47 protein-coding genes, 4 tRNA genes and 1 pseudogene (2 of these 52 cut by a window edge) are annotated in these 57,671 nt (G+C 61.4%); 30 read left to right on the top strand and 22 right to left on the bottom strand.

Annotated features, from left to right (window positions below; translation table 11 throughout):
* The 13 genes from nuoI to ATY77_RS14605 all read left to right on the top strand — a co-directional run.
* Positions 1-333, top strand: partial view of an NADH-quinone oxidoreductase subunit NuoI gene (gene nuoI / locus ATY77_RS14665; protein WP_008521873.1) — the 3' portion only. 159 nt of this gene lie to the left of the window's left edge; 333 of the gene's 492 nt are visible here — the last part of the coding sequence; the start codon falls outside the window, past its left edge; its stop codon occupies positions 331-333.
* Between the two features lie 144 nt (positions 334-477).
* The gene (locus tag ATY77_RS14660; RefSeq protein WP_088677240.1) at positions 478-1,092 is read left to right on the top strand and encodes an NADH-quinone oxidoreductase subunit J; all 615 of its coding nucleotides are present in this window, start codon (positions 478-480) and stop codon (positions 1,090-1,092) included.
* A 23-nt stretch (positions 1,093-1,115) separates the two neighbouring features.
* Positions 1,116-1,424: an NADH-quinone oxidoreductase subunit NuoK gene (gene nuoK / locus ATY77_RS14655; protein ID WP_010066755.1), complete on the top strand. Its 309-nt coding sequence runs from the start codon at positions 1,116-1,118 to the stop codon at positions 1,422-1,424.
* A gap of 7 nt (positions 1,425-1,431) precedes the next feature.
* Positions 1,432-3,432, top strand: coding sequence for an NADH-quinone oxidoreductase subunit L (gene nuoL / locus ATY77_RS14650; RefSeq protein WP_088687904.1), 2,001 nt, complete (start codon positions 1,432-1,434; stop codon positions 3,430-3,432).
* The gene (locus ATY77_RS14645; RefSeq protein ID WP_088687903.1) at positions 3,432-4,943 is read left to right on the top strand and encodes an NADH-quinone oxidoreductase subunit M; all 1,512 of its coding nucleotides are present in this window, start codon (positions 3,432-3,434) and stop codon (positions 4,941-4,943) included. The genes nuoL and ATY77_RS14645 overlap by 1 nt, the downstream gene beginning before the upstream one ends.
* Positions 4,944-4,961: 18 nt before the next feature.
* A complete protein-coding gene (gene nuoN / locus ATY77_RS14640) occupies positions 4,962-6,407 on the top strand; it encodes an NADH-quinone oxidoreductase subunit NuoN (protein WP_088677243.1) in 1,446 nt (481 codons plus the stop codon).
* Complete coding sequence (locus ATY77_RS14635; protein WP_088687902.1) at positions 6,407-7,171, top strand: biotin--[acetyl-CoA-carboxylase] ligase; 765 nt, start codon at positions 6,407-6,409, stop codon at positions 7,169-7,171. The genes nuoN and ATY77_RS14635 overlap by 1 nt, the downstream gene beginning before the upstream one ends.
* Before the next feature lie 17 nt (positions 7,172-7,188).
* Positions 7,189-8,859, top strand: coding sequence for a ribonuclease J (locus ATY77_RS14630; protein ID WP_088687901.1), 1,671 nt, complete (start codon positions 7,189-7,191; stop codon positions 8,857-8,859).
* A 2-nt stretch (positions 8,860-8,861) separates the two neighbouring features.
* Positions 8,862-9,266, top strand: a complete 405-nt coding sequence (gene mce / locus ATY77_RS14625; RefSeq protein WP_088687900.1) for a methylmalonyl-CoA epimerase — start codon at positions 8,862-8,864, stop codon at positions 9,264-9,266.
* A gap of 169 nt (positions 9,267-9,435) precedes the next feature.
* The gene (locus ATY77_RS14620) at positions 9,436-9,711 is read left to right on the top strand and encodes a DUF1467 family protein (protein ID WP_088688227.1); all 276 of its coding nucleotides are present in this window, start codon (positions 9,436-9,438) and stop codon (positions 9,709-9,711) included.
* Between the two features lie 588 nt (positions 9,712-10,299).
* Complete coding sequence (gene proS, locus ATY77_RS14615; RefSeq protein WP_088677247.1) at positions 10,300-11,622, top strand: proline--tRNA ligase; 1,323 nt, start codon at positions 10,300-10,302, stop codon at positions 11,620-11,622.
* Positions 11,623-11,637: 15 nt separating this feature from the next.
* Entirely contained in the window at positions 11,638-12,942 is a 1,305-nt protein-coding gene (locus ATY77_RS14610) for a lipoprotein-releasing ABC transporter permease subunit (RefSeq protein WP_088687899.1), read from the top strand.
* 14 nt (positions 12,943-12,956) lie between these two features.
* On the top strand, positions 12,957-13,640 hold the full coding sequence (locus ATY77_RS14605; protein ID WP_088687898.1) for an ABC transporter ATP-binding protein: 684 nt from the start codon (positions 12,957-12,959) through the stop codon (positions 13,638-13,640).
* Between the two features lie 8 nt (positions 13,641-13,648).
* Here the strand turns inward: ATY77_RS14605 and ATY77_RS14600 are convergent, their stop codons facing one another.
* Positions 13,649-14,110, bottom strand: coding sequence for a DUF5680 domain-containing protein (locus ATY77_RS14600; RefSeq protein ID WP_088687897.1), 462 nt, complete (start codon positions 14,108-14,110; stop codon positions 13,649-13,651).
* A 489-nt stretch (positions 14,111-14,599) separates the two neighbouring features.
* On the opposite strand from ATY77_RS14600, the gene dnaE reads away from it, so the two are divergent.
* A complete protein-coding gene (gene dnaE / locus ATY77_RS14595; protein ID WP_088687896.1) occupies positions 14,600-18,097 on the top strand; it encodes a DNA polymerase III subunit alpha in 3,498 nt (1,165 codons plus the stop codon).
* Here the strand turns inward: dnaE and ATY77_RS14590 are convergent, their stop codons facing one another.
* Together ATY77_RS14590 and ATY77_RS14585 are read right to left on the bottom strand one after the other, a co-directional pair.
* Complete coding sequence (locus ATY77_RS14590; RefSeq protein WP_088687895.1) at positions 18,098-19,342, bottom strand: L,D-transpeptidase family protein; 1,245 nt, start codon at positions 19,340-19,342, stop codon at positions 18,098-18,100.
* Positions 19,343-19,434: 92 nt separating this feature from the next.
* Positions 19,435-20,727, bottom strand: a complete 1,293-nt coding sequence (locus ATY77_RS14585; RefSeq protein WP_088688226.1) for a DNA polymerase IV — start codon at positions 20,725-20,727, stop codon at positions 19,435-19,437.
* A gap of 75 nt (positions 20,728-20,802) precedes the next feature.
* Between ATY77_RS14585 and ATY77_RS14580 the strand changes: the two genes are divergently transcribed.
* Positions 20,803-21,390 (top strand): GNAT family N-acetyltransferase, encoded by a 588-nt coding sequence (locus ATY77_RS14580; RefSeq protein WP_088687894.1) that lies wholly within the window; start codon positions 20,803-20,805, stop codon positions 21,388-21,390.
* Here ATY77_RS14580 and ATY77_RS33180 read toward each other — a convergent pair.
* Positions 21,365-22,038, bottom strand: a pseudogene (locus ATY77_RS33180) (hypothetical protein). The gene ATY77_RS14580 and the pseudogene ATY77_RS33180 overlap by 26 nt on opposite strands.
* A 5-nt stretch (positions 22,039-22,043) precedes the next feature.
* Positions 22,044-22,352 carry a DUF3572 domain-containing protein gene (locus tag ATY77_RS14570; RefSeq protein ID WP_088687893.1) on the bottom strand — a complete coding sequence of 103 codons (309 nt, stop codon included), beginning with the start codon at positions 22,350-22,352 and terminating at the stop codon, positions 22,044-22,046.
* A gap of 133 nt (positions 22,353-22,485) precedes the next feature.
* Here ATY77_RS14570 and ATY77_RS14565 point away from each other — a divergent pair, with 133 nt between their 5' ends.
* Positions 22,486-22,857, top strand: coding sequence for a response regulator (locus ATY77_RS14565; protein ID WP_003547430.1), 372 nt, complete (start codon positions 22,486-22,488; stop codon positions 22,855-22,857).
* Positions 22,858-22,875: 18 nt separating this feature from the next.
* On the top strand, positions 22,876-24,249 hold the full coding sequence (locus ATY77_RS14560) for a PleD family two-component system response regulator (protein ID WP_088687892.1): 1,374 nt from the start codon (positions 22,876-22,878) through the stop codon (positions 24,247-24,249).
* 749 nt (positions 24,250-24,998) lie between these two features.
* Here ATY77_RS14560 and rpmG read toward each other — a convergent pair.
* The 9 genes from rpmG to ATY77_RS14515 form a co-directional block, all read right to left on the bottom strand.
* Positions 24,999-25,166, bottom strand: coding sequence for a 50S ribosomal protein L33 (rpmG, locus tag ATY77_RS14555; RefSeq protein ID WP_003587245.1), 168 nt, complete (start codon positions 25,164-25,166; stop codon positions 24,999-25,001).
* 93 nt (positions 25,167-25,259) lie between these two features.
* Complete coding sequence (locus ATY77_RS14550) at positions 25,260-26,444, bottom strand: MFS transporter (protein WP_088687891.1); 1,185 nt, start codon at positions 26,442-26,444, stop codon at positions 25,260-25,262.
* 249 nt (positions 26,445-26,693) lie between these two features.
* Positions 26,694-27,146 carry a DUF983 domain-containing protein gene (locus tag ATY77_RS14545; RefSeq protein WP_088687890.1) on the bottom strand — a complete coding sequence of 151 codons (453 nt, stop codon included), beginning with the start codon at positions 27,144-27,146 and terminating at the stop codon, positions 26,694-26,696.
* Positions 27,147-27,215: 69 nt separating this feature from the next.
* Positions 27,216-29,588 (bottom strand): ribonuclease R, encoded by a 2,373-nt coding sequence (gene rnr, locus ATY77_RS14540; RefSeq protein WP_088687889.1) that lies wholly within the window; start codon positions 29,586-29,588, stop codon positions 27,216-27,218.
* A 1-nt stretch (position 29,589) separates the two neighbouring features.
* On the bottom strand, positions 29,590-32,247 hold the full coding sequence (gene topA / locus ATY77_RS14535) for a type I DNA topoisomerase (RefSeq protein ID WP_088687888.1): 2,658 nt from the start codon (positions 32,245-32,247) through the stop codon (positions 29,590-29,592).
* 249 nt (positions 32,248-32,496) lie between these two features.
* Positions 32,497-33,639, bottom strand: coding sequence for a DNA-processing protein DprA (dprA, locus tag ATY77_RS14530; RefSeq protein WP_088687887.1), 1,143 nt, complete (start codon positions 33,637-33,639; stop codon positions 32,497-32,499).
* Entirely contained in the window at positions 33,639-34,259 is a 621-nt protein-coding gene (gene plsY / locus ATY77_RS14525) for a glycerol-3-phosphate 1-O-acyltransferase PlsY (RefSeq protein ID WP_088687886.1), read from the bottom strand. Before plsY ends, dprA begins: the two co-directional genes overlap by 1 nt.
* 42 nt (positions 34,260-34,301) lie before the next feature.
* A complete protein-coding gene (locus ATY77_RS14520) occupies positions 34,302-35,591 on the bottom strand; it encodes a dihydroorotase (protein ID WP_088687885.1) in 1,290 nt (429 codons plus the stop codon).
* The gene (locus tag ATY77_RS14515) at positions 35,588-36,544 is read right to left on the bottom strand and encodes an aspartate carbamoyltransferase catalytic subunit (RefSeq protein WP_088687884.1); all 957 of its coding nucleotides are present in this window, start codon (positions 36,542-36,544) and stop codon (positions 35,588-35,590) included. Before ATY77_RS14515 ends, ATY77_RS14520 begins: the two co-directional genes overlap by 4 nt.
* A gap of 178 nt (positions 36,545-36,722) precedes the next feature.
* Between ATY77_RS14515 and ATY77_RS14510 the strand changes: the two genes are divergently transcribed.
* Positions 36,723-38,381: an acyl-CoA dehydrogenase family protein gene (locus ATY77_RS14510; protein ID WP_088677264.1), complete on the top strand. Its 1,659-nt coding sequence runs from the start codon at positions 36,723-36,725 to the stop codon at positions 38,379-38,381.
* Positions 38,382-38,675: 294 nt separating this feature from the next.
* Here the strand turns inward: ATY77_RS14510 and ATY77_RS14505 are convergent, their stop codons facing one another.
* Together ATY77_RS14505 and ATY77_RS14500 are read right to left on the bottom strand one after the other, a co-directional pair.
* Positions 38,676-38,921, bottom strand: a complete 246-nt coding sequence (locus ATY77_RS14505; protein ID WP_280950741.1) for a type II toxin-antitoxin system VapB family antitoxin — start codon at positions 38,919-38,921, stop codon at positions 38,676-38,678.
* 103 nt (positions 38,922-39,024) lie between these two features.
* Positions 39,025-41,916, bottom strand: coding sequence for a ribonuclease E/G (locus tag ATY77_RS14500; protein ID WP_088687883.1), 2,892 nt, complete (start codon positions 41,914-41,916; stop codon positions 39,025-39,027).
* Positions 41,917-42,537: 621 nt separating this feature from the next.
* Here ATY77_RS14500 and ATY77_RS14495 point away from each other — a divergent pair.
* The 3 genes from ATY77_RS14495 to prfB all read left to right on the top strand — a co-directional run bounded on the left by ATY77_RS14495 (position 42,538) and on the right by prfB (position 47,848).
* Positions 42,538-43,797 (top strand): N-acetylmuramoyl-L-alanine amidase, encoded by a 1,260-nt coding sequence (locus ATY77_RS14495; RefSeq protein WP_088687882.1) that lies wholly within the window; start codon positions 42,538-42,540, stop codon positions 43,795-43,797.
* Positions 43,798-44,155: 358 nt separating this feature from the next.
* Positions 44,156-46,615, top strand: coding sequence for a penicillin-binding protein 1A (locus ATY77_RS14490; protein ID WP_088687881.1), 2,460 nt, complete (start codon positions 44,156-44,158; stop codon positions 46,613-46,615).
* 101 nt (positions 46,616-46,716) lie between these two features.
* A protein-coding gene (gene prfB, locus ATY77_RS14485) for a peptide chain release factor 2 (protein ID WP_190233727.1) occupies positions 46,717-47,848 on the top strand; the annotation gives its coding sequence in 2 pieces (ribosomal slippage) (positions 46,717-46,785 and positions 46,787-47,848; 1,131 coding nt in all).
* 54 nt (positions 47,849-47,902) lie between these two features.
* Here the strand turns inward: prfB and ATY77_RS14480 are convergent.
* The 3 genes from ATY77_RS14480 to ATY77_RS14470 are packed head-to-tail and all read right to left on the bottom strand — an operon-like array spanning position 47,903 to position 50,235.
* Positions 47,903-48,922 (bottom strand): dienelactone hydrolase, encoded by a 1,020-nt coding sequence (locus ATY77_RS14480; protein ID WP_088687880.1) that lies wholly within the window; start codon positions 48,920-48,922, stop codon positions 47,903-47,905.
* A gap of 25 nt (positions 48,923-48,947) precedes the next feature.
* Positions 48,948-49,457 carry a hypothetical protein gene (locus ATY77_RS14475; RefSeq protein WP_088687879.1) on the bottom strand — a complete coding sequence of 170 codons (510 nt, stop codon included), beginning with the start codon at positions 49,455-49,457 and terminating at the stop codon, positions 48,948-48,950.
* Positions 49,458-49,461: 4 nt separating this feature from the next.
* The gene (locus ATY77_RS14470; protein WP_088687878.1) at positions 49,462-50,235 is read right to left on the bottom strand and encodes an NAD kinase; all 774 of its coding nucleotides are present in this window, start codon (positions 50,233-50,235) and stop codon (positions 49,462-49,464) included.
* 156 nt (positions 50,236-50,391) lie between these two features.
* On the opposite strand from ATY77_RS14470, the gene ATY77_RS14465 reads away from it, so the two are divergent.
* Positions 50,392-50,467 (top strand) — tRNA-Thr (locus ATY77_RS14465).
* A gap of 72 nt (positions 50,468-50,539) precedes the next feature.
* Positions 50,540-50,887, top strand: a complete 348-nt coding sequence (locus ATY77_RS14460; RefSeq protein WP_088687877.1) for a hypothetical protein — start codon at positions 50,540-50,542, stop codon at positions 50,885-50,887.
* A gap of 26 nt (positions 50,888-50,913) precedes the next feature.
* Here ATY77_RS14460 and ATY77_RS32860 read toward each other — a convergent pair whose 3' ends face one another.
* Positions 50,914-51,051 carry a hypothetical protein gene (locus ATY77_RS32860; RefSeq protein WP_176538881.1) on the bottom strand — a complete coding sequence of 46 codons (138 nt, stop codon included), beginning with the start codon at positions 51,049-51,051 and terminating at the stop codon, positions 50,914-50,916.
* A gap of 430 nt (positions 51,052-51,481) precedes the next feature.
* Here ATY77_RS32860 and ATY77_RS14455 point away from each other — a divergent pair, with 430 nt between their 5' ends.
* Complete coding sequence (locus tag ATY77_RS14455) at positions 51,482-52,222, top strand: hypothetical protein (RefSeq protein WP_088677278.1); 741 nt, start codon at positions 51,482-51,484, stop codon at positions 52,220-52,222.
* A gap of 7 nt (positions 52,223-52,229) precedes the next feature.
* Here the strand turns inward: ATY77_RS14455 and ATY77_RS14450 are convergent, their stop codons facing one another.
* Positions 52,230-52,922 (bottom strand): AprI/Inh family metalloprotease inhibitor, encoded by a 693-nt coding sequence (locus ATY77_RS14450; protein WP_088677279.1) that lies wholly within the window; start codon positions 52,920-52,922, stop codon positions 52,230-52,232.
* Positions 52,923-52,960: 38 nt separating this feature from the next.
* Positions 52,961-53,851: a 23S rRNA (guanosine(2251)-2'-O)-methyltransferase RlmB gene (gene rlmB, locus ATY77_RS14445; protein WP_088677280.1), complete on the bottom strand. Its 891-nt coding sequence runs from the start codon at positions 53,849-53,851 to the stop codon at positions 52,961-52,963.
* A gap of 202 nt (positions 53,852-54,053) precedes the next feature.
* Here rlmB and ATY77_RS14440 point away from each other — a divergent pair.
* The 6 genes from ATY77_RS14440 to secE form a co-directional block, all read left to right on the top strand.
* A tRNA-Tyr gene (locus ATY77_RS14440) sits at positions 54,054-54,138 on the top strand.
* 24 nt (positions 54,139-54,162) lie between these two features.
* Positions 54,163-54,236 (top strand) — tRNA-Gly (locus ATY77_RS14435).
* Between the two features lie 307 nt (positions 54,237-54,543).
* The gene (gene tuf, locus ATY77_RS14430; RefSeq protein WP_088685483.1) at positions 54,544-55,719 is read left to right on the top strand and encodes an elongation factor Tu; all 1,176 of its coding nucleotides are present in this window, start codon (positions 54,544-54,546) and stop codon (positions 55,717-55,719) included.
* Between the two features lie 510 nt (positions 55,720-56,229).
* Positions 56,230-57,123, top strand: coding sequence for an NAD(P)-dependent oxidoreductase (locus ATY77_RS14425; protein WP_088687876.1), 894 nt, complete (start codon positions 56,230-56,232; stop codon positions 57,121-57,123).
* 167 nt (positions 57,124-57,290) lie between these two features.
* Positions 57,291-57,366 (top strand) — tRNA-Trp (locus tag ATY77_RS14420).
* Between the two features lie 194 nt (positions 57,367-57,560).
* A protein-coding gene (secE, locus tag ATY77_RS14415; RefSeq protein WP_088677314.1) for a preprotein translocase subunit SecE crosses the window boundary here: on the top strand, positions 57,561-57,671 show its 5' portion. The gene runs 90 nt beyond the window's last position; the window shows 111 of its 201 coding nt (coding positions 1-111); its start codon is at positions 57,561-57,563; its stop codon lies off the right edge, out of view.

Raw genomic sequence — 57,671 nt, 5'->3', positions numbered from 1 at the left:
CGCCGTTATCCGAACGGCGAGGAACGCTGCATCGCCTGCAAGCTCTGCGAGGCGATCTGTCCTGCCCAGGCAATCACCATCGAAGCCGGTCCGCGCCGCAACGACGGCACGCGCCGCACGGTGCGCTACGACATCGACATGGTGAAGTGCATCTATTGCGGCTTCTGCCAGGAAGCCTGCCCGGTCGACGCGATCGTCGAAGGGCCGAATTTCGAATTTGCGACGGAAACCCGCGAAGAACTCTATTTCGACAAGGCGCGGCTTCTGGATAACGGAGACCGGTGGGAGCGCGAAATCGCCCGCAACATCGCGATCGATTCTCCGTACCGCTGATTGACGTTTTGAAATGCCGCGAAGGAGCCCGAGTGCTCCTCCCGCGGTCAATATGCACAGGAGCTTTGCCGGCCAGCGCCGCGGAAAGCTCCATCGGGCAGGGAAACTCCCGGCTGCCCGGGGGAAGATGAAAAAGGCACCAACATGGGTCTGCAGGCTCTATTTTTCTATCTTTTCGCCTTTGTCGCGATAGCGTCGGCGTTCATGGTCATCTGGGCGAAGAACCCGGTTCACTCGGTTCTGTTCCTGATCCTGGTGTTCTTCAATGCGGCTGGCCTCTTCCTGCTGGCGGGTGCCGAATTCCTGGCGATGATCCTGCTCGTCGTCTATGTCGGCGCGGTCGCGGTTCTCTTCCTCTTCGTGGTGATGATGCTCGACATCGATTTCACCGAGCTTCGCGCCGGTGTTCTCGAATATGCGCCAATCGGCGCGCTGATCGGGATCATTCTCGCAGCCGAGCTGATTGTCGTCATCGGCGGCAGCGTCATCTCACCCGATATTGCCAAGTCCGTCGCCATGCCGATCCCGGCACTCAGCGAGCGCACCAATACGGCCGCCCTCGGCGACGTGCTCTACACGAACTACGTCTATTTCTTCCAGATCGCCGGTCTGGTGCTGCTGGTTGCCATGATCGGCGCCATCGTCCTGACGCTCAGGCACCGCACCAACATCAAGCGGCAGAACATTTCCAGGCAGGTTTCCCGTACGCCCGCCACCGCCGTCGAGGTGGTTTCGGTCAAGCCGGGGCAGGGCGTCTAAAGGCAGGTCAAGGAACAAAGAACATGGTCATCGGACTTTCCCACTACCTGACGGTCAGCGCCATCCTCTTCACGCTCGGCGTCTTCGGCATCTTCCTGAACCGCAAGAACGTCATCGTCATCCTGATGTCGGTCGAACTGATCCTGCTTGCCGTCAACATCAACATGGTCGCCTTCTCCCATTTCCTGAACGACATCGTCGGCCAGGTCTTCGCGCTGTTCATCCTGACGGTCGCGGCTGCCGAGGCGGCGATCGGTCTTGCAATTCTCGTTGTCTTCTACCGCAACCGCGGCTCGATCGCGGTCGAAGACGTCAATATGATGAAGGGCTGAGTGGCTCATGTTCCTCTATAAGGCTATCGTCTTCCTTCCTCTGATCGGCGCGATCGTCGCCGGCCTGTTCGGCCGCGCCATCGGCGCCAAGGCTTCGGAATATGTCACCAGCGGCCTGATGATCATCGCCGCCATCCTGTCCTGGATCGTCTTCTTCACGATCGGCATGGGCCACGCCGAAGGCGGCCCGATCAAGGTCGAGGTGCTGCGCTGGATCCAGTCCGGCGGCATCGACGTCTCCTGGTCGCTGCGTATCGATACGCTGACCTCCGTCATGCTGATCGTCGTCAACACGGTCTCGACGCTGGTTCACGTCTATTCGATCGGCTACATGCACACCGATCCGCATCGTCCGCGCTTCTTTGCCTATCTCTCGCTTTTCACCTTCGCCATGCTGATGCTGGTGACCGCCGACAACCTGGCCCAGATGTTCTTCGGCTGGGAAGGCGTCGGTCTCGCCTCCTATCTCCTGATCGGCTTCTGGTTCAAGAAGCCGTCGGCAACCGCTGCGGCGATGAAGGCCTTCATCGTCAACCGCGTCGGCGACTTCGGCTTCGTGCTCGGCATTGCCGGTGTTTTCGTGCTGTTCGGCTCGATTGGTTTCGACACGATCTTCGCCAATGCTTCGAATTTCGCTCCGCATGAAGGCGGCGGCGAGGCGAGCGAGGTGATCCTCAACCTCTTCGGCATGCAGCTCGACAAGGCGCATGCGCTGACCGGCATCTGCCTGCTGCTCTTCATGGGCGCGATGGGTAAGTCGGCCCAGTTCCTGCTGCACACCTGGCTGCCGGACGCGATGGAAGGCCCGACCCCGGTTTCGGCGCTCATCCATGCGGCAACCATGGTCACCGCCGGCGTCTTCCTCGTCGCCCGCATGTCGCCGCTATTCGAACTGTCGCACGATGCGCTCGTGGTCGTCACCGTGATCGGCGCGATCACCGCTTTCTTCGCGGCCACCGTCGGCCTCGTGCAGAACGACATCAAGCGCGTCATCGCCTATTCCACCTGCTCGCAGCTCGGCTACATGTTCGTGGCGCTCGGGGTAGGGGCCTATGGCGCAGCGATCTTCCATCTCTTCACGCATGCCTTCTTCAAGGCGCTGCTCTTCCTCTGCGCCGGCTCGGTCATCCATGCCGTCGATGGCGAGCAGGACATGCGCTACATGGGTGGCCTGCGGCCGCACATCAAGGTGACGTTCTGGATGATGATCATCGGCACGCTGGCGATCACTGGCGTCGGCATTCCCTTCACGCCGATCGGCTTTGCCGGCTTCTTCTCCAAGGACGTGATCATCGAGGCGACCTATGCTTCGCACTCGCCGGTCTCAGGTTTCGCTTTCTCGCTGCTGGTCATCGCAGCTCTGTTCACCAGCTTCTATTCCTGGCGTCTGATCTTCATGACCTTCTTCGGCAAGCCACGCGCTTCGCACGAGGTCATGCATCACGTTCACGAGTCGCCGCAGGTCATGCTGGTTCCGCTCTATTTGCTGGCGATCGGCGCGGTGCTTGCGGGCGTGATCTTCGAAGGCCGCTTCTACGGCGAAGAATATGCCGAGTTCTGGAAGGGTGCGCTCTTCACGGGTGCTGAAAACGAACTGGTGGAAGAATTCCACCATGTGCCGGCGCTTGTGGCGCTGAGCCCCTTCATCGCCATGGTGCTCGGTTTCGTTACCGCCTGGTACATGTATATCCGCTCGCCGCAGACGCCGCGCATCCTCGCCAAGCAGCACCGCGTGCTCTACCACTTCCTCTTGAACAAGTGGTACTTCGACGAGCTTTACGACTTTCTCTTCGTCCGTACGGCGCGAGCCCTTGGCCGCTTCCTGTGGAAAAAGGGTGACGTCGGAGTCATCGATACCTACGGCCCGAACGGTGTGGCCGCCCGCGTCGTGGCCGTCACCGACCGCGTGGTCCGTCTGCAGACCGGTTACCTCTATCACTATGCCTTCGCCATGCTGATCGGCATTGCGGCGCTCGTTACCTGGATGATGCTCGGGAGTTCCTTCTGATGACCGATTGGCCTATTCTTTCAACGGTCACCTTCCTGCCGCTCGTCGGCGTGGTGCTTCTGCTGCTGATGAACGGCGAGACCGAAAGCGGCCGCAAGAACGTGCTGTGGATCTCGCTGATCACCACCGTCTTCACCTTCGTCGTCTCGCTCTTCATCTGGATCGGCTTCGACAATGCCAATCCGGGCTTCCAGATGATCGAGAAGCACAACTGGCTCGGCACCGGCATCGGCTACCATGTCGGCGTTGACGGCATCTCGATGCTGTTCGTCATCCTGTCGACCTTCCTCATGCCCTTCTGCGTGCTCGCAAGCTGGCTCTCGATCGAGAAGCGCCTGAAGGAATACATGATCGCCTTCCTCATCCTCGAAACGATGATGATCGGCGTCTTCGTCTCGCTCGATATCGTGCTTTTCTACGTCTTCTTCGAAGCGGGCCTCATTCCGATGTTCCTCATCATCGGCGTCTGGGGCGGCAAGGACCGCGTTTACGCGAGCTACAAGTTCTTCCTCTATACGCTGCTTGGCTCGGTGCTGATGCTGCTCGCTATCATGGCGATGTACTGGCAGGCCGGCACGACCGACATCACGGCGCTGCTCGCCTACAAGTTCCCGCCGGCGATGCAGACCTGGCTGTGGCTCGCCTTCTTCGCCTCGTTCGCGGTGAAGATGCCGATGTGGCCGGTCCATACCTGGCTTCCGGATGCCCACGTTCAGGCGCCGACGGCGGGGTCGGTGATCCTGGCCGGCGTGCTGCTGAAGCTCGGCGGCTACGGCCTCATCCGCTTCTCGCTCGGCATGTTCCCGGTCGCGTCCGATTATTTCGCGCCGTTCGTCTTCGCATTGTCCGTCATCGCCATCATCTACACCTCACTGGTGGCGATGATGCAGGACGACATCAAGAAGCTGATCGCCTATTCCTCGGTGGCGCACATGGGCTACGTGACCATGGGCATCTTCGCCGCGAACATGCAGGGCGTTCAGGGTTCGATCTTCCAGATGCTGTCACATGGCATCGTCTCCGGCGCGCTCTTCCTCTGCGTCGGCGTCGTCTACGACCGTACCCATACCCGCGAGATCAACGCCTATGGCGGCCTCGTCAACAACATGCCGAAATATGCCGTCGCGATGATGGTCTTCACCATGGCCAATGTCGGGCTTCCCGGCACGTCGGGCTTCATCGGCGAATTCCTGACGCTGATGGGCGTCTTCCGGGTCAACACCTGGGTCGCGCTCTTTGCCGCCACCGGCGTCATCCTCTCGGCCGCCTATGCCCTTTGGCTTTACCGCCGGGTGATCTTCGGCGCGCTGGAGAAGGAAAAGCTGAAGGCGCTGCTCGATCTTTCCAGACGCGAGCAGCTGATCCTCTACCCGTTGATCGCGCTGACCATCTTCTTCGGCGTCTACCCGGCTCCGGTCTTCGATGCGACGGCCGCCTCGGTGGATCTGCTGGTCAACAACTACACGGCCGCCGTGCACGCAGCGCAGAACGTTGCGCTGTCTATGAATTGATGACGGGACTTATTGGACATGACCGCTGAAACAATCCTCCTCAGTCTGCATCTTTCCGCGCCGGAGCTCATCCTCGCGGTCGGCGCCCTTGTCCTGCTGATGGTCGGCGTCTTCTCGGGTGAGCGGTCAGGCCCCGTCGTCACCGGCCTTGCTATCGTCCTGCTCCTGGCCTCCGGCCTGTGGCTGCTCTTCGTTCCGGCGGAGGGCCTCGCCTATGGTGGCGTCTATATGGCCGATGGCTTCTCCCGCTTCATGAAGCTGGTGGCGCTCATCGGTTCGCTGGTCGCCCTGTTCATGACGATCGGCCACGCTAGGGAAAATCAGCTCGACAAGTTCGAGTTCCCGGTCCTCCTGGTGCTGGCGACCCTCGGCATCTTGCTGATGATCTCGGCCAACGATCTGATTTCGCTCTATCTCGCACTGGAACTGCAGTCGCTGGCGCTCTACGTCGTCGCTGCGATCAACCGCGACAGCCTGAAGTCCACCGAAGCCGGCCTGAAATATTTCGTCCTCGGCGCTCTGTCCTCGGGCATGCTGCTCTACGGCATGTCGCTGGTCTACGGCTTCACCGGTCACACCCATTTCTCGGAGATCGCCCAGGCGCTGTCCGTCGAGGGTGCGCGTTCGCTCGGCCTCGTCTTCGGTCTGGTCTTCATTCTTGCCGGTATCGCCTTCAAGATTTCGGCCGTTCCGTTCCACATGTGGACGCCCGATGTGTATGAAGGTGCTCCGACGCCGGTCACCGCCTTCTTTGCCGCAGCCCCCAAGGTTGCCGCCATGGCGATGATGACACGCATCGTCATCACCGCTTTCCAGCCTGTTCTGGCGGACTGGCAGCAGGTCGTCGTCTTCATCTCGATCGCCTCGATGCTGCTCGGCTCCTTTGCCGCGATCGGCCAGAAGAACATCAAGCGACTGATGGCCTATTCCTCGATCGGCCACATGGGTTACGCTCTGGTCGGTCTTGCCGCCGGCAATCAGACCGGTGTTTCCGGCGTCATGCTTTACATGGTCATCTACATGATCATGACGCTAGGCACCTTTGCGATCATCATGTCGATGCGCCGCAAGGACGGCACCGTCGTCGAGAATGTCGACGATCTCGCCGGCCTCTCGACCACCAACCCCTTCATGGCTGTGGTGCTGACGGCGCTGATGTTCTCGCTTGCCGGCATCCCGCCGCTCGCCGGCTTCTTCGCGAAATATTTCGTTTTCGTCGCCGCCATCGAGGCCAAGCTCTACGCGCTCGCCATCATCGGCGTTCTCGCCTCGGTCGTCGGCGCGTACTACTATCTGCGCGTCATCAAGCTGATGTGGTTCGATGAAGCGACCGGCGAATTCGCTCGTGTCTCCGGCTCGTTACGCCTGGTCTTCGGTCTCTCCGGCCTCTTCGTCACCGCCTATGTTCTGATCGGCGGACCGATCGGCGGCGCGGCAGCGCTTGCCGCCGCGACGCTCTTTTGATGGCCTCCGACGGACGGCGCCGGATATCGCTCGGCGATTTCCGGCACGAGGCTCTGTCGGAAACATCGTCTACCAATAGCGAATGCCTCGCCCGGGCTCGGTCGGGCGATGGCGGGAATCTCTGGATAACCGCTGAAAGGCAAACCGGCGGCCGTGGCCGTCGCGGCCGACTATGGGTTTCCGAGCGCGGCAATCTCTATGCCTCTCTTCTCCTGATCGACCCCGCGCCGATGGAACGCCTTGGCTCCCTGCCGCTGGCGGTCGCCGTCGCCGTGCACCAGGCGATCCGCAGGGTGCTGCCGCCGGGCGCCGAGCCGCTCGAAGTCAAATGGCCGAACGACATTCTGATTGGTCGAAAGAAGACCTGCGGCATCCTCGTCGAAGGCGAGGGGCTGCCGGACGGGCGCTACGCGCTGATCGTCGGCATCGGCATCAATGTCTCGGTGATGCCCGATAATCCGCTCTATCCCGTCACCTGCCTGCGCGAGCAGGGGAGTGCGACTTCTCCTGAGGAACTCTTCGCCCATCTCTTCGCCGCGATGGCCGATGTGCTCGATATATGGGATCAGGGCCGCGGCATCGGCGAGATCACGGAGCGCTGGCGGACTATCGCCTGTGGCATCGGCGAAAAGATCACGGTCAATTTACCGGACCGGTCGATTTCCGGACAATTCGCCGGGATTGATGATAATGGCTTGTTGATGCTCGATACCGGCGCTGGCAGGATGATGTCTATTGCCGCCGGTGATGTGTTTTTTGGATAGCGGAAAAAACGAAAATTATGGCGAAACAGGACGAATTGGTATTCCTGCCTCTGGGCGGCGTTGGCGAGATCGGCATGAATCTCGCCCTTTACGGCTACGGCCCGCCTGAGCATCGCCAGTGGATCATGGTCGATTGCGGCGTCACCTTTCCTGGCCCCGACCTGCCGGGCGTCGATCTTGTGCTGCCCGATATCCGCTTCCTCGCCAGCGAGCGCAAGAACCTCAAGGCGATCATCATCACCCATGCCCATGAAGACCATTATGGCGCGCTTGCCGATCTCTGGCCGGGCCTCAACGTGCCGGTCTTCGCCTCGGGCTTTACCTCAGGCCTGCTCGAAGCCAAGCGCAATTTCGAGAAGGCAACGATCGGTGAAGTGCCGGTGACGCCGTTCAAGGCGGGCGACACGATCAATGTCGGCCCCTTCAGCATCGAGGGTGTGGCCGTCAACCATTCGATCCCCGAGCCGATGTCGCTGATGATCCGCACGCCGGCCGGCAATGTCATCCACACCGGCGACTGGAAGATCGACCACGAGCCTTCTCTCGGACCGCTGACTGATGAGACGCGCTTCCGCCAACTCGGCGACGAGGGTGTGCTGGCGCTGATGTGCGATTCCACCAATGCGCTGCGCGACGGTGTCTCGCCCTCCGAAAAGGATGTGTCTGAAAGCCTGCGCAAGATCATCGAGGATGCCGAGGGCCGGGTGGCGATCACCACCTTCTCGTCGAATGTCGGGCGTATTCGCACGGTTGCCGAAGCTGCCGAGGCGGCCGGCCGCGAAGTGCTGTTGCTCGGCAGCTCGCTGAAGCGCGTCGTCGATGTCGCTCAGGATATCGGCCTGATGGAAGGCGTGAAGCCCTTCATTTCCGAGGAAGAATACGGGTATATCCCGCGCGACAAGGTCGTCGTCATCCTGACCGGCAGCCAGGGCGAGGCGCGCGCAGCCCTTGCCAAGCTTTCCCGTGACGAGATGCGCAATGTGGCGTTTGCGGCCGGCGATATCGTCGTCTTCTCCTCGCGCGCGATTCCCGGCAATGAGAAGGCGATCCAGGACATCAAGAACGGCCTCGTCGAACAGGGTGTGCACATCATCACCGACACGGAGGCGCTGGTCCACGTTTCCGGCCATCCCCGCCGCAACGAATTGCAGAGGATGTACGAGTGGACGCGGCCGAAGATCGTCGTCCCCGTGCATGGCGAGGCGACGCATCTGACGGCCCACAAGGAACTTGCCGAACAATCCGGCATTGCCGTCGTGCCGCGCGTGCGCAATGGCGACATCCTGCGGCTGGCGCCCGGTCCCGTCGAGGTGATCGGCGAGGCGCCGCATGGCCGCATCTACAAGGATGGTATGCTGATCGGCGATTTCGACGAGATGGGCATCGGCGAGCGCAAGAAGCTCTCCTATGTCGGCCATGTCGCGGTCAGCATCGTGCTCGATGCGCGCTATGACATCATCGGTGATCCTGATCTCGTTTCGATCGGCCTGCCTGTTTATGACGACGAGGGCGACGAGATGGAAGATACGCTCTACGACGCGGCGATCGGCGCCATCGAAAGCATTCCGCGAGCCCGCCGCAAGGATATCGACATGCTGCAGGAAGCCGTGCGCCGCGCCGTCCGCGCCGCCGCGAACCAAACCTGGGGCAAGAAGCCTGTCGTTACCGCCTTCGTCACCAAGGTCTGATCATGCTCGGCCGGGTGAACCATATCGCCATTGCCGTTCCTGATCTCGCCGCGGCGACGGCCGCCTATCGCGATACGCTGGGTGCTGCCGTTTCTGAGCCGCAGGCCCTGCCTGAGCATGGCGTCACCGTTGTCTTCGTCGAATTGCCGAACACCAAGGTCGAATTGCTGCAGCCGCTCGGCGATGCCTCGCCGATCGCAGCCTTCCTCGAAAAGAACCCTTCCGGCGGTATGCACCACATCTGCTATGAGGTGGAAGATATTCTTCTTACTCGTGATCGGCTGGTCGAGGCAGGAGCTAGGGTGCTTGGTGACGGCCAGCCGAAGACCGGCGCGCATGGCAAGCCGGTGCTCTTTCTGCACCCCAAGGATTTCTTCGGCACGCTGATCGAACTCGAACAGGCCTGAGCGCTGCGGCAGAGTGACCTAACGGTGGTCAAACATTTCCTTCGCTTTGAGTTGGCCGCCATTCCGCCGTATAAGGATGCTTCAGGGCAATTCCAGCAGCAATGCGCTGGGCTTGCGTCTTGAGTTGCGCAAAGACTGCGGTGCCGAACCGGCATGAATGGGAACCATGATGCTCCAGATTTTTCTCCAGGGATTTGCCGTCTATTTCATCATTTGGTGGATGACACTCTTCGCGGTCCTGCCGATCGGCCTGCGCACCCAGGCCGAGGATAACGACGTGGTGCTTGGCACCGTTCCGAGCGCGCCCACCCGTTTTCGCGCCGGCTTCGTCTTTTCACTGACGACGCTGATCTCGGCTGTGATCTACGGCGTCTGGTATGTTTCCGACACCTATTTCGGCTGGGGCTTCGATGCTCTTCCACAATTCGGGCCGAGCTTCTATTAGGAAGCGGCTTTTGCTCAAAGTTTGAGCAGATGTAAATTCGGCAGACGGTATACCGTCATACCGATGTCATATTGTTACGGCAAAGAGCTCCGTAACGTAATGAGGCCTGCTTTCTTGTGAAGGAGGAGGGGCTTTTAGGAAATGGAGAAAGCCGAAAAACCAAAAAAAAAACAAGGCTAAAAGCCTTGTTTTAAGTATCGCGTGATCTGTAACCGTTGCCGGGGCTGCGACGAGCGCGCCTAAGATCTGATCCTCCCAAGACTTGACCGCGAAATGGCAAGAATTAACTTCCTTGCCTGTTTTGTGAGCTAAAGCTAGCTCAAACATTGGGCTTTGTCATTACCTTTTTTTGCATTTTTGCTACACCCTAGCAAAATTTTTCTGTTGACAAGATTTTCGTTCAAGTCCTTATAAACACGCGCTTTTTTATGCCCGTTCATTTTGCGGGTGCGAACATGCGCGTGCGGGAGGTTTCCAAGGTCCGTTGCGGGTTTCCTTCCTGCCGCGAAGCGGCTATGAACGCTCCCGACATTAACAATTGTCTTCGATTCCGCTTCTCCGCGGGATCTCAACTGTCCGGAATCCGCCATGCGTCTGTCCCGTTATTTCTTGCCCATCCTCAAGGAAAACCCCAAGGAGGCGGAAATCGTCTCCCACCGGCTGATGTTGCGCGCCGGCATGATCCGCCAGCAGTCACAGGGCATCTATTCCTGGCTGCCGCTCGGCAAGCGCGTGCTCGACAAGGTCAACGCCATCATTCGTGAGGAGCAGAACCGCGCCGGTGCCATCGAGCTGTCGATGCCGACCCTGCAATCGGCCGAGCTCTGGCAGGAAAGCGGCCGCTACGATGCCTACGGCAAGGAGATGCTGCGCATCAAGGACCGCCAGGATCGGCCGATGCTCTACGGTCCCACCAACGAGGAGATGGTGACGGATATTTTCCGTTCTTCCGTCAAGTCCTACAAAGACCTGCCGCTCAACCTCTACCACATCCAGCTGAAGTTCCGTGACGAGATCCGCCCGCGCTTCGGCACCATGCGCTCGCGCGAATTCATGATGAAGGACGCTTATTCCTTCGACCTGACGCGCGAAGGGGCGGAGCATTCCTATAACAAGATGTTCGCCGCCTACCTCAGAACCTTCGATCGGCTCGGCCTGCGCGCCATCCCGATGCGCGCCGATACCGGCCCGATCGGCGGCAATCTCAGCCATGAATTCATCATCCTCGCCGATACCGGCGAATCCGAGGTCTTCTGCCATAAGGACTTCGTCGGCTTCGATATTCCTGGCGACAACACCGATTTCGACAGCGTCGAGGGTCTGAAGTCGATCTTCGACAAGTGGACCTCGCTCTATGCGGCGACCTCGGAAATGCACGACGAGGCGGCCTTTAACGCCGTTCCCGAAGGCGACCGCCTGTCGGCGCGCGGCATCGAGGTTGGCCACATCTTCTATTTCGGCACGAAATATTCCGAGGCGATGGGCGCGAAAGTGCAGGGGCCTGACGGCAAGGAACACTTCGTTCACATGGGTTCCTACGGTATCGGCCCGACACGCCTTGTTCCCGCCATCATCGAAGCATCGCATGATGACAACGGAATCATCTGGCCGGCGTCGGTCGCGCCCTTCGATGCCGTCGTGATCAACATGAAGGCGGGCGATCAGGCCTGTGACGATACCTGCGAGCTGATCTATGCCGCGCTGACCAAGGCCGGCAAGGACGTGCTCTACGACGATACCGACGACCGGGCCGGCACGAAGTTCGCGACTGCCGACCTGATCGGCGTGCCCGTCCAGATCATCGCCGGCCCGCGCGCGGTCGCGAACGGCGAAGTGGAGGTAAAGGACCGCAAGACGGGTGCCCGCGAAACGATGACCATCGAAGCGGCAATCAACAGGTTCGTGGCTTAAGGAAACGGAGGCGAAATGGCAGAGGCAGCAGTGGACCGGAGTTCAAAATCCGGCTTGGGTCCGGCTGGCAAGCCATTTTCCACCTTCGAACGTCTCGTCGCCTGGCGCTATCTGCGCGCCCGGCGCAAGGAAGCCTTCATCTCGGTCATCGCCGGCTTCTCCTTCGTCGGCATCATGCTGGGTGTCGCGACGCTGATCATCGTCATGGCTGTCATGAACGGCTTCCGCACCGAGCTCGTCTCGCGCATCCTCGGCATCAACGGTCATATGATCGTGCAGCCGGTCGACGGGCCTTTCACCGACTATGCCGACCTTGCCAGCAGGCTCGCAGCTGTGCCCGGCGTCAAGATGGCGCTGCCTTTGGTGGAAGGCCAAGTGCTTGCCTCCGCCCAGGCCGGCGGCAGTACCGGCGCGCTGGTGCGCGGCGCCCGCGCCGATGATCTGACCAAGCTCAAGACGATTTCCGAGAACATCAAGTCGGGCGACATGGTGGGCTATGCCTCCGGTGAAGGCGTCCTCATCGGCACCCGCATGGCCGATCAGCTTGGTCTTCGCGTCGGCGACCTGATCACGCTGACGTCGCCGGACGGCGACATTACGCCGATGGGTGTCAGCCCGCGCGTCAAATCCTACAAGATCTCCGGCCTCTTCGAGATCGGCATGTCGGAATATGATTCCTCGATCATCTTCATGCCGCTGGAGGAAGCGCAGCTCTTTTTCAATGCCGAGGGGCTGGTGCAGTCGATCGAGCTCTTCGTCGACAATCCCGACGATATCGACAATCTGAGGCCCAAGGTGGAAGAAGCTGCCGGCCGCCAGATTGCCATCACCGACTGGCGCCAGCGCAACCAGACCTTCTTCTCGGCGCTGCAGGTCGAGCGCAACGTCATGTTCATGATCCTGACGCTGATCGTGCTGGTTGCGGCCCTGAACATCATTTCCGGCCTCATCATGCTGGTGAAGGACAAGGGCAGCGATATCGCCATCCTGCGCACCATGGGCGCCAGCGCCGGCGCCATCATGCGCATCTTCTTCATGACCGGGGCGGCGATCGGTATCGTCGGCACCATTGCCGGCGTGCTACTCGGCGTGCTCGTCTGCGTCAACATCGAATCCATCCGTCAGTTTTTCTCGTGGGTCTCGGGCGAAGTAATCTTCAATCCGCAGGTCTATTTCCTCAGCCAACTGCCGGCGGAGATGGATCTCAGCGAAACGATCTCGATCGTCGTCATGGCACTGACGCTCTCCTTCATCGCGACCATCTTCCCGGCCTGGCGCGCCTCCAGGCTCGATCCGGTGCAGGCCCTGCGCTACGAATAAGGAATGCCGCCTTCATGAAACGCAACGTCGTTCTCAAGCTTACCGGCGTCGAGCGCCATTACGGGCAGGGCGATACGCTGCTCGCCATCCTGAAAGGCGCGGATTTCTCGCTGTCGAAAGGCGAGATGGTCGCGCTCGTTGCTCCCTCCGGCACCGGCAAGTCGACGCTGCTGCATGTCGCGGGTCTGCTCGAACATCCCGACGGCGGTGAAGTCACCATCAATGGCCACGCCTGCGACGGCCTTTCCGACGAGAAGCGTACCGCGATCCGCCGTAGCGAAATCGGCTTCGTCTACCAGTTCCACCACCTGCTGCCGGAATTTTCCGCACTTGAGAACATCATGATGCCGCAGCTGATCGCCGGGCTGTCCTGGAAGGAAGCCGGAGAGCGGGCCGGCCAGCTTCTCGATTACATGCGCATCGGCCACCGAGGCGCCCATCGCCCTGGCGAACTTTCCGGCGGCGAGCAGCAGCGCGTCGCAATCGCCCGCGCCGTCGCCAATGCGCCGACCCTGCTTCTGGCCGACGAGCCGACCGGCAATCTAGACCCGGAAACGGCAAGCTACGTCTTCGATGCGCTGGAGGCGCTGGTGCGCCAGTCGGGCCTTGCAGCTCTCATCGCCACACATAATCACGAGCTTGCCCGGCGAATGGATCGGCGCGTGACGATCTCCGACGGAAAGATCGTCGATTTCTGAGGTCGGCTTCAAGGGATAACCAGACCGCCGCAATAATCGAGCACATAAGCTTTTCGGCCGTCGACCATGATGCATTCATGGCCGCTGAACCTGTTGCAGCCACCTTCGCTGCGGTCGATATAGCGGCCGAGCGGATGGTCGAATTCCATGCCGCCGAGAAACCGGCCTTGCCGATACATTGCCGAGAGAGCTGCCTTGATCACCGTCCCGGCCGCGCGCCCATCGATGAGGTCAGGGGCGATGACGCAGCCGAAATAGTTCATCGCCCATACGGGCTCCCCGAACCACACCACCTCCTGTCCGGCGAAATCGGTACCGCCGAAATAGTTGTCGAGATAGCGCCAATCGCCGCGTTCATATCCGATATCGTGAGAGCCCGGCCGGCAAGGTAGGCGAGGCACACCATCGCCGACATAGGTGGCGGCCTTGGCCTCTACGATAAAGTCGTTCAGCATCGTGGTGTCGAGCATTGTCGTCTTCCCCTGACTCATCCGTTATACATGTAACACGGCAAAAAGAACATAAGAAGAACAAAATCGCGAGTGAGGTCGCCGTTGCTAGATGATCAGCGCGGACCGGTTTTCAGTCGAGACACCGAGCCGGTTGACGAAGGCATTCTCACACCAGTGCCGAGCAAAGCTGATTCGCACGCGCCCCACGGGATTTTTCAAACGCAACCATGAAGGAAAAGATTCCTGTTGACATCGGAACATAGATGGAACAAATTAAAAACATAACGAGTAAAGGAGAGCCAAATGACTGACATGATCCGTGATATCGCAGCATTCACCTCCATCGCAATGTTCGTTGCTAGCTTTTCGCTGATCGTCATCGCCATCTAAAGTTTTCAGGGGATCGCATGGCAGCCATGCGGTCCGGACGCGGGACTTCTTCTGGACATCATCGCCCTCAATGCCGACAATGCGTCCGATTCATTCGGGTGATTGGGAAGGCATTTCATGGCGGAGACGGCAAAAGGTTCTACGGCTGAGGCGACCGGCGGCACGCCGGGCTTCATCCACCTGAGGGTCCACTCCGCCTATTCGCTCCTCGAGGGCGCGCTGCCTCTCAAGAAGATCCTCTATAAGGCGACCGGCGACAGTCAGCCGGCGATCGCCATCACCGACACCAACAATCTGTTCATCGCGCTGGAATTCTCTCAGAAGGCGATGGACGAGGGTCTGCAGCCGATCATCGGCTGCCAGGTCTCGATCGACATGGAAGACGGGCTGGAAACGGAAAAGCGCGGCGGCCAGCAGGCGCTAGTCAAGCTACCGTCGATCGTTCTTCTTGCTGCGACAGAGGCTGGTTACGAACGGCTGGTCGATCTCGTCAGCCGCGCCTATCTCGGCGGCGAGGGCAATCAGGCCATCCATGTCCGCGCGTCATGGCTGGAGGAGGCGGGCACCGAGGGGCTGATCGCCCTGACCGGTGCGCTCACCGGACCGGTCGACGCGGCGATTAAGGAAGGCCATGCCGCCCAGGCGGAAGCTCGACTGCTCCTGCTGAAGCGCCTCTTCGGCGACAGGCTCTATGTCGAACTGCAGCGCCACGGCACCTACGACAAGCGGCATGAGCAGAAGATTGTCGGGCTCGCCTATGCGCACGACTTGCCGCTGGTGGCGACCAACGAGGCCTTCTTCCCGACGCGCGACGATTACGATGCCCATGATGCGCTGATGGCGGTCGCGCACAACGCCATCGTCTCCGACGACAGCCGCTTTCGCCTGACCCCGGATCACTACCTGAAGAGCCGCGCCGAGATGGCCAAGCTTTTTGCCGACCTGCCGGAAGCGCTGGAGAATACGATCGAGATCGCCAGGCGCTGCTCCTTCGTGCTGAAGACGCGGAAGCCGATCCTGCCGCGCTTCACCGGCGCCACCGACGATGCCGAGGAGGCCGAGCGCGCCGAGGCCGGCGAATTGCGCCGCCAGGCGGTCGAAGGGCTCGATATGCGGCTTGCCACGCTCGGCATGTCGCCGGGCTACGAAGAAAAGGATTATCGCGAGCGGCTGGAATTCGAGCTCAGCGTCATCGAGCGTATGCGCTTCCCCGGCTACTTCCTCATCGTTGCCGACTTCATCAAATGGGCCAAGCAGCATGACATTCCGGTCGGGCCCGGCCGCGGTTCGGGCGCCGGTTCTCTGGTCGCCTATGCATTGACGATCACCGACGTCGATCCTCTGCGCTTCTCGCTGCTCTTCGAGCGCTTCCTCAATCCGGAACGCGTTTCGATGCCGGACTTCGACATCGACTTCTGTCAGGACCGCCGCGAAGAGGTGATCCGCTACGTCCAGGCCAAATATGGCCGCGAGCAGGTGGCGCAGATCATCACCTTCGGTTCGCTGCAGGCGCGCGCAGCGCTGCGCGACGTCGGCCGCGTGCTCGAAATGCCCTATGGCCAGGTCGACAAGATCTGCAAGCTGGTGCCGAACAACCCGGCCAATCCGACGCCGCTCTCCAAGGCGATTGAGGAAGAGCCGAAGCTGCAGGAAGAGGCGGCAAAGGAGCCTGTGGTCGCGCGCCTGCTCGACATCGCCCAGAAGATCGAGGGGCTTTACCGCCATGCCTCGACGCATGCCGCCGGCATCGTCATCGGCGACCGGCCGCTGTCCAAGCTCGTGCCGATGTATCGCGATCCGCGCTCCGACATGCCGGTTACCCAGTTCAACATGAAGTGGGTGGAGCAGGCTGGCCTCGTAAAGTTCGACTTCCTCGGACTGAAGACGCTGACGGTCTTGAAGGTCGCGGTCGATTTCGTCGCCAAGCGCGGCATCAATGTCGATCTCGCCTCCATTCCTCTCGATGATAAACCGACCTACGAGATGCTGTCGCGCGGCGAGACGGTTGGCGTGTTCCAGGTGGAAAGTGCGGGCATGCGCAAGGCCCTGATCGGCATGAAGCCGGACTGCATCGAGGACATCATTGCGCTGGTGGCGCTCTATCGTCCGGGCCCGATGGAGAACATCCCTACCTACAACGCCCGCAAGCACGGTGACGAAGAGCTGGAATCGATCCATCCGATGATCGACCACCTGCTCAAAGAAACCCAGGGGGTCATCGTCTATCAGGAACAGGTGATGCAGATCGCCCAGGTCCTGTCCGGTTATTCGCTCGGAGAAGCCGATCTTTTGCGCCGCGCCATGGGTAAGAAGATCAAGGCCGAAATGGACCAGCAGCGCGAACGCTTTGTCGATGGCGCCGTCAAGAACGGCGTATCGAAGCCGCAAGCCGACAATATCTTCGAACTGCTGGCGAAGTTCGCCAATTACGGCTTCAACAAGTCGCATGCCGCCGCCTACGCCATCGTCTCCTACCAGACGGCCTATATGAAGGCGCATTATCCGGTCGAATTCCTCGCCGCCTCGATGACCCTCGACATGTCCAACACGGAAAAGGTCAATGATTTCCGTCAGGACGCCAAGCGTCTCGGCATCGAGGTGATCGCCCCTTCGGTGCAGACCTCCTTCCGCCATTTCGAAACCGGCGACAACCGCATCTATTATGCGCTCGCCGCCCTCAAGGGTGTCGGCGAATCCGCCGTCGACCATGTCGTCGAGGTGCGGGGCGATAAGCCCTTTGCCAGCATCGAGGATTTCTGCCTGCGCATCGATCCGCGCCAGGTGAACCGCCGCGTGCTCGAAAGCCTGATCTATGCCGGCGCCTTCGATTGCTTCGGCACGGACCGCGCGCAGCTGGCAGCCGGCCTCGACCGTGTCCTCGGTTACGCCCAGCGCGCCCAGGAAAACAAGCTGAGCGGCCAGTCGGATATTTTCGGCAGCACGCTGACGTCAGGGCCGGAGAAGATCTCTCTGCCGCCCTATTCACCCTGGCTGGCTTCGGAGCGGCTGCTCAAGGAATTCCAGGTGCTGGGCTTCTATCTGACCGCCCACCCGCTCGATTCCTACAACAACATCCTGCAGAAGATGCGCGTGCAGACATTCGCCGAGTTCTCGTCCGCCATCAAGCAGGGCGCCACCAATGCGCGCCTTGCCGGAACCGTCATCTCGAAGCAGGAGCGCAAGACCCGCACCGGCAACAAGATGGGCATCATCGTCTTTTCGGATTCGTCGGGCCAGTTCGAGGCCGTGCTGTTTTCGGAGATGCTGAACCAGTATCGCGACATACTGGAATCGGGAAAATCCTTCCTGCTGACGGCGACCGGGGAGGAGCGGCCGGAGGGTATCGGTTTGCGCATCCAGACGATCCAGTCGCTGGAGGAAAAGTCGCTGCAGATGCAGAAGGCGCTGCGCGTCTATGTCAGAGATTCCGGGCCGCTGAAAATGGTGGCCGGCCATCTCAACGCCAAGGGCGACGGCCTCGTTTCCTTCATCGTCATCAAGGAAGAGGGCAAACGCGAGGTGGAAGTGGCGCTGCCGGAGAAATACCGCATCACGCCTGAGATCGCCGCCGCTCTTCGCGCCGCTCCGGGAGTGGTGGACGTCGAACTTGTTTGATCAGCCCCGGGTGATCGTGATGAAATTCGTGCCTTCGCCGGTCTCTGTGCCGACGCCGGTATCGGAGATCGTCAGCGTCGAGCCCGGCGCGATCAGCGCGTCGATCTTGCTGCGGGTCTCCTCGGGGATCTCGATGCGGCTGAGCGAGCGGGCAATCGGTCGGCCCGTGAGGATCGAGCTTTCCTGGTTGGTGATGCCGAGCCGTTTCATCGTCTCGCGGGACAGGTTGTTCGTGAGCGTCACGCCGAGCCATTCCGCCGTGCCAGCGGTCTCGTCGACCGCATGCAGCGTGAAGAAATGCGTGCCGAGCGCCAGGCCAGGATCTGCGATCGTGACCGGGGCTTCGAATATCGGCTTGAATGCCCGCCGCACCATGATGACGCCGTTCGGCGGCGCGCCCTTGCCGGCGGCGGCGTAGACGGCCTTGAGCAGCGTATCGGAGATCAGGCTCCTGTCGCCGTCAAATTCCGCCGGCCGCAGCGTCTTGAAGGCCTTGATCGCCTGCACGGTCGTCGGGCCGAGAAGTCCGTCGGGATCACCGGCGGAAAAGCCGAGCTGGTTGAGAAGGGTCTGGATGTCGATGACCGTCTCGCGTAGGGTGCGGCGGGTGATCAGCATGCTGATCGGCTCGGACGGCGGCTCGGTCTTCGGCGATGCAGCCGGCATCGGTATCGCGGCCGTATCGTTCATCGCCACCTGCACCGGCATTTGCGGGCTGACAGGCATTGCAGGCCGCAGCTCGACGTCGGAAAGCAGCGGCATCGCCGCCGGCATATCCGGATGGAAAAGAGTGGGATGGTCGATCGGCTGCGGCGCCAATTCGCCGTCGCTGATAATGACCGGGATACCGGTGCCGGTCATGCCGTAGAGCATTTTTGCAAAAGCCCCGGGCATGCGCACGCAGCCATGTGAGGCCGGATAACGCGGCACCGAATTGGATTCGTGCAGCGCGATGCCGGACCATGTCAGCCGCTGCATGAAGGGCATCGGCGCGTTCGAATAGATGTTGGATTCGTGATATCTCTGCTTTTCGAGCACCGAGAAGATGCCGCTCGGCGTCGTGTGGCCGTCCTTGCCGGTCGAGACCTTCGAGGTCGTGACGACCTCGGTGCCGTCATAGACCGCAAGCGACTGCTTGCTCTTCGAGACGAAGATCTGCAGCGTGCGTGCATCCGCGGCAAAAGCAGGGTGCACGAGTGCTGTGGCCGACAGCAAGCCGAGGCCTAGGGCGAGACGCGAAAACATGATACCCAACCATACGCAATACTGGTCCGGCACATTATGGGACGAAGTTTAAGGAAGATTTTATAGGCGGGATGGCGAGCTGAGCTCACGCTTTAATGATCACGCTTGCCGCTGCCGAACGTATAGCCGGTCTCGACCGTGCTCTTGCCGAACTTGTCGCGCAGCTTGTCCATCGCTGCTTCGGCGGCCGCTCGCCGGCCGGATTGTCTGTCGATCAGATCCGGCGGGTCGGCGCGGGCGGCATCGCCGAGATCGGTGACGCCGATGCCGAGCAGGCGGAACTTCGTACCATCAGTCTCTTTTTCAAGAAGCTCGAGCCCGATGCGGAAGATCCTGTCGGCAAGCTGGGTCGGGTCTTCGAGCTTGCGGTTGCGCGTGCGTATCTTGAAGTCGGCGCTCTTCAGCTTCAGCACAACGGTCTGCCCGGCAATATCGTTTTTCTTCAGCCGCCATGAGACCTTTTCGGAAAGGTTGCGCAGGATCGGCACCAGATCGTCATAACGTGAAATGTCGTCGAAAAAGGTCGTTTCGGCCGAGACACTCTTGGCCGCATCGTTGAGATGCACCTCGCGGTCGTCAACGCCGCGCGACAGCCGGGCGAGCCGCTGGCCGATGCTGCCGTAGCGGCGCATAAGGTCGTTCTCCTCCATCTGCTGCAACTGGCCGATGGTGCGGATGCCGTCCGCCTCGAGCGTTGCCGCAAAGGCCTTGCCGACGCCCCAGATGGTCGTGACGGGACGCGGTGCCAGAAATTCCACCGCTTCGTCCCGGCCGATGATGGAAAAGCCGCGCGGTTTCTGCAGATCGGAAGCAACCTTGGCGAGGAATTTGCAATAGGAAAGCCCGACAGAAACGGTGATGCCGATCTCTTTTTCGACACGGCGGGCGAATTTGGCGAGCGTGCGCGCCGGCGGATCGTGATGCAGCCTCTCCGTGCCGCCAAGCTCCAGGAAGGCTTCGTCGATCGACAGCGGCTGCACCAGCGGCGTCAGGTCCTGCATCATCGCCCGCACTTGGCGCCCAACCCGGACATATTTCTCCATGTCGGGGCGGATGACGATCGCCTCGGGACATGCCTCCAGTGCCTTGAACATCGGCATCGCCGAACGCACGCCATGGATGCGGGCGATGTAGCAGGCGGTGGAGACGACACCGCGTTTGCCGCCGCCGATGATCACCGGCTTGTCGGCAAGTTCGGGATTGTCGCGTTTTTCGACCGCCGCATAGAAGGCGTCGCAGTCGATATGGGCAAGCGTCAAGGCGTAGAGTTCGCGATGGCGCGCGAGACGGGGGCTGCCGCAGGACACGCAACGGCGCGCTTCGCCCTTCTGCTCGGCAAGGCAGTCGCGACAGAAGCCGGGTGTCTTGTCAGGGGCGGATGTCATCATGAGAACAAAGATTGAACGTGGCGACGTTACGCCTTAAGCTTACGAGTCTCAAGAGAGGCCGGAGCTTTGCCTTTGGATAACGATCTTTGTTTCGAGCCGGTAACGGCAGAGCGCTGGGGCGATTTCGAAATCCTGTTCGGGCCGCAGGGCGCCTTCTATAATTGCTGGTGCGTCGCGCTACGCCTTCCGCATGCGGTGAAGACGAAAATGTCGGCCGAGGAGCGCAAGGCGCATATCCGGGACCGGATCCACGCAGGCCCGCCGCCGGGCATTCTCTGTTACGCCGAGGGCGCGCCGGCCGCCTGGGTGCAGGTCGGGCCGCGCTACGATGTGCCGCAGTTCAATTCGCTGCGTACAGTCTCGCGACCGCTGGAGGAGGGTGACGCGCATGATCCATCGATCTGGGCCGTCAGTTGCTTCTTCCTGCTGCCGAAACTCCGCGGCAAGGGATTAAGCCATCGCCTGCTCGCCGGCGCGATCGACCATGCGCGGCGCCACGATGCACGGCTCCTCGAAGCCTGCCCGATCGATCATGTGAAGCAGTCGAAATCCGTGACACTCTGCATCGGCTCGACGGCGATCTTCGATGCAGCCGGTTTCGAGACGGTGGCAAGGCGCAAGGATGGCCGTCCGCTCATGCGGCTGGAGCTGCGCGATTGAGCGTGCCGGAAAGGAATGCGCCTCGATGAGTGCGGCCGCATGGGTCCAGTCGGTGGCCCGGGTGATGTCATCGGCCGCTGCCGGTGCGAAACGGTGGACGGGTGAACTCGGCATCAGGTGAATGAGCAGGCAATCGGGGACGTGATCCCTGACGGAATGCAGATTGCGCGCCATATCATCGATGAAGACGACAGGAAGGGAGCGGCTGGCATGCAATGCGTGAACGATCGGCCCTTTGGGCTGTTCACTGGCAAGCAGCGGAAAGAGAAGGCCTATTCTGTCGAGCAGTCGTCGGCGCTGATCCTGAAACCGCGGCGGCATCGCCGTCAGGAAAAGGATGTCGGCCTCTTGCGAAAGCCGATCGAGTGTCTCGACGACCTGATCGAGCGGCGTCTGCCACAGCTCCTGCGATTCGAAGAATTCTTCGATCAGCCGGCTGACATGCTGGTCCTCGATCTCCGCGCCATTCGCCATCGAGACGATGTTGCCGTGGAGACGGAACGATCGCGGCAGGAATTCATGGCCCAGGCTTTGAATGAAAAGCTGGAAAGGGCCGATGAACTGCAGCACGACATCGTCGACGTCGCAGACGATCAGCGGCCGTTCGCCGAGGCGGATATGCGAGATGTCGAGTTCCGCTGCGCCGATCACCGTCAATACTCTCCGGAATCGAGGCAGGGCGAGGAAAAATGCCGCCAGGCGGCGGTCACCGCCTCCGGGCTGATGCCACTCGCCGTGCAGAAGGCCATCGCCGTCGGTTCGTGGTTCATCAGGAAATCCATCAAGCCGGCGAGAAATCCCGGATCGTTGACGGCGCCCCGCACTTGGGCAGGGGCCACACCGGTGAGCGCGAGGAAGCGGCCGAACATCTCGGCGTCGTCGGCAAGCCAGCCAAGAACGGCGATCGCCGTCTCGTGCGGGTCGGCGGCTTGTTGTTTCGAGGTCTTGAAGTTGCTTTGCATTTCGAGGGGTAAGTTACCTTTTCTTCAACCAAATACCGGTAGCGTGCGCTATCGGTTTCACGGAGCTATTTGTCCGCATGTGCATTTCTCATGGGACGAACGACTGCGCGAACGGACGTAGGGACAGCTTGTCATGCCCAAACAGGTGATGATTGTAGAAGATAACGAGCTGAACATGAAGCTCTTTCGCGACCTGATCGAGGCGTCTGGCTATACCACGATTCAGACGAGAAACGGCATGGAGGCGCTCGATCTGGCGCGCAAGCATCGCCCTGACCTCATCCTCATGGATATCCAGCTTCCCGAGGTCTCCGGCCTGGAAGTCACCAAATGGCTCAAGGAAGACGACGAGCTGCACGTGATTCCCGTGATCGCCGTCACCGCTTTCGCGATGAAGGGCGACGAGGAGCGGATCCGCCAGGGCGGCTGCGAGGCTTATGTTTCCAAGCCGATCTCGGTTCCGAAATTCATCGAGACGATCAAGACCTATCTGGGCGATGCCTGACGCATCGGAAAGACCGTTATGACTGCGCGAATACTGGTGGTTGACGATATTCCGGCCAACGTGAAGCTGCTCGAAGCGCGGCTGCTGGCGGAATATTTCGACGTGATGACCGCAGCCGACGGCTACGAGGCCCTGGCGATCTGCGAGCGCAACCAAGTCGATCTGATCCTGCTCGACATCATGATGCCCGGGATCGATGGTTTCGAGGTCTGCGAGCGGCTGAAGGCCAGCCAGAGAACCGCCCATATTCCTGTCGTCATGGTCACCGCGCTCGACCAGCCCGCCGATCGCGTGCGCGGTCTGAAGGCCGGCGCCGATGATTTCCTGACCAAGCCGGTCAACGACCTGCAGCTGATCTCCCGGGTAAAGAGCCTGCTTCGGCTGAAGACCTTGAGCGATGAACTGCGCATCCGCGCCGATACCGCCCATACGATGGGCATGGACGACCTGATGCGGGGAGGCGAGGGCCGCGCCGACGAGGCCGGCCAGGTGCTTCTCGTCGACGGCCGCGCCAATTCGCAGGAGCGCATCGTCAAAGCGCTGAAGCCCGTCGCCGACGTGATTGCCCTTTCCGATCCGCAGGCTGCCCTCTTCGAGGCGGCCGAAAACGCGTTCGATCTCGTCATCGTCAACGCCAATTTCGACGATTACGATCCGCTTCGCCTCTGCTCGCAACTGCGTTCGCTGGAACGCACGCGCTTTCTGCCGATCCTGATCATCACCGAGCAGGGCGCCGACGAGATGGTCGTTCGCGCGCTCGATCTCGGCGTCAACGACTACATCATCCGCCCGGTCGATCCCAATGAGTTGGTGGCCCGCAGCCTGACGCAGATCCGTCGCAAGCGCTACAACGACCGCCTGCGCAACAGCGTCAAACAGACGATCGAGCTTGCCGTGACCGATCCGCTGACCGGTCTCTACAACAGGCGCTACCTCGATAATCACCTGAACGTGCTTTTCAACCGTTCGATGGCGCGTGGCCGGCCGCTCTCGGTGCTGATCACCGATATCGACCGCTTCAAGCAGGTGAACGACACCTACGGTCATGATGGCGGCGATGAGGTGCTGCGGGAATTCGCAAACCGCGTGCGCTCGACCATTCGCGGCGCCGATCTCGCCTGCCGCTATGGCGGCGAGGAATTCGTCGTCGTGATGCCCGATACCTCGCCGGAAATTGCCGCTGCCGTCGCCGAGCGTCTGCGTGCGGCGGTCGAAAGCGCGCCCTTCCTGCTGAAACATTCCGGTCAGGCGCTGAACGTCACCGCTTCCTTCGGCATATCCTCACGTATTGCAGCCGTCTTGACCCCTGATCAGCTGATGAAGCAGGCGGATCTGGCTCTCTACGAGGCCAAGAATACAGGCCGCAATCGCGTGGTCGCCGCAGCCGCCTGACGAATCATTTGCCGCCTTAGCCGCGCTTTCCGGGTTTTCCACTGCGGTAAGCAAATTGTTACCGATTTTTAATCCCGGCCGGGAAAAGGCAGGGTGAAAAATTTGCAACTCAATAGCCCAAAAATGGACAGCCTGCGTTGCTGTGATGTGCTGGCGCGCGATAGTTTTTGAAACCGTCCGTTCATCGCTGCTGATGAATTAGAAACTATAAAAATTAGCGGGTGCCAACAAGGCTAAATAGAGTGACAGGGCGTCACCTCACGTAAGGGGAGCGGCGGCGTAAGTTATTATCTTATATTGCCGAATTTCTTCGGGAACGTGAGCGTTGCGCTCTAAAGTCAAGCAGAGCCAATGATTCTTTGTATGTTCCAAAACTGGACTTTTAACCATAGAATCAGACTCAGATTTTTTACCATTAAGAATTTGTTGATTTTCTTTCATTTTTGCGCAAATTATCGCTCATAAGAGAAGCGCTCCCGTGGAGGAGTTGTCGATACCCCATGATGCTCAGGTCCGCCGCATCTCCTGGGTCGTGGGGTCGGTCGGCTAGTAGGCAAGCTATAGCGGTTCCTCGTGCCGTTTTGCATGCTGGCCGACCCCCTTTCAATAAAACGCCGTCACTTCCCGAAGATGGAAGGGCGGCGTTTTGTCTGTTTGCGCTATCATATTCCAGGAAAGCTACTGGGCGGAACAACAAAAAACGCGCAACCCGAGGGCGCGCGTCTTTTTGAAAATCCCTGGATCAGTGATTACTTGATCTTGGTTTCCTTGAACTCGACATGCTTCTTAGCAATCGGGTCGTACTTCGTCTTCGTCATCTTGTCCGTCATCGTACGGCTGTTCTTCGTCGTGACGTAGAAGAAACCGGTGTCGGCTGTCGACAGCAGCTTGATCTTGATTGTTGTAGCCTTGGCCATGCTCGTCCTGCCTTTAAGAAAATGAAAGCCGTGGAAGCCGGATGGGGCTCCACGGCAAATTCTGGCGCGAAACTACGAATCCCGCCTGAAAAGTCAAGTCCGTTTTCGAATGAACATCAACCTGATGCCGGAAAGTAGGGCATAGAGGCCGAAGAAAGCGGCGATTGCCCAGGCAAAACCGTTATTTCCCGCGACATCGATCGCCGCGCCGATCGCCTGCGGCCCGGCCACCGTTCCCATGGCATAACAGAAGACGAAGGCGGCGTTGGCCGCCGCAAGGTCGGAGCCCGTCAGCCGCGATCCGAGATGGCTGAGGCCGACCGTATAAAGGCCGGAGACGCATCCGCCCCAGAAAAGCAGGATACCGGCCATCAGCAGCCAGTTGTTGACCAGTACCGGCAGCATCATCGAGCCGACGAATCCCATGAGCGCCATGCCCGCCAGAAGCGGCCGCTTGTCTCTGATGCGGTCGGAGAGCAAGCCGAGCGGGATCTGGAAGATGACGTTGCCGACGCCCATCATCGTCAGCAGCAGCGCCGCTTGCGATTCGGTGAAGTGGGCGCGCACGGCAAAGATCGGGAAAAGCGATAGTCCGCCCGCTTCGACCGCACCGAAGATGAAGACGGCCGCCGTCGCCGTCGGCACGAGAAATACGTAGCGCATGAAATGCAGCTCCGGTTTTTCCTCGAGTATCGGGCTTTCGTCGCGGGCGATGAAGATCGGAATGGCGGCAAGCAGGATGGCGCCGGCGCCGATCAGAAAGGGGAGGATGCCGTCGCTGCCGAGCAGCGAAAAGAGCAGCGGTCCGGCCGCGAAACCCAGGGAGAGCACCGTCGCATAAATGCCGAGCACGAAGCCGCGCTTGGAAGGCGGCGAGGCGGCGTTGATCCAGAATTCGGAGAGGATGAACAGCGTGGTCGTGGCGCCGTGGAAGGCGAAACGCAGCGGAAACCACATCCAGAAATCCTGGGCGTAGTAGAAGCCGAGCGCACTCAGCGCCGAAATCAGCACGGCCCAGAGCATCGTCGGGGCAACGCCGTATTTATGGGCGAGCTTGGTGGTAATAGGCGCGGCGGCCATCGCAGCAACCCCGGCCATCGCCGTGTTGAGCCCGATCAGGGTGGAGGAGATGCCGCGTTTTTCGAGGATGATGCTGAGGAGGGGCAGTCCGAGGCCGATTGCTATGCCGACGGCTGAAATGGACGAGACGGCTGCCACCAGAGAAGGCCAATGAATTTCTTCGAGATCGCCTGGTGTGCCGTTTCTCGGCTGAGACATTTATCCATCCTTAGAAAGCTGCGCGAGCGAATCGACCTCTCGCCTCACATAGAAAGACACAGACGTGCCAAATCCAGGTGACGAGCAGCGTTTCGCAGTATTTCCGATGTGATCTGCGGAATGTAAAGCCTGTTCAGACAAGAAAAGCTTACCATGTCAAGTCGTTGCGGATAATCGACTGCCGCGTATCGGTGGTGGTCGGTGGAGGGCTGCCACTACACGCTAAATATGTCTGGAAGGTGAAGGCGCTCAATCCGGCCGGCGAGGAAGGTTGTAATCGTCGGGACTGTCGCTCTCTCCGCCGAAGCCATGCATGCGCAGCGCCCATTGCAGGCCGATGACGCCGCCCTTGATCGGCTGGATCGAGGCAAGCGCGGTGATGACGGTGATCGGCGCCCAGATGGCAAGATGGACCCATACCGGCAGCAGGAAAGTCATGTCGGTCAGCGTATAGCCGCCGACCACGACGTGGCCGAGGACGAGGATGACGATATAAGGCGGCAGATCGTCGGAGCGATGGTGATGCATCGCCTCGCCGCAGGCGGCACAATGATCCACAGGCTTCAGGAAGGCGCGAAAGAGCTTGCCGTTGCCGCAGGCCGGGCAGCGGTTCAACAGCCCGCGCATGATGGAACGCCCAAGCGGACGCTCGGCCTCGGGTCTATCCCCGTAGCGGACGACCGGATCGGTCGGTGTGCTCATCGCGTCTTCCTCTTTCAAGCCAAAAGCACCGGTTCATCATCGGACCATCGCTGCTTTCGGCACGATGCCTCAGCGGCGCCCGCGCGGTGGCCGCGTTCCCGGCTTCTTGCGAACCTGGCCCCTCTCGCGGCGGCCGGCCTTATGGAAGGAACGCACCGCCGCCGGCATCTCACGCCCCTCGCTCAGCATCTCGAAGCGCAGCGCGCCGGCCAGCGGAATTGCCTCGGCAAGCTTCACGGTGACGCTGTCGCCGAGGCGATAGCCGAGCCCCGTCTTTTCTCCGGAAAGAGCCTGATGCGCCTCGTCATAGATGAAATAGTCGGTGCCGAGCGTAGATATAGGGACGAAACCGTCGGCGCCATAGTCCGGCAAGGAGATAAAGAGTCCCGATTTCGTCACCCCGGAGACACGGCCGGCAAACTCCTCGCCGACGCGGGTGCTGAGGTGGTGGGCGATCAGCCGGTCGATGGTCTCACGCTCGGCCGCCATGGCGCGACGCTCGAATGTCGAGATTTCGGCGGCGATATCGTCGAGCGTGGCTTCTTCCTCGGGGGTGATGCCGCCTTCGCCGAAGCCCAGCGAGCCGACGAGCGCGCGGTGCACGATGAGGTCGGCATAGCGGCGGATCGGCGAGGTGAAGTGCGCATACTTCATCAGGTTCAGGCCGAAATGGCCGATATTCTCAGGGCTGTAGATCGCCTGGCTCTGCGAGCGCAGCACCATCTCATTGACCATCGTCTGGTGCGCCGTGCCTTCCGCCTTCGCCAGAATGCCGTTGAAGCTGTTGGCGCGCACGTTGCCGCCCTTGGGGAGCGAGATGCCGAGGGTCGCCAGGAACTCGCGCAGGACCTCCTGCTTGGCAAGCGTCGGGCCGTCATGGATGCGATAGACCAGCGGCTGGCGCTTCTTTTCCAGCGTCTCGGCGGCGGCGACATTCGCCTGGATCATCATCTCTTCGATCAGCTTGTGCGCATCGAGCCGCGGCGGCACGAAGACCCGGTCGACGGTGCCGTCGGGCTTCAGCAGGATCTTGCGCTCCGGCATGTCGAGTTCCAGCGGCTGGCGCCGGTCGCGTCCGCGCTTCATCACCTCATAGGCGTGCCAGAGCGGCTTCAGGATCGGCTCGAGCATCGGTCCCGTCTTGTCGTCGGGATTACCGTCGATCGCCGCCTGGGCCTGCTGGTAGGAAAGCTTGGCCGCGCTCTTCATCATGACGCGATGGAAGGTGTGGCCGATCTTGCGGCCTTCTCCCGAGAAACTCATGCGAACCGCAAGCGCCGGGCGGTCGACGCCTTCCTTCAGCGAGCAGAGATCGTTGGAGATGCGCTCCGGCAGCATCGGCACGACGCGATCCGGGAAATAGACGGAATTGCCGCGCTTCAGCGCCTCGCGATCGAGCGGCGACTTGGGACGGACATACCAGGAGACGTCGGCAATGGCGACGGTAACGATGACGCCGCCGGGATTGTCGGGCGAGACGTCGAGCTCGGCATAGACGGCGTCGTCATGGTCCTTGGCGTCGGCCGGATCGATGGTGATCAGCGGCACGTCGCGCCAATCCTCGCGATGCGACATCGTGGCGGGCTTTGCGGCTTCCGCCTCGGCGATCGCGGCCGGCGGGAAGACATGCGGGATGCCATGCGCATGGATGGCGATCATCGAGATCGCCTTTTCCGAGCCGACGGAGCCGACCACGGAAAGAACCTTGGCGCGCGGCAGGCCGAAGCGGCCGAGGCGGGCGATTTCGATCTCGACCAGATCGCCGTCCTTGGCGCCGCCGGTATAGTCCGGATCGATCACCATCTCCTCGCCGCGCCGCTCGATCGGCAGCAACCGGCCGCCGCCGCCCGGCGCACTGCGGAAAACACCCATTGAGGCGCCGCGGCGCTTGTCGATCACCTTGATGATGCGCGCCGTATAGGCCGGCCCGCCGCGATCGACGGCCGGGAAGATCTTCGCCAGGATGCGGTCGCCGAGGCCGGCGACGGGCGCCTTGCCCTTGCCCTGGCGGCCCGCAGGCGATTGCTGGCGAATGGCGACGGCAGGCGCCACGCCCTGATCCTCAGGCCATTCCGCCGGCCGGCCAATCAGATCGCCGTCCTTGTCGCGGGTGGTGATATCAAGAACGGTAACCGGCGGTAGCGCGCCTGGACGGATCAGCGACTTGCGGTTCTTCTGCAGCATGCCTTCCTGTTCGAGCTCCTGCAGCATGTGCTTGAGCTCGACGCGATTGTCACCCTTGAGGCCGAAAGCCTTGGCGAGTTCGCGCTTCGAAGCCTTCTGCGGATGATCGGCGATGAAACGCAGGATCACCTCGCGCGAAGGCAGCGCGCCGTGGACGATGTTCAGCGGCTCGACGGCGGGAGCATCCTTGCCGGCGCGGCCGATCTTGCCAGGGCGTTTGCCCGCAGGGTTCGTTCTCTCGCGCGGTGTTCTGCTCACGTCAGCTCTTTTTCGATTTTGCGGGCGCTTTCGCCTTCGTTGTCTTCGGCTTGGCAGCCGTTTTGGCGGTCTTGGCCTGGGCGGCCGCAGCCTTCGGCTTGGCTTTCGCTTTGGCCGTCTTCCCCGCAGGGGCCTTGCCGGCCTTCTCGGCGATCAGCGCAAGCGCCTCCTCGACGGTGATCGCTTGAGGATCCTTGCCCTTCGGCAGGGTCGCATTGACCTTGCCCCAATTGACATAGGGGCCGTACTTGCCATCGCGAACGGTGATGGCGCCGCCGTCGGGATGATCGCCGAGCGTCTTCAGTGCCGCCGGCGTGCCGCGCGCGCCGCGGCCCGGCGCCTTGTTCGCTTTTTCGGCGATGACAGTCACAGCGCGATTGAGCCCGACCGAGAACACATCCTCGACGGTCTCCAGATTGGCATAGGAGCCGTCATGCAGCAGGAACGGGCCGTAGCGGCCGATGCCTGAGGAGATCATCTTGCCGGTCTCAGGATGTTTGCCGATATCGCGCGGCAGCGAAATCAGCGCCATCGCCTTCTCGTAATCGATATCCTCGGGCTTCCAGCCTTTCGGCAGAGAAGCGCGCTTGGCCTCCTTGCCGTCTCCGCGCTGGATATAAGGGCCGAAGCGGCCGGAGCGCAGCGTCAGCTCCTCACCGGTCGTCGGATCGACGCCAAGGTTCTTCGGCTCGTTGAGCGCCACGTTTTCGGCTTCCCCGCCGTTCTCGGAGGAAAGCTGGCGGGTGTAATTGCATTCCGGGTAGTTCGAGCAGCCGACGAAAGCGCCGTATTTGCCAAGCTTCAGCGACAGGTTGCCGGTGCCGCAGACCTGACAGATTCGGGGATCGCTGCCATCCTCCCGCTTCGGGAAAACCAGCGGTGCCAGCGCCTCGTTCAGCGAATCGAGCACGTTGGTGACGCGCAGTTCCTTGGTGTCCTCGATCTGCGCAAAGAAATCCTTCCAGAAATCACGCAGCACCTGCTTCCAGTTCAGCTCACCGGCGGAAATCCGGTCGAGCTTCTCCTCGAGATCGGCGGTGAAATCATATTCGACATATTTGGTGAAGAAGCTCTCGAGGAAGGCCGTCACCAGCCGGCCCTTGGCCTGCGGGATCAGCTTGCGCTTGTCGATGGTCACGTAATCGCGGTCGCGCAGCGTCGCCAGCGTCGCAGCATAAGTCGACGGACGGCCGATGCCGAGCTCTTCCATCTTCTTGATGAGCGATGCTTCGGAATAACGCGGCGGCGGTTCGGTGAAGTGCTGCGTGGAGTTGATCTTCTGCTTGGCGAGGTTCTCGCGCGCGTTGATCTCCGGCAGACGGCCATCCTCGTCGTCGGCATCGTCGCTCTGTTCGCCATCTTCCTTCTGGTCCGTATAGGCGGCGATGAAACCGTCGAAACGGATCACGGAGCCGACGGCGCGCAGGCCAGCCTTCTGGCCATTGTTGTCGGCAATGATTTCGGCCGTGGTGCGCTCGATTTCGGCCGAGGCCATCTGGCTGGCGATGCCGCGCTTCCAGATCAGATCATAGAGACGGATCTGGTCGGCATCCAGGAACTTGCGCACACGGTCCGGCGACCGGTTGAAGTCGGTCGGACGAATGGCCTCGTGCGCTTCCTGAGCGTTTTTCGCCTTGGTGGAATAGAAGCGGGCCTTCTCAGGCAGGTAGCGGTCGCCGAACTGCTCGCCGATGGCGCGGCGCGCCGCATCGATTGCTTCCGGCGCCATCTGGACGCCGTCCGTACGCATATAGGTGATGAGACCGACAGTCTCGCCGCCGATATCGACGCCCTCATAAAGCTTCTGCGCTACCTGCATGGTCCGGGATGCCGAGAAGCCAAGCTTGGACGAGGCGGCCTGCTGCAGCGTGGAAGTCGTGAACGGCGGCGCCGGGTTGCGCTTTACGGGCTTGGCCTCGACGCTTTCGACGACATAGCTTGCGCCTTCAAGCAGAGCCTTCAGCTTGCCGGCTTCCTCGCCATTGCCGATCGATCGAGGCTGCAGCCGCTTGCCATTGGCCGCAACCAGCCTTGCCTCGAACTCGTCGCCACGCGGCGTCTTCAGGAGCGCTGAAATGTTCCAATATTCTTCCGAAATGAAGCGCTCGATCTCCGACTCGCGGTCGCAGACCAGGCGAAGCGCCACCGACTGAACGCGGCCGGCCGAACGCGCGCCGGGCAGCTTGCGCCACAGGACCGGCGAAAGATTAAAGCCGACGAGATAGTCGAGGGCGCGGCGTGCGAGATAGGCATCGACCAGCGGCACGTCGATATCGCGCGGCTCGGCCATCGCGTCGAGCACGGCCTTCTTGGTGATCGCGTTGAAGACGACACGCTTGACCGACTTGCCGTTCAGCACGCGCTTCTTGTTGAGCATGTCGAGGACGTGCCAGGAGATCGCTTCGCCTTCGCGATCCGGGTCGGTCGCGAGAAACAGTCCGTCGGAGGACTTCACCGCGTCGGCAATATCCTTCATCCGCTTGGCCGACGCCCCGTCGACCTCCCAGAGCATTTCGAAGTCCTGATCGGGAAGAACTGAGCCGTCCTTGGCAGGCAGATCGCGCACATGGCCGAAGGAAGCGAGCACTTTGTATCCCGAACCGAGATACTTATTGATCGTCTTGGCCTTGGCAGGCGATTCCACCACTACAACATTCATGATGATTCTCTAAAAAAGACGCAGCGCCGGCGTGGAGGCCAGCGCAACACGCAGCGCAACTTGGATACTGGCCCTCCGACATGGACAGGGAAATCGCCGCGGTCAAGGGGTTTGCTACAATTTTACTTCTTCCGTACGGTGCAATCGAGGGAAGATTGTACGCTGAATGCAATTTCAAGTGGCGCGGCTATCGGATTCGACACGCGGCTACTGCAGTTCGCAAAGCCACTCGCTGATATCGCGCAAAGCTCAATCGGAAAGCGAGACAAGACCGCCCTGATGCCGATGCAGCCTGCCTGATATGTCGAGCTCCAGAAGGATGAGATAGACGGCGGATGCCGAAAGACCGGTATGGCGGATGACGTCGTCGATCTCGACGGGCGTCGGTCCGAGCGCGTCGATGATGCGGCTGCGGTCGGTATCGCCGGGCGGCACGATCATCGCCTTGCCGTCACGCGCCGGTTCCTCCGCCATCGAGGACGGGAAAAGATCGAATTGCGCAAGCGGCGCCAGGGCCTCGACGACATCGGCGGGCGTGGTGACGATCGAAGCCCCGTCCTTCAGCAGGCCGTTGGTGCCGTGGCAGCGCGGATCGAGCGGTGAGCCGGGCACGGCAAACACCAGCCGGCCGAACTCTCCTGCAAGCCGCGCGGTGATCAGCGAACCCGAGCGCTCTGCCGCCTCGATGACCACGAGGCCGAGCGCAATGCCGGCGATCAGCCGGTTCCGGCGCGGGAAGTCGCGGGCGCGGGGCTCCCAGCCGAACGGCATCTCGCTGGCAGCCAGGCCGTTGCCGGCCGTTATCTCCTCGAGCAGGCCGATATTCTCGGGTGGGTAGGGCTGGTCGAGACCGCCGGCAAGAGCTGCGATCGTGCCGGTATCAAGGCTTGCCCGGTGGGCTGCCGTGTCGATGCCGCGCGCCAGGCCGGAGACGACGGTATAACCCGCTCGGCCGCAGTCGCGCGCCACCATCGCCGCGAACTTGGCGCCGGCGATCGAGGCGTTGCGTGAACCGACGATGCCAACGGCCGGTCGCCTGGCGGCGGCAAGCGCGCCCTTGACGGCAAGGAGCGGCGGTGCGCCGTCGATCTGCTTCAGCGCTTGCGGATAATCCGGCTCACCGATGCCGACGAAGCGGGCGCCGCAGCGATGCGCCGCCTCCAGTTCCCGATGCGCTTCGGTCTCGGTGGCGATGCGGATTGCCCGTGTGGCGCCGCCGCGCGCCGAAAGCTCCGGCAGCGCCGCGAGCGCGGCTTCGGCCGAACCGAAATGATTGATGAGGTCGCGAAAGGTCGCCGGGCCGATATTGTCGGAGCGGATGAGGCGCAGCCAGGCAATTCTCTGCCGTTCTGTCAGCACAACGCCTTTTGGTGCCGCGCTCAGCGCATCCATTATCCCTTCGCCCCGATCTTGCTTTCCGTGCCCCCCATCAGGCGGGAAATATTGGCCTTGTGCTTCCAATAGGAGATGAGCGTCATGACCGCCATAACAGCCGCAACCTTTTCGTTGCCGAGGATCCACAGCGCGATCGGAATGATGAGCATGGCGACTAAGGCCGACAGCGAGGAGTAGCGGGTGGTGAAGGCGATTGCCAGCCAGACGGCGGCGAAGAGCACGACCATAATCGGCGCAATGCCGAGCAGGGTGCCGATATAGGTGGCAACGCCCTTGCCGCCCTTGAAGCCGATCCAGACCGGGAAGAGATGGCCGAGGAAGGCAAAGAAGCCGGCGATGATGGCGGCTTCCTCACCGAGGAAATAACCGACGATCCAGGCTGCGGCCGATGCCTTCAGAGCGTCGAGCAGCAGTGTCGCGGCGGCAAGCTTCCGGTTTCCGGTTCGCAGAACATTGGTCGCGCCGATATTGCCGGAGCCGATGCTGCGCACGTCGCCGAGGCCGGCGGCGCGCGTGAGGATCAGGCCGAAAGGAATGGAACCGAAGAGATAGCCGATGACGGCGGCGGCAAGCGCGATCGGCAATGTGATCTGCCATGACATGAGATTGGATAGCATATGTCCCCTCAGCCCTCCGTGGCTTATCGTTCCAGCCGCCTCTTAGACTGCGTAAACAAGCTTTCCCGAGACGTATGTCGCGACGGCCCGCCCGCTGAAGCGCGCATCCTCGAACGGCGTATTCTTCGAGCGGGAGAGAAGCATGTCTTTGGCGACAAGCCAAGGCTCATCGAGATCGATGAGCGTAATATCGGCGGCCGCACCCGGCTTCAGTGTGCCGGCATCGAGTCCGAAGATCTGAGCGGGACGGGTCGACATGGCGTCGATCAGGCGCATCAAGCTCACCTGGCCGCCATGGTGAAGCCTGAGAGCCGCCGCCAGCATGGTTTCGAGGCCGACCGCGCCGTCCGCCGCCTCGCCGAAGGGCAGGCGCTTGGTATCGACGTCTTGCGGATCGTGCGAGGAGACGATGATGTCGATCGCGCCGCTCGCGACGGCGTCGGCCATGGCCACCCGGTCGGCTTCCGGGCGCAGCGGCGGATAGAGCTTGAAGAAGGTGCGGTATTCGCCGATGTCGTTTTCGTTGAGCGCCAGATTGTTGATCGAGACGCCTGCGGTCACCTTGGCGCCGCGGCTGCGGGCGCGCTCGATGGCCTCGACCGATTCCGGCACGGAGATCATCGCGGCGTGATAGCGGCCGCGTGTCAACTCGGCGATCCTGAGATCGCGTTCGAGCGGGATGAGCTCGGCTTCTTTCGGAATGCCGGAGAGCCCGAGCCAGCTGGCGAAAAGCCCCTCATGCATGACGCCATTGGCGCCGAGATATTTGTCGCGCGTCTCACAGGAGATGACGGCACCGAATTCGCGCGCATAGGTCATGATGCGGCGCAGCACCTGGGTGTTATGGACGCTGGAATGGGCATCGGTGAAGGCGACGGCGCCCGCCTGCATCAACAGGCCGATCTCCGTCATTTCCTCGCCGGCAAGCCCCTTGGTGATGGCGGCTGCCGGATAGACGTTGACGGCGGCCGTGTCGCGCGCCGTCTTCTTGACGAATTCGACGAGGGCGATGTCGTCGATAACGGGATCCGTGTCCGGCATCATGATGATCGAGGTCACGCCGCCGGCCGCCGCAGCCCGGCTTGCCGAGGCGATCGTCTCGCGGTGCTCGCCGCCGGGTTCGCCGATATGGACGCGCGCATCGACCAGGCCGGGCGTCGCGACGAGGCCCGCGCAGTCGCGCACGACAGCGCCTTCCGGCGCGCCCTGATTCTGCACCGCGCTGCCGGCGGCAAGGATCACGCCGTTTTCGGCGATGATCGTGCCCACCTCGTCGAGATTGCGCGAGGGATCGACGATGCGGACGTTCTTGAGGACGATCGGGTTGCTCATGCCATCATTCCATCGGTTCGGGGACCCTGGTTCTGCGAGACGAGCAGCGTCTCCATGACGGCCATGCGCACCGCGACCCCCATCTCCACCTGTTCGGCGATCACGCTCTGCGGACCGTCCGCCACCTCGGAGGCGATCTCGACGCCGCGGTTCATCGGGCCGGGATGCATGACCAGCGCATCCTCTTTCGCCGCTTTCAGGGTTTCGGCATCGAGCCCGTAGAAGTGATAATATTCGCGCACCGAAGGCACGAAGGCGCCCGACATGCGCTCGCGCTGCAGCCGCAGCATCATCACGACATCGGCGTCCTTCATCCCTTCCTTCATCGAATGGAAGACCTCGACGCCCATCTCGGCGACGCCGGAGGGCAGGAGGGTCGCTGGCGCGACGACGCGCACGCGTGCGCCCATCGCGTTGAGCAGCAGGATATTGGAGCGCGCCACCCGCGAATGCAGCACGTCGCCGCAGATCGCCACGATGATGCGCGACAGCTTGCCCTTGGCGCGGCGGATCGTCAGCGCGTCGAGCAGCGCCTGGGTCGGATGTTCATGCTGTCCGTCGCCGGCATTGACGACCGAGCAGGAGACCTTTTGCGCAAGAAGGGCCGCGGCACCGGCGCTCGAATGGCGGATCACAAGCACGTCGGGGCGCATCGCATTCAGCGTCATCGCCGTATCGATCAGCGTTTCGCCTTTCTTCACCGAGGAATTGCCGACCGACATGTTCATGACGTCGGCGCCAAGCCGCTTGCCGGCAAGCTCGAAGGAGGCCTGCGTGCGGGTCGAAGCCTCGAAGAAAAGGTTGATCTGCGTCAGCCCGCGCAGCGTCGACGTCTTCTTTTCTCTCTGGCGGCTGATCTTGACGGCTTCGTCGGCCTTGTCGAGAAGATAGGTGATATCCTGCTCGGTGAGGCCCTTGATGCCGATGAGGTGGCGGTGGGGGAAAAAGACCATGACCCTGCCTCTTGCTGTCTCTGGCGGGTCTATAAAGAGTGCGGCCCGCCGGGGCAAGCATGCGCTGTGGGCAAAGGCTTATGTCCCCATGCATTTTCGCCCGAATTCCGATAGAGCAGGATGAAGCGAATCATAACTTCCGGTTTCCCTTGCCGGGCTCTTGCACTAGAAGCGAATAATGACCTCCGCCAACCGGACTGACGACAAACTCGCAGAACTCAACCAGCCGAGCCTGTGGTCCGGCATCAATGCCTATCGATCCGATCCGTTGATCGTCGATCTGACGGCGGCTCTGCCGCGCGGCATCCGCGAGGACCTGGAAAACATGGGCCGCTACGTCACCTCGCCGGAAGCGCAGGAACTGGCGCGCATGGCAAACCAAGGCGCGCCGCAGCTGCGCACCCATGGCCCGCGCGGCGAGCGACTCGATGTCGTCGAATTCCACCCCGCCTGGCACGCGCTGATGCGCCGCTCCATGTCGGTTGGCCTGCATTCTTCCGTTTGGGACCCGCAGGCCGATACCGAGGCCAAGGATGCGGGCCACAAGGTCCGCGCCGCACGCTTCTACATGATGGCGCAGCTGGAATCCGGCCATCTCTGCCCGCTGACGATGACGAGCGCCTCGGTTGCCGCGCTGTCGGCTTCGCCTGCGGTGCAAAAGGACTGGGCGCCGAAGATCCTCTCGCGCAAATATGATTCGTCGAACAAGCCCGCCATGCAGAAATCCGCCGTGACCATCGGCATGGGCATGACGGAAAAGCAGGGCGGCACGGATGTGAGGGCCAACCGGAGCGCTGCCGAAAAGGTGAGCGAAGGCATTTACCGGCTTTCCGGGCACAAATGGTTCATGTCCGCTCCGATGAGCGATGCCTTCATCATGCTGGCGCAGACGAAGGAGGGTATGGGCTGCTTCCTCGTACCGCGACTGCTGGAGGATGGGTCGGCCAACGGCCTGCAGTTCCAGCGGCTGAAGGATAAGGTCGGCAACCGCTCCAACGCCTCTTCCGAAGTGGAATTCTCAGACACGTTCGGCTTCCTGCTCGGCGGTCCGGATGCGGGCATCCGCACCATCCTCGACATGGTGACGCTGACGCGGCTCGATTGTGCTCTTGCCTCTTCGGGCATCATGCGCGCCTCTCTGGCCGAGGCCGTGCACCACACGCGCGGCCGCAGCGTCTTCGGCAAGATGCTCGTCAACCAGCCGATCATGACGCGCGTACTGGCCGACATGGCGCTCGATGTCGCCGCCGCCACCGCGCTCTCCTTCCGCCTTGCCGATGCCTTCGACAAGGCGCGCGGCAATGCCGAGGACGCGGCCTATGCCCGCGTCATGACGCCGGTCGCCAAATATTGGTGCTGCAAGATCGCTCCCGCCCTGATCTACGAGGCGATGGAATGCATCGGCGGCAACGGTTACATTGAAGAGCGCCCGATTGCCCGCCATTACCGCGAGGCGCCGGTCAACGCCATCTGGGAAGGCTCCGGCAATGTCATGGCGCTGGATGTGCTGCGCGTGCTCAACCGCGGCAAGGACCTGTTCGAGACGGTCTTTGCGGGGCTCGCCCGCGATCTTGGCCCCGCCGGCAAGAAGACGATCGACGTGCTGCGCGCCGCAATCGCCCTCTGCGAACAGGACGAGGGTGCCGCACGCCTGCTGGTCGAGCAATTGGCGCTTGCCGCGGGCGCTGCCGAACTCTATCGGCTCGGGGCAGGGCGCATCGCCGATGCCTTCATCGAGACGCGCCTCGCCGGCGGCTGGCGCTCTACTTACGGCATGCTCGATTCCCGCTTCGACGCCAGCTACATCGTCGACCTGCTCTATCCGCCGGCCGCCTGACCGCAGCGGACAATGATTGCTCTTCGCTGGCATCCATCTCAGCGATATCGACGCGCGTCGCGCCGATGGCTGCCCCTCACCCTAACCCTCTCCCCGTTCTGACGGGGAGAGGGGACGTGCCCTGCGAGAGGTTGGTGGGGAACGGAGAAGTCGCGGCTATCCTCCTTCGCCCCGTTTACGGGGAGAAGGTGCCGGCAGGCGGATGAGGGGCTGGCATCGGCGATCTCCCGGACCGGGCTGGCCGCACTTATCCCGCGCAGATGCACGGATCCAAATCCGAACTGTCAACGACGATCACCGTCTGCCGTCCGGCTGGTCGCAACGTATCTCTTCCAGGTCGCCTTCCCAGCCTATCCTTGCGAGATCTGCGATCGCATTTTTCCGGCGGTGCCTCTCGATCAGGATTCGCAAAGCCTGTTCGACGGCGGCCTCTTTTGTCGCCAATCCCGTGACGATCATTGCTGCGTCGAGCAAGCCATCATCGATATCGATCGTTGTCGGCGTAACCACCTCAAGTGTACCAATATCGTGAAGGTACACGCCCGGCCCTCGGGGTTCAACTTTGCTAAAGAAGCTCACCACAAACAAAAATCCGGCCGCGTCGCCGCGGCCGGATTGATCATTTACGTCCGAAAATCAGCGTTCAGAAGAAGCCGCGGCGCTGCCACCAGCCGGCTTTCTTCGGCTTGCCGTCGTCGCTTTCGGAATTTTCGCTGCGGGTGGATTTCACCGTCGGCTCGGAGGAGGTGATGTTGGATTCGCGGTTGGCGCGAACCGGCTTTGCCTCTTCCCGGGCCTCTTCCTGCTCGGGCGTTTCGAGATCGGCGGAGGCTTCCGCCAACTCCGGTTCGACCACGGCCGCTGGTGCCGTTTCTGCTACAGGCTCCTCGACCGGCGCTGCGGCGGCCTTGCGGCGGCCGCGGCCACGGGCGGGCTTCACATCCTCGGTGACTACAGCCGCAGCCTCGACAGCGGCAGCTGCGGCCTGGCTTTCGCCAGCCTGATCGGCAACCGCTTCGACAGTTTCTGCTTCCGCAGGGACGCCGTCGTTCGAAACGTCGTCGCCTTCGCTCTCGTCACTGCCATTGTCTTCACCGCCTTCATCGGCCGCCAGTTCGGAACCGTCCTCGGCGCGATTGCGGCGACCGCCACGCTTGCCGCGGCGACGGCGCTTGCGGCGCTGTGATTCCTCGCTCTCGGCACGGGCCTCAGGCGTGGCGGCGGCATTTTCTTCGCCCTCGCTGCCATCGTCCTCGCCGTCTTCGTCCTCGTCGCCGGCTTCGCCTGCCGCCAGTGCCGGCTGCTCGGCATTGCCGTTGCGGCCGCGACGGCGCCTGCGGCGCTTGCGCTTGCGGTTGTTGTCACCTTCGCCTTCCGAGCGCGCCGTGGCAGGGCGTTCGGTTGCTGCGGCCTTTTCCTCGAGCTCTTCGTCTTCGTCCTCATCCGCCTCGATGACGATATCGTCGTCGTCATCCTCGGGAATGGCTGCGAAGTTGAAGAGGCTTTCGATCTTGACCGGATTTTCGACCGGCTCACCACGGTCGATCGCGAAGTGCTGCGCACCGACCGAGCCATCGGCATCGATGATGATCGCGACGCCGAAGCGCGCCTCGTAATCGACGATCGTCTGGCGCTTGTGGTTGAGCAGGTAGAGCGCGATATCAGGCGTGGTACGCACGGTGATGTTGTGCGTCGTGTTCTTGAGCAGATATTCCTCGATGCCGCGCAGCACATGCAGGGCGACGGAGGACTGCGAACGGACGTGGCCGGTGCCGCCGCAATGCGAGCAGACCTGGGTGGTCGATTCGAGAACGGAAGCGCGGATGCGCTGACGCGACATTTCGAGCAGGCCGAAGTGCGAGATGCGGCCCACTTGAATGCGGGCGCGGTCGTTCTTCAGGCATTCCTTCAGCTTCTTCTCGACGGCGCGGTTGTTACGCTTCTCTTCCATGTCGATGAAGTCGATGACGATCAGGCCGGCAAGGTCGCGCAGGCGAAGCTGGCGGGCGATTTCTTCCGCGGCTTCGAGATTCGTCTGCAGCGCGGTGTCCTCGATCGAATGTTCGCGCGTGGAGCGGCCGGAGTTGACGTCGATCGAAACCAGCGCTTCCGTCTGGTTCATGATCAGATAACCGCCGGACCGCAGCGTCACCTGCGGCTGCAGCATGCGGTCGAGCTGGGCCTCGATACCGGAGCGTGAGAAAATCGGGTGGATGTCGCGATAGGGCTGAACCACCTTGGCATGGCTCGGCATCAGCATCTTCATGAAGTCTTTTGCTTCACGATAGCCTTCTTCGCCGGCAACGATGATCTCGCCGATATCCTTGTTGTAGAGGTCGCGGATCGAGCGCTTGATCAGCGAGCCTTCCTCATAGACCAGGCAGGGAGCGGTGGAGGCTAGCGTCAGCGTGCGCACATTCTCCCAGAGGCGCATCAAATATTCGAAGTCGCGCTTGACTTCGACCTTGGTGCGGTTGGCGCCGGCGGTGCGCAGGATGACACCCATGCCCTGCGGCACTTCGAGCATGCGCGCGATCTCTTTCAGGCGCTTGCGGTCCTGCGGATTGGTGATTTTGCGGGAAATACCGCCGCCGCGTGCCGTGTTCGGCATTAGGACGGAATAGCGGCCTGCCAGCGAGAGATAGGTGGTGAGAGCGGCGCCTTTGTTGCCGCGCTCTTCCTTGGCGACCTGAACCAGCAGGATCTGGCGGCGCTTGATGACTTCCTGGATGCGGTACTGCTTGCGCGGCTTGCGCTGCACGCGGTCCGGCACTTCTTCCATCGCGTCTTCTGCGCCGACGGATTCGATGACTTCCTCTTCGCCGTGATCGTCATCATCGTCGTCATCATCGTGACGACGCTTGCTGGTGTCGATATCCTCGGAGATCGTGTCGGTTTCCACCATCGCGGCCATCGTACCGCCGGTCGAACCATCATCCTCGTTGTCGACGTTTGCAGCACCCTCGGCTTCGACATCTGTGGGAACAGCGTCCTCGGTCGCGGTCGTTTCGGCAACCTTCTTGCGGCTGCGGCGCGGCCGTGCCTTCTTGACCGGCGCTTCCTCGGCGGCTTCGGGCGATGCCGCCACCTCTGCCGCTGCGGCAACCTCTTCCGCCGCTGCCTCTTCCGTTACGGCAACCGGTTCAGGCGCCACGGCGGGCACGATGCCGACATCCGGCTGATCCTGGGTCGAAAGATCGACGATCGGCGCGGTTTCGACATGCTCGACATCTTCGTCGCGGCGATGCTCCTCGGCTTCGGCCCGAAGCAGTGCCTGACGGTCGGCGAGGGGGATCTGGTAATAATCGGGGTGAATTTCGGCGAAGGCCAGGAAACCGTGACGGTTGCCGCCGTAGTCGACGAAGGCTGCCTGCAGCGAGGGTTCGACCCTCGTTACCTTGGCGAGGTAGATATTGCCGCGGATCTGCTTCTTGTGCTGCGACTCGAAGTCAAATTCTTCTATGCGGTTCCCGCGAACGACAACGACGCGCGTCTCTTCCTCGTGAGACGCATCGATAAGCATTTTGTCTGCCATGTAAGCTGTGCTCCTCGGCGTGGCCGCGAGAGCGCATTCCCGACTGCTGTAGAAACAGAAAGAATGCGGTCCACCGTGGCCGCGCCGGATAATGAAAGTCGCGCCTGGCGCGAAGAGGAGAGCAGCAGCCAGACCGCAGCCGGAACCATTTCGGTCCGGGGCCTGTAGACTTCAGATAAAATCTGCTGCGAAACCATCAACAACCAAGCGTGATCGACAATACGAAGACCCGTTTTGGGTCCGATGAGGGTGCTCCCTGAGAGCGTGGTGGCTGATCCACCAATGAAGTTCCGACAAAAGCCGGAAAATCAGGATCCAGTTCTGGGTTGAAACGCATAAGACGGCGGACGATGACCGATGTGGCGCCAGGTCCTGATCTGGCTGGCAGCCTTGCGGCGACTCTATCCCGTCAACACTTCTACCCTAAAATGCGTTGTATGTTTTCTCTGTCACAATAGCAAGGGAAAAGCCAAATGTGCCATAATATTGATGGATTTCGTAACGCATAGGAATCGGGGATAAAGCGATTGCGATTCGGCGGGCGGTGGAAGCTGTTTGCTCTCGGGCGAGCGCTTCGGCCATCCCGGGTCCATCGCGAGATAAATAGGGTGTGGCGGTTTATTGTTTAAGAGGGCTCGGATCGCGGCGAAATCCGCAGCGCGGCGATCGACATTCGCAAGGCGGGTTCTGAGGGCAGTGCTTGTCGCCGGCTGCCTCCTGCCTGTCGTCGCGGGTTCCGCCGAGGCCAGGGATCCGCTGCTCGCCTATGGCGCGCGCATCATCGGCGATGACGCGAGAACGCGCATCGTCATCGATTTCGACCGCGAACCGCGCTTTTCCGTCCATTATATCGCCAATCCGGAGCGCATCGTCGTCGATCTGCCGGCGACCGCTTTCGGGTTCCCGGCGAAGGATCTGGCCGCACGCGGCCTCTTCAAGGACATCCGCTATGGCAAGATGGACGAGGAAAGCGCCCGCATCGTGCTGACGACTGCGAAGCCGGTGAAACTGGCGCTCGCCAAGGTGCAGGCCGACGAGGCCGGCAAGGGCCATCGGCTCGTGCTCGATGCCGAGATGATCGACAAGCAGGCCTTTGCCGAGCTGGTCAAGACGCAATCCTGGGACGACCGGGCAGAGGCGGCCCAGACGACGAGCGCCATTCCGGCGCCTGAGAAGGCCGCCCCCGGCGATTTCGTCATCGCCGTCGATGCCGGTCACGGCGGCATCGATACCGGCGCGATCAGCGTCGACACCAAGACCGAAGAAAAGCAGGTGACGCTGGCTTTCGCCAAGGCTTTGGCCGACCGGCTGAACAAGGAGCCGGGCATCAAGGCTTTCCTGACGCGCCAGGACGACGAATTCCTGTCGCTTTCGCAGCGCGTGCTGATCGCCCGCCAGAACCACGCCGGCCTGTTCATATCGTTGCACGCCGACACGCTGAAGCAGAAGGATATCCGCGGAGCGACCGTCTACACGATCTCGGACAAAGCCTCGGACAAGCTCGCCGCCGATCTCGCCGAGCGCGAAAACCTTTCCGATCAGATCGCCGGCAAGGAAACTGTCGCCGAACCGCCGGAGGTCGCCGATATCCTGCTCGACCTGACGCGGCGCGAGACGCAGGCCTTCTCGATCTCGATGGCCGAGAGCGTACTGAACTCCTTCAAGGACCAGGTCGGCACCATCAACAACCCTCATCGCCACGCCGGTTTCCGTGTGCTGCAGGCTCCCGACGTGCCGTCGATCCTGCTCGAGATCGGTTTCCTCTCGAATGCCGAGGATGAGAAGCTGCTGCTGGACGAGACCTGGCGCGGCAAGATAGCCGATCTCCTGACCGAAGCGGTGAAGCGATACCGCACGGCCGTCGTGGCGAATGGCGGCTGACCTGCCGTCCAGGCCGCGAGGCGGTCTGAAGCGATAAGACGTTTGAAAACAGATATTAAACTGCGCTGGCTGAATCAAATTCGGAGCAAACGGCGCCGTTCCCGCTGCCAGGAGGGGCGTTGCTTGGATGTGACACTCCTGATGAAACGCTGATAGAGCGGTGAATGCGGCGTCCGGAGCCCTATTTTGCTCACATTCGCGCCGTTACTCCGGCTTATGTTTCGTAGCCTGGAGCGCGGAATCGGCTTGTGGCGGTAGCGCTCATGGAGTAAGCCGCGCGCAACGTGCAAATTGCCTTGATCTGTGCAATCGTTGCGGCTGCGCCGATTGAAGATCGAAGAGACCGGTAGCTGAAAATATGGTTAGACTTCTTGGATATTTCTTCGGAATGGCCTGCGTCCTGTTTCTGGTCGCGGCGGCGGGTATTGCCATCTATCTCGCCAGCGTCGCGAAGGATCTTCCGGACTATGCCGTTCTGAACAGTTACGCGCCGCCGGTCACGACCCGCGTCCACGCCGGCAACGGCGCCTTGATGGCCGAATATGCCAAGGAAAAGCGCCTCTTCCTGCCGATTCAGGCCATTCCCGACCGCGTAAAGGCCGCCTTTCTCTCGGCCGAAGACAAGAATTTCTACAACCATCCGGGCGTCGACCTGACCGGCCTCGGCCGTGCAATTCTCGTCAACCTGCAGAATTTCGGGTCCGGCCGGCGCCCGGTCGGCGCCTCCACAATCACGCAGCAGGTGGCCAAGAACTTCCTTTTGAGCTCCGACCAGACGATCGACCGCAAGATCAAGGAAGCGATCCTTTCCTTCCGGATCGAGCAGGCCTACAGCAAGGACAAGATCCTCGAGCTCTACCTGAACGAGATTTTCTTTGGCCTGAATTCCTATGGCATCGCCGGAGCCGCGCTCACCTATTTCAACAAGTCGGTCACCGAGCTGACCGTCGCCGAGGCGGCCTATCTGGCGTCGCTGCCGAAAGGCCCGGCCAACTACCATCCTTTCCGCCATCCCGAGGCAGCGCTCGAGCGCCGCAACTGGGTAATCGACCGCATGGTCGAGAACGGCTATGTCAGCCAGAGCGATGGCGATGAAGCCAAGAAGCAGCCGCTCGGCGTCACCGCCCGCAGCACCGGTCCCTCGCTTTTCGCTTCGGATTATTTCGCCGAAGCCGTGCGCCGCCAGCTAATCGATCAATATGGCGAGAAGGTGCTCTATGAGGGCGGCCTTTCCGTGCGCACCTCGCTCGATCCGCAGATGCAGCTTGCCGCCCGCAAGGCGCTGCAGGATGGTCTCGTGACCTATGACGAGCGCCGCGGTTTCCATGGGCCGGTCAAGCAGATCGACGCAGGCGGCGATTGGGGCAAGGCGCTTGCCGATATTCCCACGCTGTCCGACGTGCCGGAATGGCGGCTTGCCGTCGTGCTCGCCGTGTCCGACGACAACGTCGATATCGGCCTGCAGCCGTCCAAGGACGGTAGCGGCAAGGTTGCGGCGGACCGTCAGCGCGGAACGATCGACGCCAAGAACATGCAATGGGCCTTCCGGTCGGCGGACGGCTCCCGCAAGACCGCGAAATCGCCAGAGGGCGTCTTGAGCCCGGGCGACGTCGTCTATGTTGAGAAGCTCGGCGACGACGCCTCGACCTCCTATCGTTTGCGTCAGCCGCCGAAAGTGCAGGGCGGTCTCGTCGCCATGGACCCGAAGACCGGCCGCGTGCTCGCCATGGTCGGCGGCTTCTCCTACGCCCAGTCCGAATTCAACCGCGCCACCCAGGCGATGCGTCAGCCGGGCTCCTCCTTCAAGCCATTCGTCTATGCGGCGGCGATGGACAATGGTTATACGCCGGCGTCCGTCATCATGGACGCGCCGATCGAAATCGTCTCGGGCGGCCAGGTCTGGAGGCCGGAAAACTACGGCGGCGAATCCGGCGGCCCGTCGACGCTGCGTTCGGGCATCGAGCATTCGCGCAACCTGATGACGGTGCGCCTCGCCAACGATCTCGGCATGAACATCGTCGCCGAATATGCCGAGCGCTTCGGCATCTACGATCACATGATGCCGGTTCTCTCCATGTCGCTCGGCGCCGGCGACACGACGGTTCTGCGCATGGTCTCGGCCTATTCGGTCCTTGCCAATGGCGGCAAGCAGATCAAGCCGACACTGATCGACCGCATCCAGGATCGCTACGGCAAGACGATCTTCAAGCATGAGGAGCGTTTGTGCGAGGGCTGCAATGCCGGCGACTGGCAGAATCAGGAAGAGCCGAATGTCGTCGATAACCGCGAAACCGTTCTCGACCCGATGACCGCCTACCAGATCACCTCGATGATGCAGGGCGTCATCCAGCGCGGTACCGCCGCCGGCAAGATCGATCTCGGCGGCCGCGACGTCGCCGGGAAGACCGGCACGACCAATGACGAGAAGGACGCCTGGTTCGTCGGCTTCACGCCGGACCTCGTCGCCGGCCTCTATATGGGCTTCGACACACCGGCGCCCCTCGGCCGCGGCGGCACCGGCGGTGGTCTTTCCGCTCCGATCTTCAACGAATTCATGCAGACTGCAGTCAAGGACATGCCGGAATCCAAATTCGTGATCCCCGCAGGCATGAATCTTATCCCGATCGACCGCAAGACCGGCATGGCCGCCGTCGATGGCGATCCGAACACCATCATCGAGGCCTTCAAACCCGGCACCGGCCCGGCCGACAGCTTCTCGGTCATCGGCATGGACAGCACGATGGCGCCGGAAGAGATCCTGAAGACCTCGCCGCAGGCCAATCAGGCCGTCCAGACCGGTACACCAGGCCTCTTCTGACGCTCACCTGAATTTTGAACGCCCGCCACGGCCCTTTACATCCGCGGCGGGCGTCTCTATGTCACCAGCACTTGATAAGACCGATACAGAGAAGCAGGGAAATGCGAGCTGAAATCGAAAACGTGGTCGATGAAACCAAGCAGGCTATCACCCTGCTGAGGAGGCATCTTTGACTGGGACCAGGCGATAAGACGACTGGACTGGTTGAACAACAAGGCAGAGGATCCGAACCTCTGGAACGACGCCGCCGAAGCACAGAAGCTGATGCGCGAGCGCCAGCAGCTGGATGACGGCATCAGCGGCGTGAAGCAGCTCGAACAGCAGCTGAACGACAATATCGAGCTGATCGAACTCGGCGAGGAAGAGGGCGACGAGAGCGTCGTCAAGGAAGCCGAGGACACGCTGAAGGCCTTGAAGGCCGAGGCCGCGCGCCGCCAGGTGGAAGCCATGCTTTCCGGCGAGGCAGACGGCAACGACACCTATCTCGAAGTCCATTCCGGCGCCGGCGGCACCGAAAGCCAGGACTGGGCGAACATGCTGTTGCGCATGTACACCCGCTGGGCCGAGCGCCAGCGTTTCAAGGTCGAGCTTCTGGAAGTCCACGACGGCGAAGAGGCGGGCATCAAGTCGGCGACCCTGCTCGTCAAGGGACACAACGCCTATGGCTGGCTGAAGACGGAATCGGGCGTGCATCGTCTGGTGCGCATCTCGCCTTACGACAGCAATGCGCGTCGCCACACTTCCTTCTCGTCGATCTGGGTCTATCCCGTCGTCGACGACTCGATCCAGATCGAGATCAACGAAAGCGATTGCCGCATCGACACCTATCGTTCGTCGGGCGCTGGCGGCCAGCACGTCAACACCACAGACTCGGCCGTGCGCATCACCCATATCCCGACCGGCATCGTCGTGCAGTGCCAGCAGGAGCGTTCGCAGCACAAGAACCGCGCCAAGGCCTGGGACATGCTTCGCGCCCGCATGTACGAAGCGGAACTGAAGAAGCGCGAGGACGCCGCCAACGCCGAAGCCGCCTCCAAGACGGACATCGGCTGGGGCCATCAGATTCGCTCCTATGTTTTGCAGCCCTACCAGCTGGTCAAGGACCTGCGCACTGGCGTTGCCAGCACCGCGCCGGACGACGTGCTCGACGGCGAGCTGAACGAGTTCATGGAAGCCGCTCTCGCTCACCGCATCAGCGGCGCCGCCGACGCGGTCGTCGACGATGTCGATTGACGGGTAGAGCAGGATCGAGACGCAAAAGCCCCGGAGACGGGGCTTTTCTTTTGGCTATGTGATCGCGCCGATCCTGGCCTTCTCAAACAACGCTGCCGACAGATCGGCGATCTCTTCATGAATGGCTGCGCGCGCGATGCCTGGCGGATCGGTGAAGAGCTCCGCCGCAAAGGCAAAGCCAAGTCCCGTGCCCTCCGGCATGAAGACATAATGCCCAAGGCCGCCTTCGAAGATCTTAAGGGTGCTGCGGCTTAGCCGTGCATGCAGCCATGACGAACATTCCTCAGCCGGTGCCGCCCCGTCGGCATCGCCGACGAGGATGAGCGCCGGCGCCTCGACCGCTTTCAGGCTTTCCTCGCTGAAACCAAGAACGGATCGGCCCGGCGCGCAGAGGAGGGCCGCCTTGATCCTGTCATCCCGGTAAGGCTTCGACATGCGCGACCAAGAATCGCGAAAGGCGTCGCTGCTGCGAAGCAGTGCCGGGATATGATCGGCAAGGTCGGGAAATTCCCTGGGCCCGCGCGGACCACCCGGCTTCAGCCTCGCGGGCTCGAACTGCGAAAACCGGACGACGGCGCCAAGAAGCAGCATCACGCTATAGGCGCCGGCCGAAAATCCGGCGGCGAACACACGTGACATATCGATATGGCCGCGAAAGTCACCCAGCCACTCGTCACAGCGGTCGAGCATATGGCTGAGATCCGGCGCCCGCTCCCAAAGACAGGCAAAGCCTTCGGCGCGGTAAGGCTCGCCGCCTGTATTACCGTGATGGTTGACGCCAAGCGCTGCAAATCCGCGACGGGCAAGGCGTCGCGCCAGCCATTCCAGTCCGGCCGCGGAGCCGCCTGTGCCGTGCGAGAGAAGAACGAGAGGATACGGGCCGGCCGCAGGCTGAATGGGCGCATCGCGGGCGACCGCTACCTTCTTGAACCAGCTTCTTTCCGGGAAATCGCTTTCCCGTGCGTCGTCGGTGGCAGGGTACCATAGCGACCAGCTGATGGGCCTGGGTCCGCCCGCGTCCCAGTTCGGCCTCTCCTCATCGTAGAGGACGCCGTCGCGAAAGCCCAGTTTCATCTCTTGGGTGCCTCTGAAGCACGGTTCAATTCGTTGCCTTCTCCACGGTGATGTCGCCGAATTCATCGATGAGCACGGTCCAGCCGGTCGGTTCTGCCGCAGGGTCGGTCTTGAGATAGACGGTTGCGAAGAGCCCCGGCTGCTTGATGATGCCGGTCGAATTCTCGGGGCGTATATCGGTCACGTAAGGCTTCAGATCGCTGAACTCCTGCAGTTCGATGGTCGAGACGATCGCCGGGCCGGCCTCGGCCTGGGCAATCTGCTGCAGAAAGATCTTCGAGGTTCTGTCCGGCTGGCGCACGGCAAAGAGCTTGTAATAGCCGTGGCGCTGTGCGCCCTTTTCGCCGGCTTTCGCGGTGGTCTCGGCGCTGGCAGGCGCACGCTCGACCGTCGGCGAGTTGCCGTCGTCCTCCCAGTAGCCGGTGCTCGTCGCGAAAATCACAGAGGTTGGCAGAATATCGTCCTGCGCCTGAACGGCTGCGGCCGCCCACCCGACCAGCAAAACTGTCGTTATGAAAATCCGTCGCATTGTTATCGTCTCAATCCTTGAACTGCTCGGCGAGAATACGGTCTGACCATGAGCGGTCGGGATCGGAAAGAATGCGCGCCGTCATATGCTCCGACTGGGCGATGCGGACATGCAGCACCGACTTGACCTCGGTATTGTCGGCCACCGCATTCACCGGGCGCTTTATCGGCTCGAGAACGTCGATATCGACGGTCACCCTGTTGGGGAGCAGCGCCCCCCTCCAGCGCCGCGGCCTGAAGGCGCTGACCGGCGTCATGGCGAGAAGCGGTGCTTCGAGCGGCAGGATCGGACCATGGGCGGAAAGATTATAGGCCGTCGACCCGGCGGGAGTGGCCACCATCAAACCGTCGCAGATCAGCTCTTCCAGCCGCACATGTCCATCTATCACGACCCTCAGATTGGCGGCCTGATAGGATTGGCGGAAAAGATAGACCTCGTTGATGGCGAGCGCCGTCGTGTTGGTGCCGTCCGCATTGGCGGTCGTCATCTTCAATGGCCGGAAGGCATTTTCGACGGCGGTGCAGATGCGCTCCTGAAGCCGGTCGGTGCGATAATCGTTCATCAGGAACCCGACCGAGCCACGGTTCATGCCGTAGACCAGCTTGCCGGAGTTCATGGTGCTGTGCAGCGTCTGCAGCATGAAGCCGTCGCCGCCGAGCGCCACGACGACGTCGGCTTCCTCCGCCGGCACGTCGCCATAAAGGCGAATCAGCTCTTCGCGCGCGGCGAGCGCCTCCATCGTCGGTGAGGCTATGAAAGAAAGCGTCTGAAATGACCGGCCCATGCAATGCCCTTTGTGAAGCTGCTCTAGCTAAAGGATAAAGGGCGGGTGCGACAAGGCTGTTTTACATTGTAATGCGTTTTGGATTAAGGCCGATCACTGCCCGAAAAAGCGGATTTTTCTTTACAGAATGACAGAATCTGTTAGTTGGCAGCTATTGCCCTTGTAGCTCAGTTGGTAGAGCACCTGATTTGTAATCAGGGGGTCGCGGGTTCGAACCCTGCCGGGGGCACCACTATTTTCCGCTCTATCGCCTGCTAACCTTGATGAACACCGCCTGAAGGACCGCTTCAGCGGCAATTCAGCCATGGCAGTGCATCTTCGCCTCATCATCAATGAGGAAACAGCCATGAAGATCGCGCATATCATTCTCACCGCTGCCATTTCCGCCGGCGCGGCTTTCGCCATCGTCGCACCCCCTGCAAATGCCATGCCCGCCGATCGACCGGCAGTGTCTACGCAGACCGGCATCGTCCAGATTCACGACAGCTGGCGGCATCACCGGGACTGGCGGGAGGACCGGGACTGGCGCGATGGCCGCGATTGGCGCCGGTCGGAGTGGCGCCGTCATTGGCGGCCGTGGCGTGCCGAGCGCTGGGAAGAGCGCGAGTGGCGTCATCGCCATCGCGAGATGCCCCGGCTCTATCGCAGCTGAATATCGCGATACCGGCCTATCTCGGTTCAATGGGTGACGGGTTCGTTGACGCTCGCTTCGATCCTGTCGCCATTGCCGGTCTGGCCGGCGCCGGAAGGCGACATCATCCCGATGCTCAGCACGGAAGCGACCATGAAGGCGACGACGGCGATCATTATGCGCATAGGCGTTCAATCCTCGTTTAATTCCGGGATTAACGCGTGATCGTCATCCGCGTTCCTCTGGCTCTATTGCACCGTTCCCGGTGTCGCGGGGCCGGGCGCCGTCGGTGACAGGGGATCGGGCTGGTGGACAGGGTGCGTTGTGTCCACCCAGATGATACTCAGAATGATCCCGACGAAGACCGCAATGAAAAGGACACCGAAAATCAGTGGTCGAATGGCCATGGGGCGGATATTCCTCCTTGCCTCTGGTCGGTTGCTGTAATCGGTCATCGCCCGATCATAGTGCGTGGGAGCATCTTTCCAAGGCAAAAATGGAGATCTTTGGTATCGAATTGCCGCCCTCCGGTCGGTGCCGTCTCCCGCTTTCCATCTGTCCAGACAGATCGAAACATGGCAGAGATACCGCAAATAAAGGGATGCGGGAGCTGTGATGAATTGCGCGGTCAGGATATCGGTCATCGTTGCGGCAATGGCTTCCTTTTTCGGCGCATCGCAGAATGCGGCAGCTTTTGAAGAGCCGGTGAAGGTGGACGTCGTGGCGCTGCCGAGAGATGAACTCAATCCCGACGCAAAACGGAAAATCAGCTGCAGCCGTTATCCGAGCTTCATGGTCAAGGAGGTCGATCTCGGCGAAGTCGGCGCCGAAAAGCTGGCGCTGCTGGCTGCCGATGCGCCGTGCGAGCGCACCGACGGGCGCGAACGGGTGATCGAGGATGACACTGCCGGCTATTTCATGGGCGCCAGCGGCGGGTTCGTCTTCTTTCGCGCGGCTGACGGATGGAACGGCGGATTGCCGTTCGTCGTCTATGATGCCGCGACGGGTGAACGGCTGCTCAACGATTCGCTGGATGGCGACGATTTTACCGCGATCAGAAGCGGGAGAGGGGAGCTGACCCTCGATTTTCGCCGCGTTTACACGGCGTCCTGCTCACTCTATCTGGAGGGCGCTGCCTGCGCCAAGGCAATTTCGGCAGAGACCGGACTGACGCCGAAGCAATTGCCGGATTGTTCCGTCGCCTACAAGGTGGAAATGAAGCGAAGCCCCGACCACGCCAGCGAGATCGGAAAACTGCCGAGTGTGATCGTCTATCCCGTTGAAGTCGGCTATGCCGCGGGCGAGACGACGCGCCGGCCGATGGATGGGCCGACCACTTGCGGGACGCCCGACTGACCGAGGATTAGCGGCGTACGAGCGAAAGCGGCTTGCCGCCTTCCTGCTGCGATTTGTCGAAATTGCCGTCGGCGCGCATGTCGAATCCCAGCGAAGAACCGTCGTGGCCCATCAGCGTCAGGCCGAACCCGTCGATACGCCATACCGCGAGCTTGAGTTTGGCGACATTGGCGGCGCAGTCACCGGAAAGTGACAATGGCGCATTGCCGTCCGTGCCGACATTGCCGTCGAGCGTCACGCCGCAGAGCCTTTCGCCATCCGGCCGCTGCATCGTCCAAGCTCCCGCAAGGCTTGCGACGGTCGGCAGGTGGTCGACGCCGTCGGGTGCTGCGATCAGCAGCAGCGGCTTGCCGTGTTCCGTCTTCATCGGCGAGCCCTCGTTTTCGACGAAGCGGGCGAGCACCTTGCGCACGGGATCGATGAGGATGAGGCCGCCATTGCCGTCGAAATTCCATGCAGCGGCTTCGGCGAATGCCGGCAGCGGCTTGGCGCAGGCTTCCTGACCGGAAAGCGAGTAGCCGCCGATCGCCATATCGGTTTCGAGCGTCATGCGGCATCCGGCGCCGCCGTCAGCGGGAGCGATGAGATAGGTTCCTGCCTGCGCTTTGAGAATACCGGGATCGATATCCTGTCCATGGGCCATGCCGCAGAAAAGCAGCGCCGCTGCTGGAGCCGCGCGCCGAAGGATGAAACGGATCATGACAGTTCCCCTTTGTCGCGGCCCGCCTGCGGACCGGCCTATGCCTTCAGGTAGAGCCGCGCCGCATAAAGCGCGATCGCCGCCGCATTCGAGACGTTCAGCGATTTAATGGCGCCGGGCATGTCGAGGCGGGCAAGCGCGCCGACGGTCTCGCGCGTCTTCTGCCGCAGCCCCTTGCCCTCGGAGCCGAGCACCAGCGCCACCTTCTCGCCGGAGAAGGTGCCTTCGAGCGGCGCCGGTCCTTCCGAATCGAGGCCGATGGTGGAGAAGCCGAGCTTGTGCAATTCACCGAGCGCATCGGCGAGATTGGTAATCTGTATATAAGGTATCAGCTCCAGCGCACCGGAAGCGGATTTGGCGAGCACGCCGGACTCGGTCGGGCTGTGTCTCTGGGTGGTGATGACCGCGCCGGCATTGAAGGCGACGGCCGAGCGCATGATGGCGCCGACATTGTGCGGATCGGTGACCTGATCGAGGACGAGCAGGAGAGGGCTGTCCTTCAGAGCTTCGAGCCTGCGCACCGGAAGCGGCCGCGTTTCCAGCATCACGCCCTGATGGATCGCCTCGGGGCCGAGCGCCTTGTCGATCTCTTGCGGCGAGACGATCTCGACGGGAATACCGAGCGTCCCGACATCGATTTCGAGCCGGGCAAGCGCGTTCTGCGTCACGAACAGCTTGATCTTCTTTCGCTCGGGATTGTCGAGCGCCGCACGCACCGTATGCAGGCCATAAAGATGAACCTGATCCGGGGCGAGCGCCGGCGGCTTCCAGTCCTCAGCCCCACGCTTGCGCTTCTGCGGCTGGGGCGTCGGGATCTCGCCGCGCTCGCGCTTGGCGTCGCGGTGGGCCCGCCGCAGATTGGCGTAGTGGGTATCCTTGGCGGATGGGTCTGTCGCGGTCTTGCCGCCAAATTTCTTGTCTTTGCTCATGCGGCTTTATAGCCAGGGCGCTGGTCGCCGCATAGGCTTTCTTTCATATGCGGGCTTTCGGCGGCGAATGAAATTTTTCGTGTTTTTTCTATTGTCATCGTGTTGACAGACTGAAATGGTCCGGTCATATACGCGGCGCAGACGACGGGCGGCAACGCTTCGAAGTCTGACGAACTTGGTCTTCAAGATCCGGACGAAAACTGGAGAGATGCCCGAGTGGTTAAAGGGGACGGACTGTAAATCCGTTGGCTCAGCCTACGTTGGTTCAAATCCAACTCTCTCCACCATTCGTCATCGGATCTGACCATCCCGCGGGTATAGCTCAATGGTAGAGCAGCAGCCTTCCAAGCTGAATACGCGGGTTCGATTCCCGCTACCCGCTCCAGCTTCCATTTAACTTAGTCTAGACGATCGCCGGCGCGATCCGCGTGGATATGTTCGGCGAAGCGGACGAATGTCGTTATCGCCCGCCTGCCGAAAACGCGCGATCCAGTCATTTTTCTTCAGGATTTCAGCGATTTTTGAGGGGGCTTCGGCGAATCGCCTTGCAGGCGGCGAATTGTCTCCCATATGCGCTGTCACGCCAAGAATGGCGTCTGCAATTAAGTCTTGCGCAATTTCGCCGAAAGCCTTAAACGGCGGCACTAAACCGGTTCGCCGGGGCCACCATTTCGTTCACAGGAAGCATTCAAATGGCAAAGAGTAAGTTTGAGCGCAACAAGCCGCACGTCAACATTGGCACGATCGGCCACGTTGACCACGGCAAGACGTCTCTGACGGCAGCGATCACGAAGTACTTCGGTGAGTTCAAGGCGTACGACCAGATCGACGCGGCTCCGGAAGAGAAGGCGCGCGGCATCACGATCTCGACGGCGCACGTCGAGTACGAGACGCCGAACCGCCACTACGCGCACGTCGACTGCCCCGGCCATGCCGACTACGTGAAGAACATGATCACCGGTGCTGCCCAGATGGACGGCGCGATCCTGGTTTGCTCGGCTGCCGACGGCCCGATGCCGCAGACGCGCGAGCACATCCTGCTGGCCCGCCAGGTCGGTGTTCCGGCGATCGTCGTGTTCCTGAACAAGGTCGACCAGGTTGACGACGCCGAGCTTCTCGAACTCGTCGAGCTCGAAGTTCGCGAACTGCTGTCGTCCTACGACTTCCCGGGCGACGACATTCCGGTCGTCAAGGGTTCGGCGCTGGCCGCTCTCGAAGATTCCGACAAGAAGATCGGCGAAGACGCGATCCGTGAGCTGATGGCTGCTGTCGACGCCTACATCCCGACGCCTGAGCGTCCGGTTGACCAGCCGTTCCTGATGCCGATCGAAGATGTGTTCTCGATCTCGGGCCGCGGCACCGTGGTGACCGGCCGCGTCGAGCGTGGCATCGTCAAGGTCGGCGAAGAAGTCGAGATCGTCGGCATCCGTCCGACCTCGAAGACGACGGTGACCGGCGTTGAAATGTTCCGCAAGCTGCTCGACCAGGGCCAGGCCGGCGACAACATCGGCGCACTGGTTCGCGGTGTGAACCGTGACGGCGTCGAGCGTGGCCAGATCCTGTGCAAGCCGGGTTCGGTCAAGCCGCACAAGAAGTTCATGGCTGAAGCGTACATCCTGACGAAGGAAGAGGGCGGCCGTCATACGCCGTTCTTCACCAACTACCGTCCGCAGTTCTACTTCCGCACGACCGACGTGACGGGCATTGTGACGCTGCCGGAAGGCACGGAGATGGTCATGCCGGGCGACAACGTCACGGTTGCCGTCGAGCTGATCGTTCCGATCGCGATGGAAGAAAAGCTGCGCTTCGCCATCCGCGAAGGCGGCCGCACCGTCGGCGCCGGTATCGTCGCTTCGATCGTCGAGTAACCTTTTAGGTTATCCACAATCAGAAAACCCCGCTGGAAACAGCGGGGTTTTTCGTTTTTGATGCCTTCCGGGTCGTTTAACAGGTGTTGTAAAAATATCGTTAAAGCCGCCCGTCACAGTATTTTGTTCATCTCACGTTCAGAAAGCGGTTGTGATTGGCTCATTTTAGTCCAGACTCCTCCTTGTAAAGAGGAGAGCCCGGATGATTCCAAAGGCCACATTCGTTGCGACGATATTCGCGATGTATGTTTTCACGATGTTTTTCATCGCTGCAATTCCGCAAGAGGTCGTTCAGTCGGCCGGTGTGCAGATTAATGAGGTAAGCGTCGTCAAGTGACGACCCTGCCGGGTCATCGCAGGGGGCTGCGGTGATAGGGCAATGATTGACCAGGCGCTCCCGGATAGGGTGCTCCTGGCGGGGCGGGGTTAAACCCCTTGCAGGACGCTCGCTTGCTCTTCGCGCGGAAGCGTCTAACTATGCCTCCGGTCTCATGACGCGGAGGATATTCCATGAAGAAGCGAATCCTGTTCACAGGCGGTTCGGGCAAGGCGGGTCGCCATGCCGTGCCATGGCTGGTCAAATCAGGTTACGAGGTTCACAATCTCGATCTCGTGCCGCTGGATAGCCCCGGCGTCACCAACCTCATCGCAGACATCACCGATAGCGGTCAGGTTTTCAACGCGCTCTCCATGCATCGCGATTTTCCCGATCTCGACGCGGGCAGGGGCGTCCAGCCCTTCGATGCCGTCGTGCATTTCGCCGCCATTCCGCGCATCCTGATCAAACCTGACAACGAGACCTTCCGCATCAACACGATGGGCACCTACAATGTCATCGAGGCGGCGGTGAAGCTCGGCATCCGCAAGATCATCGTCGCGTCCAGCGAGACGACCTACGGCGTCTGCTTCGCGGAGGGACATCGCGATTTCCACCAGTTCCCGCTGGAGGAGGACTATGACGTCAATCCGATGGATTCCTACGGCCTTTCGAAGGTGGTCAACGAAAAGACCGCGCGCGCCTTTGCCGAACGGTCCGGCTTCGACATCTATGCGCTGCGCATCGGCAATGTCATCGAGCCGCACGAATATGAGAGGTTTCCCACCTATTTCGCCAATCCCGAAATGCGCAAGCGCATCGCCTGGAGTTATATCGACGCCCGCGACCTCGGCCAGATCTGCCATCTCTGCATCGAGAAGGACGGCCTCGGCTATCAGGTTTTCAACGCCGCCAACGATACCGTCTCGGCCAATACGCCGTCGAAGGAACTTGCGAAGCGATTCTTCCCGAACGTGCCCTTCACGCGCGATATCGGTGAATATGAGGGGCTGCTCTCCAACCGCAAGATCCGCGAAGTGCTGGGCTTCAAGGAGGAACACGATTGGCGGAAATACGTGAAGGTCTGACCAGGCCCCGGCCGCGCGGTTGAAAAGCCATGAACCCCCATATGAGGAGAATGGCTTTGAAAATCGAAAATCGTGCTTGCCAATCCCGCGCCGTCGTCTTAAAGGGTCGCCATGCTTTTCGATAGCGATTTGCGGGCCTTGGCTTCGGCGCTGGATGATCGGCATGAAGGGGTATAGCTCAGTTGGTAGAGCGGCGGTCTCCAAAACCGCAGGTCGGGGGTTCGAGCCCCTCTGCCCCTGCCACTTTCCTGAATACGGGACAGCGCGGACGTGCTTGCAGCGTTTCGGAGCGGGAACAATTGGTGGCAACTAATTTCGTTAAACTTCGGTTTCCCTCTTGTGTATTCGGAAATCGGTGTTTATTTAGGGTTCAACAGACACGCGGTGCGTGGGGCTGATATGTTCAGCTTTACGCGCCGTAATTGCGTGGGCAGTCGATGGCATCCAAATCCAATCCATTTGCGTTTCTGCAGCAGGTTCGCTCCGAGACGTCCAAGGTCACATGGCCGTCGCGCCGCGAGACGATGATCTCGACGGTGATGGTGCTT

Origin of the sequence: Rhizobium sp. R634, from assembly GCF_002211305.1 — a bacterium.
Lineage (GTDB): Bacteria > Pseudomonadota > Alphaproteobacteria > Rhizobiales > Rhizobiaceae > Rhizobium.
This window is presented reverse-complemented; position numbering and strand designations above follow the sequence as displayed.

Bases quoted from the DNA above. Each gene is read 5' to 3' on its own strand.
- ATY77_RS14590 (WP_088687895.1), bottom strand. From the start codon at position 19,342: ATGTTTTCGCGTCTCGCCCTAGGCCTCGGCTTGCTGTCGGCCACAGCA.
- ATY77_RS14660 (WP_088677240.1), top strand. From the start codon at position 478: ATGGGTCTGCAGGCTCTATTTTTCTATCTTTTCGCCTTTGTCGCGATA.
- ATY77_RS32860 (WP_176538881.1), bottom strand. From the start codon at position 51,051: ATGCGCATAATGATCGCCGTCGTCGCCTTCATGGTCGCTTCCGTGCTG.
- nuoK (WP_010066755.1), top strand. From the start codon at position 1,116: ATGGTCATCGGACTTTCCCACTACCTGACGGTCAGCGCCATCCTCTTC.
- ATY77_RS14480 (WP_088687880.1), bottom strand. From the start codon at position 48,922: ATGAAACTGGGCTTTCGCGACGGCGTCCTCTACGATGAGGAGAGGCCG.
- ATY77_RS14570 (WP_088687893.1), bottom strand. From the start codon at position 22,352: ATGCAAAGCAACTTCAAGACCTCGAAACAACAAGCCGCCGACCCGCAC.
- ATY77_RS14510 (WP_088677264.1), top strand. From the start codon at position 36,723: ATGACCTCCGCCAACCGGACTGACGACAAACTCGCAGAACTCAACCAG.
- ATY77_RS14620 (WP_088688227.1), top strand. From the start codon at position 9,436: ATGCTCCAGATTTTTCTCCAGGGATTTGCCGTCTATTTCATCATTTGG.
- ATY77_RS14630 (WP_088687901.1), top strand. From the start codon at position 7,189: ATGGCGAAACAGGACGAATTGGTATTCCTGCCTCTGGGCGGCGTTGGC.
- ATY77_RS14490 (WP_088687881.1), top strand. From the start codon at position 44,156: ATGGTTAGACTTCTTGGATATTTCTTCGGAATGGCCTGCGTCCTGTTT.
- plsY (WP_088687886.1), bottom strand. From the start codon at position 34,259: ATGCTATCCAATCTCATGTCATGGCAGATCACATTGCCGATCGCGCTT.
- ATY77_RS14455 (WP_088677278.1), top strand. From the start codon at position 51,482: ATGAATTGCGCGGTCAGGATATCGGTCATCGTTGCGGCAATGGCTTCC.
- ATY77_RS14550 (WP_088687891.1), bottom strand. From the start codon at position 26,444: ATGTCTCAGCCGAGAAACGGCACACCAGGCGATCTCGAAGAAATTCAT.
- ATY77_RS14605 (WP_088687898.1), top strand. From the start codon at position 12,957: ATGAAACGCAACGTCGTTCTCAAGCTTACCGGCGTCGAGCGCCATTAC.
- ATY77_RS14610 (WP_088687899.1), top strand. From the start codon at position 11,638: ATGGCAGAGGCAGCAGTGGACCGGAGTTCAAAATCCGGCTTGGGTCCG.
- ATY77_RS14585 (WP_088688226.1), bottom strand. From the start codon at position 20,727: ATGACATCCGCCCCTGACAAGACACCCGGCTTCTGTCGCGACTGCCTT.
- ATY77_RS14460 (WP_088687877.1), top strand. From the start codon at position 50,540: ATGGCAGTGCATCTTCGCCTCATCATCAATGAGGAAACAGCCATGAAG.
- topA (WP_088687888.1), bottom strand. From the start codon at position 32,247: ATGAATGTTGTAGTGGTGGAATCGCCTGCCAAGGCCAAGACGATCAAT.
- ATY77_RS14560 (WP_088687892.1), top strand. From the start codon at position 22,876: ATGACTGCGCGAATACTGGTGGTTGACGATATTCCGGCCAACGTGAAG.
- ATY77_RS14565 (WP_003547430.1), top strand. From the start codon at position 22,486: ATGCCCAAACAGGTGATGATTGTAGAAGATAACGAGCTGAACATGAAG.
- proS (WP_088677247.1), top strand. From the start codon at position 10,300: ATGCGTCTGTCCCGTTATTTCTTGCCCATCCTCAAGGAAAACCCCAAG.
- dprA (WP_088687887.1), bottom strand. From the start codon at position 33,639: ATGGATGCGCTGAGCGCGGCACCAAAAGGCGTTGTGCTGACAGAACGG.
- nuoN (WP_088677243.1), top strand. From the start codon at position 4,962: ATGACCGCTGAAACAATCCTCCTCAGTCTGCATCTTTCCGCGCCGGAG.
- ATY77_RS14450 (WP_088677279.1), bottom strand. From the start codon at position 52,922: ATGATCCGTTTCATCCTTCGGCGCGCGGCTCCAGCAGCGGCGCTGCTT.
- ATY77_RS14645 (WP_088687903.1), top strand. From the start codon at position 3,432: ATGACCGATTGGCCTATTCTTTCAACGGTCACCTTCCTGCCGCTCGTC.
- rpmG (WP_003587245.1), bottom strand. From the start codon at position 25,166: ATGGCCAAGGCTACAACAATCAAGATCAAGCTGCTGTCGACAGCCGAC.
- ATY77_RS14425 (WP_088687876.1), top strand. From the start codon at position 56,230: ATGAAGAAGCGAATCCTGTTCACAGGCGGTTCGGGCAAGGCGGGTCGC.
- ATY77_RS14545 (WP_088687890.1), bottom strand. From the start codon at position 27,146: ATGAGCACACCGACCGATCCGGTCGTCCGCTACGGGGATAGACCCGAG.
- nuoL (WP_088687904.1), top strand. From the start codon at position 1,432: ATGTTCCTCTATAAGGCTATCGTCTTCCTTCCTCTGATCGGCGCGATC.
- dnaE (WP_088687896.1), top strand. From the start codon at position 14,600: ATGGCGGAGACGGCAAAAGGTTCTACGGCTGAGGCGACCGGCGGCACG.
- ATY77_RS14470 (WP_088687878.1), bottom strand. From the start codon at position 50,235: ATGGGCCGGTCATTTCAGACGCTTTCTTTCATAGCCTCACCGACGATG.
- ATY77_RS14520 (WP_088687885.1), bottom strand. From the start codon at position 35,591: ATGAGCAACCCGATCGTCCTCAAGAACGTCCGCATCGTCGATCCCTCG.
- ATY77_RS14600 (WP_088687897.1), bottom strand. From the start codon at position 14,110: ATGCTCGACACCACGATGCTGAACGACTTTATCGTAGAGGCCAAGGCC.
- mce (WP_088687900.1), top strand. From the start codon at position 8,862: ATGCTCGGCCGGGTGAACCATATCGCCATTGCCGTTCCTGATCTCGCC.
- tuf (WP_088685483.1), top strand. From the start codon at position 54,544: ATGGCAAAGAGTAAGTTTGAGCGCAACAAGCCGCACGTCAACATTGGC.
- ATY77_RS14635 (WP_088687902.1), top strand. From the start codon at position 6,407: ATGGCCTCCGACGGACGGCGCCGGATATCGCTCGGCGATTTCCGGCAC.
- rlmB (WP_088677280.1), bottom strand. From the start codon at position 53,851: ATGAGCAAAGACAAGAAATTTGGCGGCAAGACCGCGACAGACCCATCC.
- ATY77_RS14500 (WP_088687883.1), bottom strand. From the start codon at position 41,916: ATGGCAGACAAAATGCTTATCGATGCGTCTCACGAGGAAGAGACGCGC.
- ATY77_RS14515 (WP_088687884.1), bottom strand. From the start codon at position 36,544: ATGGTCTTTTTCCCCCACCGCCACCTCATCGGCATCAAGGGCCTCACC.